Source organism: Actinosynnema sp. ALI-1.44, from assembly GCF_001984155.1.
In the GTDB taxonomy this organism is placed as follows: Bacteria; Actinomycetota; Actinomycetes; order Mycobacteriales; family Pseudonocardiaceae; genus Kibdelosporangium.
In genome coordinates, this window is the sequence record NZ_MTQO01000050.1 from 1 (window position 1) to 56,978 (window position 56,978).

Consider the following 56,978-nt stretch of genomic DNA (forward strand, 5'->3'; position numbering starts at 1 on the left):
TGACGAGGTTCATAAAAGCTCTACTGGCTTTCAATAGATCGACACACTGTTGAGTTCTCAAACAACACACGCTCACTCATCCGGAGTGATGTAAACACTCTATCAGAGGGCTTGCCTTGCTAAATTTTGGGGGTCTGCATCCGTTCCCCGGTTTTCTGGGGCCCGTTCCTGCTGACATGGAATAAGTTACACGACCCGAAACAGGCCGTTTCAGGGGGGTCCCCTTAACTGCATCACCGCAGGTCAGGGGCCCTAGAAGGGGCTGCGGGGCCCAGTCGGGGCCCCACCTGCCGTTCGCGCCGAGTTCACCTCAGAGGGCTCTGAGCTCCTCCACGACCGCCGAAACCGACTTCTTCGCGTCGCCGAAGAGCATCGAAGTGCGCGAGTCGTAGTAGAGGTCGTTGTCGACCCCGGCGAACCCCGGGCTCATCCCGCGCTTGAGGACGATGACCGACTTGCTCTCGTTCACGTTGAGGATCGGCATGCCGTAGATGGGCGAGCTGGGGTCGGTGTGCGCCGCCGGGTTCGTGACGTCGTTCGCGCCGATCACCAGTGCAACGTCCGTCCTGGCGAACTCGCCGTTGATCTCCTCCATCTCCTTGAGGTGGTCGTACGGCACGTCGGCCTCGGCGAGCAGTACGTTCATGTGCCCCGGCATACGCCCGGCGACCGGGTGGATCGCGTAGTAGACCGCGACGCCCTTGCTCTCCAGTTCCTTGGCCATCTCGCGCACGGCGTGCTGGGCCTGGGCCACGGCCATGCCGTAACCAGGCACGACCACGACCTGACGGGCGTAGCTCATCTGGATCGCCGCGTCGGAGGCGCTGGTCTGCCGGACGGTCTTGTCCGTCGGCCCGGACGCGCCCGGCCCGGCCGTGCCGCCGAAGCCACCGGCGACGATCGCCGGGATCGACCTGTTCATGGCCTTGGCCATCAGGTTGGTCAGGATCGTGCCCGACGCCCCGACGATCATCCCGGCCACGATCAGTGCCGTGTTGTCCAGTGCGATGCCCGTCGCCGCTGCGCTCAGCCCGGTCAGCGCGTTCAGCAGCGAGATCACGACGGGCATGTCCGCGCCGCCGATCGGCAGTACGACCATCAGCCCGAGCGCCGCGGACGACACGAGGATGCCTGCCATCAGCCACTCGGACGTGCCGCCCGCCACCACCACGACACCGCAGACGACGCCGACGACCAGCAACAGGAGGTTCAGCGGCTGTTGCAGCCTGCCGACGCTGATCGGTCTGCCCGGCAGGATCTCCTGGAGCTTGCCGAACGCCACGTTCGATCCCCAGAACGAGATGGACCCGATCAGGGCCGCGAACAAGGTGGCGATCGACACGTGCGCGGGCTCGTCGGCGAAGCCGTGCGACTGGCGGAACTCCACCCACGCGACCAACGCCACCGCGCCACCGCCGACGCCGTTGAACAACGCGACCATCTGCGGCATCGCGGTCATCTTCACCTTGCGCGCGGCCGGGATCCCGATCGCTGTGCCCAGCGCGACGCCGAGCAGGATCAGCCACCAGTTGCCCATGCCGGGGGTCAGCGCCGTGGCGAGGATCGCGATCCCCATCCCGACCGCCGCCAGCAGGTTGCCGCGCACGGCCGTCCGGGGGCCGGTCAAGCCCATCAAGCCGTAGATGAACAGCGCGAACGCCACGATGTACAGGCACTGGATCGTGACGGGGTCCTGGAGCCAGCTCATTCCCGTGGCTCCTTGTCGTTCGACTTGGCGACCTTGAACATGCCGAGCATTCGGTCCGTCACCAGGAACCCGCCGACCACGTTGATCGTGCCGAAGGCGATCGCGACCACGAGCAGGATCTGGTCGAGCGTCCCGGTCGCGCCGAGGCCGAGCACGATCAACGCGCCGAGCAGCACGATGCCGTGGATGGCGTTCGTGCCCGACATCAGCGGGGTGTGCAACGTGTTGGGCACCTTGGAGATCACCGCGAATCCCACGAAGCCCGCGAGCACGAGGACGGCGAGGTTCTGCACCAGCATCACGACCTCCTCGTCACGCAGGCGGACGCGACGATCTCGTCGTCGAAGTCCAGCTTGACGCGTCCATCGGTGATCAGGAGTTCCAGCAGGGACTGGACATTGCGGGAGTACAGCTCGCTGGCCGACTCCGGCATCGAGGCGGGCAGGTTCAGCGGCGCCACGATCGTCACGCCGTGCCGGACGACGACCTCGCCGGGCACGCTCACCTCGCAGTTGCCACCGGACTCCCCCGCGAGGTCGACGACGACACTGCCCGCGCGCATCGCGGTCACCGAATCCTCGGTCACCAGGACCGGGGCCTTGCGGCCCGGCACCTGCGCGGTGGTGATCACGACGTCGTAGCCGATCACCGCCTCGTTCAGGCGTTTCAGCTGTTCGGCGCGTTCATCGTCGGTCAACGCACGCGCGTACCCGCCTTCACCGACGGCCTCGATGCCCAGGTCGAGCCACTTCGAACCGACCGACCGCACCTGTTCGGCGACCTCGGGGCGCACGTCGTAGCCCGTGGTCTGCGCGCCCAGACGGCGTGCCGTGGCCAGCGCCTGCAGACCGGCGACGCCCGCGCCGAGGACCAGCGTCTTGGCCGGGGCGACAGTTCCCGCGGCGGTGGTGAGCATCGGGTAGAAACGCGTGAGGTGTTGTGCGCCAAGCAATGCGGCCAGATAACCGGCGACGCTGCTCTGCGACGACAACGCGTCCATCGACTGCGCGCGGGAGATACGGGGGATGGCTTCCATGGCCAGGCCGTACACGTCACGGGTGGCCAACGCGTCAGCGATGCCCGAGTTCTGTGACTGCGCGCCGAGGAAGCCGATCAGCACGCTGCCGGGTTTCAGACGGCCGATTTCCTCGTCGGTCGGGGCCGCGACCTTGACGACCACATCGCAGGTCCACGGATCGCCGAGGGTGGCCCCGGCTTCCTCGTAGAGCCAGTCCGACATCAACGCCCCACCACCGGCGCCGGGTTCGACCACGACGTTCAGCCCCGAGGCGCGTAGCCGTCCCACGACCTTGGGGACAAGCGCTACCCGTCGTTCGCCAGGGGCCGACTCGCGCGGCACTCCGACCACGATGTTCTGGGTTTCCGCCATTGGAGACCCTCCCATGGAAACAGAACGTACGTCTTCTGTTCTGCTTCCAGTTCTACCACTGTGTGGCGCGCACCACACCCGTCGAAGGACGCGTTTCAGTCTCGAACGAGTGACTTCGAGTTGTCCTGGGCCTCCCGGGCGCGCGGCACTACGGCTTTGGGCGGCCTCGTCACGTACGGTCGGAGCAAGCGGATGACCACCAGCCCGACCGCGAGCACAGGCACCATCGCCGCCATAGCGGCCGCGGTCGCCCCGGCGCGCAGCACGTCACGGGGTACCAACGTGATCCGGTTGGTCATCACGGAAACCTTGCCGGGCAACGACAACAGCCACAGCACGAGGATGAACCCGGCCATCGCGACGATCGCACGGTAGATCGCGGGGTGGTAGCCGATGCCCTCGGCCGCGGCCATCACGGCGAGCCAGCCGTAGAGCGCCGTGAGCTGGGCGCGTTCCGTGGTCGCTGCCCACAGCAAGCCGCCGCCGACCGCCAGCACCGCAAAGACCCACCAGCGGGAATCCGCTCGGGCCCAGTGTCCGGCGCCGTCGAGCCAGCCGACCGGGACACCGGCCCAGTCGAGCAGGGCCATGGGGACTTCCAACGGCGTCATCGGTGGCGCGACCGCCTGGCCGAGCACCCACGCCATGGTCCACACCGAGATCACACACGCCACGACCAACTGCCATCGTGGCCGGTCGGTCACACACGCCCAGATCCGCGCCAGTTCACGCCGCAAGGTTCGCATCGCTACAGCAACTCCCTCGCCGCACCTCTCCCTAGCCAAATGATCTTTGATCGACTTCGGTACGTCCAGTCGCCATGGAGTCGATCACTCGACCGGGGTTGAGGATCCCGCGCGGGTCCAGCGCCTGCTTGATCCGCTGGTGCGACCACAGCGCCGCCTCGTCCAACTCGCGGGCCAGCCAGTCGCGCTTGAGGAAGCCCACCCCGTGCTCACCGGTGATGGTCCCGCCGAGCTCCAGACCCAGCCGCATGATCTCGGCGAACGCCCGCTGTGCCGCCTCGGCCTGCGAATGGTCGAACAGCACCGCCGGGTGCACGTTGCCGTCGCCCGCGTGACCACAGGTGGCGATCTCGACGCCGTACTCAGCGGCGATCCGTTCGATCCCCGCCACCAGGGCGGCGAGGTTGCGGCGCGGGACGCACACGTCGTCCACGAGCGAGGCCGGGTAGTTCTCGAACGCCAGCCCGGCCAGCCTGCGGCCCTGCATCAGCAGGTCCGCCTCGGCCGGGTTGTCGGACACGATCACGTCGGTGGCGGCGCACCTGCGGGCCGAGAGTTCGAACGCCGCGAGTTCCTCCGGAGCCCTGGTGCCCGCGTCGGACTGGGCGATCAGCACCGCGCCGACCCCGTCGGGGAAGCCGAGGTCCTGGAGCCGGTTGACGGCCGCGATCGTCGCCGCGTCCATCAGTTCGAGCGCGGCGGGACGAGCACCGGTTCCGAGGTGGTCCGCGACCGCACGGCACGCGTCCGCCATGGTGTCGAAGAACGCGATCGCCGCCAACGGCCGGGCCGCCGCGGGGCGTAGCGCCACGGTCACCTCCGTGACCACGCCGAGTGTTCCTTCCGACCCGACGAACACGCGGGTCAGGTCGTAGCCCGCGACTCCTTTGGCCGTCCGCCGCCCGGTCCGCATCACGCGGCCGTCGGCGAGCACCACCTGGAGAGCACGGACGAAGTCGCCCGTCACGCCGTACTTGAGACAGCACATGCCACCCGCGTTGGTGGCGACGTTCCCACCGATCGACGAGATGTCCTTGGACCCCGGATCCGGCGGGTAGTACAGCCCCTTCTCCGCGACCGCCGCGGCCAGCGTGGCGTTGATGACGCCAGGCTGGACCACGGCGATCTGCTCCTCGACGTCGATCTCCACGATCTGGTCGAGTTTCTCCACGTTCAGCAGGACGCAGCCGTCGAGCGCGTTCGCCCCACCGGACAGCCCCGTGCGGGTGCCCTGTGGGACGACCGGGACGTTGTGCTCGTACGCCCAGCGCAACGTCTGGACGACGTCCTCCAGCGACCTCGCCCTGACCAACGCCCGCGGACTGCCGCTGGGGCAGAAAGCGGCCCGGTCGGTCCGGTACGCGTCAAGCACATCCGGGTCGTCCGTGGTGGCGTCGGACGGGAGTGAGGTCACTCCCTCACGCTACTTCAAACCGAACGCCAACAGCACGTTCCCGTGTTCACTCGGGTAGAAGGGGAAATAGCCCGATTGGACGTACAGCATTCCGTTCGACACCACGGCACCGCCGCTGCCGGAGACCGCGCTGCCGTGTCCGGTCAGGCCGTTCACGCCTTGGAAGTCACGCACGGTGTCGTACTCCCACAACACTTTGCCCTCGCGTGCGGAGTACGCACGCATCTTGCCGTCGTTGCTGCCTTCCCACACGACACCAGGTGTCGTGGTCACAGCGGGAGCGTGAGCGGGCGCGCACAGGTCCTTGTGCTTCGAGGCACCGCCCCAGTCACATCCGTTGGCGGGGTTGGGCGTCTGCCACAACACCTTGCCGTTCTCGGGGTGGACCGCGAACAGCGTGCCCGGTTCGGCGAAGTACGTGGCGATGTAGAGCTTGTCGCCGTCGTACGACGATCCCCACTGGATGCCGGAGATTCCGCCACTCGGCAGCGGGACACCCAACTGGCGGCGCCACTTCACGTCACCGGTCGCGGCGTCGAACGCGTGGTACACACCGCTCTTCTGGCCCACGCCGACGTACGTGCGGCCCTTGACGCGGAAGATGTTCGGGGTGGCGCCGATGTCGTAGTCGAGGTTGGTGCCGTCCTTCAGGCCGGGGCAGTAGCCTTCCGGATCCGGCTGGTTGCACAGATCACGCCAGGTGTCCGCTTTGGTCACCTGCTGCTTCCACCGCACAGCGCCACTTCGCGCGTCCAACGCGAGCAGGCTGTCGAAGTCACCCGCGCTGCCGGTGTAGTTCTGGCCGGTTCCCACGTACAGCGTGCCGGTGCGTTCGTCGATCACGGGCGAACTCCACACCCCCGCGCCGGACGGTTCGAACTTCTTCGCGCCGCTCGGGTACGTGCCCACCTCCTTCGGCTCGGGAACCGTGAAGTAGCGCCAGACCAGTTCGCCGGTGTCGGCGTCCAGCGAGTCGATGTGGCCGCGGAACGTGCAGCACGGGTACTCCTTGCCGTTCATGTTCTCGGCGCTGGACGCGCCGACGTAGATCCGGCCGTCGTGGTACAGCGGTGAACTGGTGTGCATGCCCGCCGGGTGTGGCTCGGTGTCCTTGGCCCACACCAGTTTCCCGGTCCTGGCGTCCAGTGCGTACATGTAGCCGCCGCTGTCGCCGAAGTATACCTTGCCGCGCGCGACCGCGGGCCCGTCGAGCACCACCCGCTGCGACGGGTCCACCGACGCCAGGTCGAAGGTCCACTTCGTCCTGCCGGTCCTGGCGTCCAGTGCGTGGAACTTGCCGTCGGGACCGCCGAAGTAGGCGGCGCCGTCGACCACTGCGGGCTGGCTCTTGGCGAGCATGCCCGTCTTCGGATAGGCGAAGGCCCACTTCAGCTCCAGCTTGCCGACGTTGGCCGGGGTGATGCGGAACTCAGCCGGGTTGTGCCGTGACCCGGCCTTGTCCCCCTGCCACGTCGGCCAGTCGCCGCCGCCATGGCTGTGCGCGCTCACGACCGAACTGGCCAGGGTCATGCCTGTCAGCGTCAATGCCGCGAGTCGGATCAGTGTGTTCCCCATCCGCCCACCGTGCACTACACAGCGTGCCCGGACATCCACCGGAAGTACAGATAAGGGGTATCCGAAAGGTTGACGCCCGGTGTCGACCGATCAGTCAGAACCCCAGATCACCGCGTGGGCACGCTGGGCTCGCTTTGACGAAGCGTCAACGAGTCCCAGATGACAGTCGCTCAGAACAAGGTCGGCACGATCGCCTCGATCACGTGCGGCCCTTCCTTGCCTTGTGCCGCACGGAACTGCTCGGCCAGCTCCTCGGCGGTCGTCGCGCGGCTCGCGGGGACGCCCATACCCGTCGCCAGCGACACGAAGTCCAGATCCGGCCGGGACAGGTCCAGCCAGTCCAGCGCCTTGGGTCCGGTGCTCTCGGCACCCACCCGCTGCAACTCCAGCTTGAGAATCGCGTACGAACGGTTCGACAGCAGCACTGTGGTGACGTTCAGGTTCTCGCGGGCCATCGTCCACAGCGCGGACGCCGTGTACATCGCGCTGCCGTCGGCCTGCAGGCAGATCACCGGGCGGTCCGGGCACGCGACCGCGGCGCCGACCGCGTTGGGCAGGCCGAACCCGATGGAGCCACCGGTCAGCGTCAGCACGTCGTGCCTGGGCGCACCGGCGGTCGCCGTGGGCAGGAGCAGGCCGGACGTGTTGGCCTCGTCGACGATGACGGCGTTCTCCGGCAGCAGCGCGCCGATCACGTCCACCCAGTTCTGCGGCGTCAGCTCACCGGTCGGCAGCGCGGGCCGGTTCGCCTCCTGCAACACAGGTTCGACGTCCGGTGCCACGATCGCGGCGACGGCCTCCAGTGCCGCGACGATGTCGTCACCCGGCTCGGCGAGCACGTGGACCTTGCAGTCGTCGGGCACGAGGTCGCTCGGCTTGCCGGGGTAGGCGAAGAACGACACCGGGGACTTCGTCCCGGCCAGCACCAGGTTCCGGACGTCGGTCAGCTGCCAGGTGACCTGCTCGGCGAGGTAGCCGAGGCGTTCGAGAGCGGGCACGCCCGCGCCGCGCTCGATGCGCGCCGGAAAGGTCTCGGCGAACAGCTTCACACCCGTGGCCTGGGAAATCCGGTTGGCCGCGCGGATCGCTCGCTCGCGCGTGCCGACGTTGCCCAGCAGGATCACGGTCGACTCACCGGACCGCAGCACGTCAACGATCGCCTGCACGACGTTCTCGGCGACGGTCGGCCGGACCGGGGCGGCCAGCGGCGCCGCGGGCTTGCCGCCGTCACCCCACGAGATGTCCGCGGGCAGGATCAGCGTGGCGATCTGTCCGGACCGCGCCACTTTCACGGCCTCGGCGGCGTCCGCGGCGAGCGCCTCGGTCGATGCGCTCGTCCTCGTCCAGCCGACAGTGCCGGACAGCGACTCGATGTCCGACTCCAGCGGGGCGTCGTACTGCTTGTGGTACGTCGCGTGGTCACCGACGACGTTGACGATCCCGGTCCGCGCGCGGCGTGCGTTGTGCAGGTTCGCCAACCCGTTGGCCAGGCCAGGGCCCAGGTGCAGCAGGGTCGCGGCTGGTTTGTCGGCCATCCGGGCGTAGCCGTCGGCCGCGCCGGTCACCGCGCCTTCGAACAGCCCCAGGACGCCGCGCATCTCGGGGACGGCGTCCAGCGCGGCGACGAAGTGCATCTCGGAGGTGCCCGGGTTGCCGAAGCAGACGGTCACGCCCGCGTCGACGAGCGTGCGGAGGAGGGCCTGTGCGCCGTTCATGGTCTCGCGAACTCCAACTCAGTCGAAAAGGACACCGGGGTTGAGGACGCCCGCTGGGTCGAACGCGGTCTTGATCCGCCGCATCAGGTCCACTTTGGCCGGATCGGTGAGCGCGGCGAACCGCTCGGCGTGTTTGCGGCCGATGCCGTGCTCGCCGGAGATCGCGCCGCCGAGGCTGACGCCCGCCTCGAACAGGCCGTGCAGCACGCGTTCACGCACCTCGCTGTCCTTCTGCAGCACGGCGAGGTGCACGTTGCCGTCACCGGCGTGGCCGCAGCCGACGACGAAGGTGTTGTTCTCCTGCGCGATCGCGCGGACGCGTTCCATGAACTGCGGCAGGGAGGCACGGGGGATCACCGTGTCGATGATGTCGTCGGCGCCGGCTTCCTTGGCCGCCCAGAACGCCTTCTCCCGCGCGTCAATCAGCTTGTTCGCCGCCGTGCCCTCCAGGACGTAGACGTCCTTGGCACCCAGGCTCGACACCAACTCGCCGAGCTCGGCGACGTCCTCGTCGAGCCGGTCGGCGGTCCGGCTCTCCAACTGGACGACCAGGTACGCGTGCGAGGTCTCCTTGACCTCGTCGGGAATCCCGAGCTGCAACTGGGCGCGGTAGGTGATCGCCCCCATGGTCAGGCCGTCGATGTACTCCACGATCAACGGGCCCAGCCCGCTGGCCACGATCTTCGGCACGGCCCGTGCCACCTCGTCGAGGTCGACGAACGGGGCCAGCACCGTGCCCTGGTGCGGCAGGCGCGGCTGCAGCTTCAGCACGGCCTCGGTCACCAGCGCCAGCGTTCCCTCGGAACCGATGATCAGCTGGGTGAGGTCGTAGCCGGTGCTCGCCTTGACGAACTTGCCGCCGGTGCGGATCAGCTCACCCGTCGCCAGCGCGGCTTCAAGACCGAGGACGTTGTTGCGGGTGACGCCGTACTTGATGGCACGCATCCCGCCCGCGTTCGTGCCGACGTTGCCGCCGATGCTCGCACTGAGCTCACCGGGGTAGACCGGGTACACCAGGCCGTGCTTGGCCAGTTCGGCGTCGAGCTCCTCCAGGCTGACACCGGGCCCCACCACGGCCACGTGGTTCTCGGTGTCGATCTCGAGGATCGCGGCCATCCGCTCGAACGAGATCAGCAGGCCGTCCGGGCGCGGCCGCGCCGCACCGGACAAACCGGAACCCGAACCGCGGGCGGTGACGGGGATCCCCAGCTCGGTGGCGGTTTTCAGCAGCCGCGCGACCTGCTCGGCGGTCTCGGGCAGTGCGACGTACGCCGGTTTCACCGGGTCGTTGCTCAACGCCTCGTCGTGTGCGTAGTCGTCGCCGATCGCATCGCCTGTCAGCAGGTGATCGGCTCCCACGATCCCGGCCAGCCGAGCTGCCATGTCCGCCACTGGACGCTCCCTTCGTACCCGCTGGTAACACTATCCCGTTCGACGGAAAACCGGTTGTGCCTGATTGATAACGTCGGGGACGTGGCATGTTTCTGCGCGAGCAGGTTGCGGCGCCGCTGAGGCGCGCGACCTCCGTCTCCACCTGCTGATCTCCAGCTGAGTCCGGCATACCGGACTCGGCAGGTCGTTGTCGCCTCCGAACAACAGCGCTCATCCGAACCCTCTGTTCCGCGCTGGAGCGACACACATGCTTCCCCACGCCCGTACGGGTGTTCACGTCCTGTCCGCACCCGCCGTCATCCGGCAGCTGATCCGCTCGTCGGGGGTCGGCCCGGACGACCTGGTGATCGACTTCGGGGCCGGTCCCGGCACGATCACCGCGCCGCTGGCCGCCACCGGGGCACGCGTCCTCGCCGTCGAACGGAACGCGGCGTTCGCCGGCAAACTCACGCGGCGGTTCGCCGACCAGCCGCTCGTCAAGGTGGTGCACGCCGACCTGCGCACGGTCCCGCTGCCGAGCCGGGACTTCTCCGTGGTGGCCAACATCCCGTTCGCACTGTCCACTGTGCTGCTCCGCAGGCTGCTCGACCGGCGGCGACGGTCGCTCGTCGCCGCCGACCTGGTGGTCGAATGGGGCTTCGCCCAGCGGATCGTGGCCGCGCGGACACCGGAGACCGCCAAGTGGGCCGAGAAATACGAGATGCGAGTCGCGAGACGGATCCAGCGGACGAACTTCCGCCCGGCCCCGCGCGTGGACTCGGCGCATCTGGTGATCAGACGACGACCACGAAACTGAGCTGAACCGTCGCGGACCGTTCACTCGTATGGATGGTGAGGCGCGCACTTCGGGAAGGGCATCGGATGCGCAACACGCACAGGAAGATCACCAGGAAGAAGGTCATCATCGCGGCGGCGGGCGTCGCACTGGCCGCGGCAGCGGCCTTCACCATCCCCCAGGCCAGTGCCAAGGACTCCAGGGCCGTGCCGAGCCTGGACGAGATGCGCGGGATGACGGGCACCGCGTGGGCGGTCGACCCGGACACCGGCCAGACCCTGGTCACCGCGGACAGCACCGTCAACACCGACCAGTGGAGCGCGTTGGTGTCCCACAGCAACGACAAGGTGAAAGTGCAGCGGGCGCCCGGCAAGTTCAGCCTGTTCGCCGAAGGCGGGGACGCGATCTTCGCCGGTGGGTCACGGTGTTCGCTCGGCTTCAACGTGACCATGCGCAACGGCGCACCCGGAATCCTCACCGCGGGCCACTGCACGGCGGGTGGCCGCAACTGGTCGACCGCGCAGGGCGGCCGGGCGGTCGCCACAGTCCAGTCGTCGACGTTCCCCGGCAACGGCGACTTCGCCTTGCTGTCGTACAACAACGCCGGCACCCAGGCGCCGAGTGCCGTCGACACCGGCGGCGGGCGGCTCGTGCAGATCACCCGGGCCGCGAACGCGCGCGTGAACCAGAACGTGCTGCGCATGGGCAGCACGACCGGGTTGAAGGGCGGCCGGGTGACCGCGTTGAACGCGGCGGTGAACTACCCGGAGGGCCGGGTCACCGGGCTCATCCAGACCACGGTGTGCGCCGAACCCGGTGACAGCGGCGGTCCGCTGTTCACCCAGGACGGCACCGCGCTCGGGCTCACCTCGGGCGGATCCGGCAACTGCACCGCTGGCGGCGTCACGTTCTTCCAACCTGTCACCGAGCCGCTGCAGGCCTTCGGCGCCCGAATCGGCCAGTAAAGCTCGTGAGTGGTTACCGGGGTTCTCACCCTGGTAACCACTCACGAGAGGTTCTTCAGTCGAGGACTTCGGACACGGTTCCCGCGGCCACGGTCAGGCCACCCTCGCGGATGGCGAAGCCCTGGCCTTTGCTCAGCGCGACCGGCTTGCCGAGGTCGACGACGAACTCCGCGCTGTCGCCCGGCAGGACCATCGCGGTGTCGAGCGTCAACGCGCCAGGAACGTCGCTGGTCCTGAAGTGGAACTGCGGCCGGTAGTTGTCGTGGATCGGCTTGCGCCGACCGCCTTCCTGCTCGGTCAGCACGTACGCGTCCGCCCGGAAGCGCCGGTGCGGCGTGACGCTGCCCGGCAGCGCCAGCACTTGGCCGCGACGGATCTGGTCGCGCTTGACGCCACGCAGCAGCACCGCGGCGTTGTCACCCGCCTCGGCCCGCTCCAGCGACTTGCCGAACATCTCCAGCCCTGTGACCACGCTCGAGAAGGTCTCCTCGAGCCCGACCACCTCGACGGTGTCGCCGAGCTTGATCGTGCCCTGCTCCACCGCGCCGGTCACGACCGTGCCGCGACCGGTGATGGTCATGGTGTTCTCCACCGGCATCAGGAACGGCAGGTCGAGACGCCGCACCGGAGTCGGCACGTGCTCGTCCACCGCCTCGAGCAACTCCACGACCTTCTGCTCCCACACCGGGTCGCCCTCCAGCGCCTTCAGGCCGGAGACACGCACGACCGGCACCGAGTCACCGTCGAAGCCGTAGCGGCTGAGCAGCTCACGGACCTCCAGCTCGACCAGGTCGAGCAGGTCGCCGTCGGCCACCATGTCCGCCTTGTTCAGCGCGACCACGATGTGCTCGACACCGATCCGCCGCGCCAGCACGACGTGCTCACGGGTCTGCGGCATGGAGCCGTCCTCGGCGGACACGACCAGGATCACGCCGTCGAGCTGGGCCGCGCCGGTGATCATGTTCTTGACGTAGTCGGCGTGCCCCGGCATGTCGACGTGGGCGTAGTGCCTGGTCGGCGTCTCGTACTCGACGTGCGAGATGTTGATCGTGATGCCGCGGGCGATCTCCTCCGGCGCACGGTCGATCTTGTCGAAGGCCACGTACTTCGTGCCCGCACCGTCGCGCGCGAGCACCTTGGTGATCGCGGCGGTCAGCGTGGTCTTGCCGTGGTCAACGTGACCCATCGTGCCGATGTTGACGTGCGGCTTGCTGCGCACGTAAAGCTGCTTGCTCATCGTTGCCTGGTTTTCTGGAAGCTGGGACGCGGAACCCGCGAAGCCGACAACCCTCCTCCTCGGGTTCCGCGGAGGAAGGTGCGGAAGGGAGGAGGGTCAGCTATCCAGTGCTGCCAACACGGATGCCGACAACGCGCTCAGCAGGTTCAGGCCTGCGAGCGTCGCGAAGTCGGACATCGGGAACACAGCGAAGGACTGTAGCTCAGCCACAGTCCTCCGCCAAACGGTTTTCCGTTACCTCAGGGTGAGCTTGGCGATCCGGCCCTTCTCACCGGCGGCCCAGCAACTGGCGTCCCGGCCGCAGTCGACGGTGTCGAAGCTGCCGGCGTCGAACTGGAACCAGTGGTTGCCGTTGTCGAGGCTCACGTCGCTGCCGGTCGGCCCGACCGCGAGGATCGCGAACGGCAGGTAGGGGACGTAGGTGGCGCCGGAGCGGTAGCCCGCCGGGGCCTTCGCGGCCTTCGTCCACGTCTTGCCGCCATCGCTGGTGCGGGCCACGGCGTCCTTGGTGGGTTTGGCCGGGTCGTAGTCGCCGCCGATCGCGATGCCGTTGCGCGAGTCGCGCAGCGCCACCGAGAACACGCCCGCGCTCTCGCCGCTCTGCAGCGGGGTGTCGCTCACGGTCCAGGTCAGGCCGCGGTCCCTGGAGTGGAAGACGCGGGCCTTGGCGTCGCCGCCGGTCGCGATCCACGCGTCCCGGGAGCCCGACGTGACCAGGCACTGGCCGCTCGCGGCGAACGCGAACTCCTTCGGCTGGACGGCGGGCATTCCGTCGCCGGGCAGGAGCTTCCAGCTCTTGCCGCCGTCGGTGGTGGACAGGATGCGGAACTTGCCGTCGACCGGGTCGCTCAGTGCGAGACCGTTGCGGCGGTCGAAGAAGGCCATGCAGTCGTAGAACGCCCGCGCGTCGGTGTTGCGGAAGGACTCGGTCCAGGACCTGCCGCCGTTCGTCGTGCTGTAGATGCGGGAGTCCGGGCCGTTGCCGATGGTCATCGCCACGGCCGTGTTCGCGTCGAACGCCTCGATGTCACGGAACTGCAGCGCCTCGGCACCCGGCGGTCCGACGCTGGCCCACGTCCGGCCGCCGTCGGTGGTCCGCAGCACCGTGCCGCCTGTCCCGCCTGCCCACGCCGTTCGGCCGTCCACAACGGACAAGCCGCGCAGCCGTGCGTCCGTCCCGGTCGGCGTGAGCTGCCACTTCGGCCCGTGCGCCCCAGCCGGGGCCCCGATCGCCGGTGTCGCCGCCGCCGGTGTCGCGCCCACTACGAGCAGTGCGGCCGTGCACACACTGGATAAAGCACCGATCCACCTCATGCGCGCGGAAGTTACCTGATGGTTCGCGCACGGGCCACCGCCGAGAGTTTTAAGAATCCGGTAAGAGGTGTTTCGCCGCCTTTCAGCCGCCGTGGACGTTCTAATGGACGCATGCGAGCACTGTTTCGGAGGAAGATCACTTGGGCGGCGCTGGTCGTGGTCGCCGTGGCGGGTGCGTTCGCGCTGTGGGCGTTCCAGCCGTGGCGGCTGTTCACCAGCAGCACGATCGACGAGGCACTGCCGGTCGCCACCACAGTCACCACGGGCACCACGGGGAGCACTGCGCCCAGCGCTCCCCCTGTCAGTGCTCCCCCTGCCGGGCCGAAAGAACTGGCGTCCGGCTCGTTCGTCACACAGGAACACGCCACGTCCGGCCACGCCGCCGTGCTCGAACTGCCGGACGGGCAACGGGTCCTGAGACTGACCGGGCTGTCCTCGTCGGATGGGCCGGATCTGCACGTCTGGCTGACCGACGCGACGGCGGGCGGCGACTGGTTCAAGTACGACGACGGCCGCCAGGTCAAACTCGGCGACCTCAAGGCGACGCACGGCAACCAGAACTACGCCATCCCGGCGGGAACCTCACTGGACGGCCTGCGCAGCGTGGTCATCTGGTGCGACCGGTTCAACGTGGCGTTCGGCTCGGCCCCGCTTCAGCTGTAGATCCCTCAGTTGTACGACAGCGTGTCGCCTCGTTCGAAGTCCAGCAGGAACCGCTTGCGTTCGATGCCGCCGCCGTAGCCGGTGAGGTCACCGGTCGAGCCGACGACCCGGTGGCACGGCACGATGATGCTGATCGGGTTCTTGCCGTTGGCCAGGCCGACCGCACGGGACGCCGTCAGCGTCTTGCCGAGCCGCAGCGCCAGCTCGCCGTAGGAAATCGTTTCGCCGTAACGGATGTCGCACAGCGCCTGCCACACTGTGCGCTGGAAGTCCGTGCCGTGGAACGTGATCGGCACGTCGAACTCGGTCCGCTCCCCGGCGAAGTACTCGTTGAGCTGCTCGACGGCCTGGCCTAACGGCTCCGGGTCGCGGTGACCGAACGTCTCCTGCGACGGCAGGTACCGCTGCCGCTCCATGTACACCCCGCTCAGCACACCGTCCGTCGCGACCAGCGTGAGCTGACCGACCGGGCTGTCCATCACGGTGTGACACCTCATCTGTGACATGGTGCCAGTCTGATTCCCGCGAGCCGCGCGGGCTGGCGGGAATCGGCCATCACCATGCCGGGTACTGGCCCGTCAGTGCCCACGTCGCCTGGCGCGCGGCGCCGACCGCGACGTATTCGGCCGTCTCGGGGACCTCGACGGGCACGCCGAAGACCTCCGGCGCGATCGCCTGCACGGCGGCCGACCGCGCACCGCCGCCGATCAGCAGAACCCGTTGCGCCGCAAGCCCTGCCGTGCGCAAGGCGGTCAGCCCGAAGCCGAGACCGCCCAGCATCCCCGCGACCGCGGCACGGGCCACGTTCTCCGGCGTCATGTTGTCGCGCCGCATGTTCAGCAGCGATCCGGTCGCGTCCGGCAGGTTCGGTGTCCGTTCACCGTCCAGGTAGGGCACGAACTCCAGTCCGCCGGTGTCCTTGGCCGACAGCGCCAGATCGTCGAGTTCGGACAGTTCGACGCCGAGCATCCGCGCGGCGGCGGTGAGCACGCGCGCCGCGTTCAACGTGCACACCAGCGGCAGGAACCTGCCTGTGGCGTCGGCGAATCCGGCCACCGCGCCGGTGTCGTCCGGGGTGATCTCGTCGGCGACGCCGAACACCGTGCCGCTCGTGCCGATCGAGACGACCGCGTCCCCGGCCTCCAGCCGAAGGCCCAGTGCGGCCGCCATGTTGTCGCCCGTGCCTGCCGAGACGAGCATCCCGCCGGGTGTGCGCCCGGCGGGCTCGTCGGGCGCGAGCACCCGCGGCAGCCCGGGAACCCGGCCGAAGGCCTTGGTCAGGATGTCCTCGCGGTAGACGTCCTGACTGGCGGAGTAGTAGCCGGTTCCGGACGCGTCGCCGCGGTCGGTCACCATCTCGCCGGTGAGTTTCCAGGTCAGCCAGTCGTGCGGCAGCAGAACGGTGGCCACGCGGGCGGCCAGGTCCGGTTCGTGTTCGGCGAGCCACCGCAGTTTGGTCACGGTGAAGCTGGCGACCGGCACCGAGCCGACCGCTTTCGCCCACTCCCCCGGGCCGCCGAGTTCGCGGGTCAGGTCCGCCGCGGCGTCGGCCGAGCGGGTGTCGTTCCACAGCAACGCGGGCCGGACGACCTCGTTGTTCTCGTCGAGCGCGACCATGCCGTGCTGCTGGCCGCCGACACCGAGCGACATCACGCCGTCGAGCACGCCGTCGGCAGTGGCCTCCTGGAACGCACGCCACCACTCATCGGGGTGAACTTCGGTGCCGTCCGGGTGGGGCGCCCTGCCTTCTCGCACCACCTGACCCGTCTCCGCGTCGCACACCACGACTTTTGTGGACTGGGTTGAGGAATCCACGCCCGCGACCAACGCCATCCGGACATCTTAGGCCGGAATTCGTTCATCGCCTGAACTGATCGCGGGGCATTGACAGCGGGTGTAAGCACCGTCACCATCAGTTCGCCTACTCGTGAGTAGATAGGAGCTCCCTGTGCGTCCAGCCTTCCTCGGCAGCGTTGCCGTGGCCCTGGCGCTCGCGTTGGGCACGACCAGTGCCGTCGCAAGTGCGGATTCGGAGTACCCGGTGCCCTACGGCCTGGCGGGTTTCGCCAAGGCCGCCGAAGCGCAGCTCACCAAGCCGGGCTCCGCCCCGCCCGGCGCGAACGACTGGTCGTGCGAACCATCCGCCGCCCACCCCGACCCGGTCGTGCTCGCGCACGGCGCCAGCGCGAACATGACCGTGAACTGGCAGACGATCTCGCCCTTGTTGGCCAACAACGGCTACTGCGTGTTCGCGCTGACCTACGGCGTCCCCTTCGGCACACCGTTCCCGATCAACCAGATCGGCGGCCGCAACCCGATGGAGCAGAGCGCCGCCGAACTCGGCGCGTTCGTCGACCGCGTGCTCACGGCGACCAAGGCCAAGAAGGTCGACATCATCGGCCACTCCGAGGGCAGCCTGATGCCCAACTACTACGCCAAGTACCTCGGCGGCGCGCCGAAGATCAGCGACTACGTCGGCCTCACCCCGCTCTGGGACGGCAGCAACGTCCTCAACCTGGCCAAGCTCTACGCACTGGCCCGGCAGCTCGGCCTCGGCCCGATCATCGACGCCGTCGTCGACCTGGTCTTCCCCGCCGCGCGGCAGTTCCTGACCGGTTCGGACTTCATCGTCAAGATGAACAAGGGCGGCGTCGCCGCGCCAGGCGTCAAGTACACGATGATCATGACCAAGTACGACGAGGCCGTGGTCCCGTACACCAGCGGGCACCTCGACAGCCCCAACGCGACCAACGTCGTGCTGCAGGACCTGTGCGAGGAGGACTACGCGGGGCACGCCATGGTCGCGTTCGACCCGAACGCCACCCAGGTCATCCTCAACGCGCTCGACCCGCCCAACGCCAAACCCGTGAAGTGCCACGCCGTTCCGCCGAGCCCGTGATCACCCGTACACCAACCGGTTGACCACGCGGTTCATCGCGACATACGCGCCGCCGGACCACTTCGCGCGTGCCAGAGCGGCACGTGCGGCGTTGGCCCCGGCGGCGCCGTGCACCGCACCACCGGGATGCGCGGACGCGCCAGCCAGGTAGAGCCGGTCGATCGGGGTGTCCGCCCGGCCCGCACCGGGCACCGGCCGGAAAACCAGCTGCTGGTGGAGCGCCGACGTCCCCTGGTTCACCGCGCCACCGGCAAGATTGGCGTTGTCCCGTGCCATCTCCGCCGGCCCGGTGACCGCCCGCGCCATGATCAGCTCACGGAACCCCGGCGCGTGTTTCTCGATCAGCTGCTCCATCCGGTCCGCCCGGCGGCGCAGGCGATCCGTGGTCCAGTTCTGTCCTCTCGGCACGTGCGTGTACGCCCACATCGACTCGGTTCCCGCCGGTGACCGGGTCGGGTCGGTCGTGGTCATCTGCCCGATGAGCAGGAACGGGTTGCGCGGCACCCGGCCGCAGGCCAGTTCGTTGCTGAACCCGGCGAGGCCGTCGAGATCGCCGCCGAGGTGCACAGTCCCCGCGGTCACCGCCTCCTGCGCGATCCACGGCACTGGGCGCGACAACGCCCAGTCCACCTTCACGGTGGCGTCGTCCCAGTCGAACCGCGTCAGATCCGACACCAGCCTGCTCGGCAGGTGTTGCTCGCCCACCAGGTCCAGGAACAACGACGGCGCCGCGACGTTGGCGAGCACCGCGCGGGTGGCGCGCACGAGTTCACCGTGCTCGTCACGCACACCGACCGCGGTCCCCGACGCGAGCAACACCTGCGTGACGCGCCTGTCACACTCGACACGACCACCTAGTGCGGTCAGCCGTGCGACCAACGCTTCGGTGAGGCTGCTCGCGCCGCCCTCCGGGACCGGGAAGCCGACGTCCTGTCCCAACACCGTCAGCAACCAGCCGAACAACCCGCTCGCCGACTGTTCCGGACCGAGATCGGTGTGCAACGCGTTGCCCGCGAGCAGAACCCTGCCACCGTCCCCGGCGAACCACTCCTCCCCCAGCCTGCGCACCGGCAGCGCCGCCATCCGCGCGAACCGCAGCAACTCGGGCGTGCCCATCGTGCGCAGCAGCCCGCCCGCGGCGCGGACCGGCGGGAACGGGCGAGTGATCGCGTTCAGGACGTCGTCGCGGATTCCCTGCCACTTGGCGAACTCGGCACGCCACACGTCACCGTCACCCGGCGCGAACGCATCGAGCGACTTCGCGGTCGTGGCCAGTTCCCGTGACAGCAGGACAGCCCGGTCGTCCGGCAGCACGTGCGCGAGCACTTCCGGCGCGTGGCGCCACTTCAGGCCGTGGCGTTCCAGCCGGAGGTCGCCGAGCACGGGCGACGCCGCGCCGATCGGGTAGAACGCGCTGAACAGGTCGTTGCGGAAGCCGGGCGCCGTGATCTGTCCGGTGCGGACCGCGCCACCGGGCTCCCGTGCCGCCTCGAGCACCAGCACCGACCAGCCCGCGTCGGCCAGGATGTTCGCCGCGACCAGGCCGTTGTGGCCCGACCCGATGACCACCGCGTCGACTGTCTGGACGTCCGGCATGGTTCGTGGATACCACACATGCGCGTCTGTTCGGCCGAAGTTGCGGCGAGTATCAATGTTGTAGTGTGCGAGGGCGTCGTTCCCTGCCCGGCTCCAGAACGGACGACACATCCGATGTTTACCCTGGTGAGAAAGATCGGTGCGGCGGCAGCCACCGCCGCGGTACTCCTGAGCGCCGCGTGTACGCAGGTCAGCGAGGGCAAACAGGTGCAGATCCCGACCTTCGGCGGCACCCCGCCCGACACCGCGGCAACGCGGGCGGAAACCACGTCCTGGACGCCGACGTGGGAGGCGAGCATCCCCACGGTCGCACCGGCGATCAAGCCGACGACCAGCAAAGCCCCCGTGCCGAAGCCGACGACGACGACGAAACCGCCAGTGGTCACGACGACGACCACCACGCGACCGACTTTCACCATCCCCCAGATCCCCGGTGTGCCGTTCGCCCAGGAAGGCGCCCGCTGCCTCCAGGAAGGCGCCGTCGCCATCACCAAGTCGGGATCGCCGCTGGTCTGCACGCGGTCGGGCCGCGGTGACGCGCTGCGCTGGCGCAAACCCTGACAGGCGCGTCACTCACGTAGCGGTACGGGCGTGAAAACGTCGTAGTTACCGTGAAACCGGGTGCGGCCTCGAAGGAGGTAACCATGCAAGGCACATGCGGATGCTGTGGTTCGTGCAGCGGCCCCGGATGTGGGTGTTGCTCGAGCTGCTCGTGACTCCAGGCACCGTCCCCTATCGGCCCCTCGTTCCGGTGATCGGGACCTGGGGCCGCAGCTGTTGACCATTGACCCGATGATTGAATAACGTTCGGGGCGTCCGCCGCCAACGGAAGAACACCGTCCGAGAAAGTTGGCGATGATGCGACGCAGTCCTGCCCTGCTCACCGGCCCGCTGGCCCTGTGCCTGCTCGCCGGTCTGACACTGCTGCCCGGCGAGGCCACCGCGGCGACGGTACGGGTGAACAACCTGTCCGAACTGCAAACCGCGTTGAACTCCGCGAAACCCGGTGACCGGATCGAACTGGCCGACGGCAGCTACACCGCGACCAGCGCGATCCAGATCAAGAAGTCCGGCACGGCGAGCGCACCCGTCACGGTGACCGCGGCGAACACCGGACGCGCGGAAATCCGCGGCTCGACCGGGTTCTCGTTCGCGGGCGGGGTGAACAACGTTGTGCTGCAAGGCTTCAACCTCCGGCACGGCGGTTCGATGTCGATCCCGTCGGACGCGCACCACATCCGGCTGACCCGCAACACCGTTCAGCTCAGCGGAGACGGCAACTGGGTCACGGTGAACGGCGACGACGTGGAAGTCGACCGCAACACCTTCCAGAACCGCAGCACCGCGGGCGTCTTCCTGCAGATCGCCGGACCGAGCGACGACGTCGCCAAGCGCACCAAGATCCACCACAACTACTTCTACAACCACAGCTTCAGCGGCGCGAACGGCGGCGAGTCGATCCGCTACGGCTACAGCCACAAGCAGTCGTACTCGTCCGGCGGGTTCGTGGAGTACAACCTGTTCGAGAAGGCCAACGGTGACGCCGAGGCGATCTCGGTGAAAGCGTCCGAGACCACCGTGCGCTACAACACCATCCGCGACAGCAAGGGCTACATCGTGCTGCGGCACGGCAACCGCAACACCGTCGAGGGCAATCTCATCTACGGCAACTCCGGGATCCGCTTCCACGGCAACGACCACAAGATCATCAACAACTACGTCGCCTCATCCGGTCAACGCGCGATCGTGTTCGGCAAGGGCTCCGAGGCCGACAGCGGCCCGACCAGCACCGGCCACGACCGCCCCGACCGCGTCACCGTCGCGTTCAACACCGTGCTGGGCACCAGCGCCGTCATCGACAGCGACGGCGGCGACTTCAAGCCCAAGGACTGCGTGGTGGCCAACAACATCATCGTCGGCACCGGCGGCCCCCTCGTCGACATGGCCAGCGGCTCGACAGTGCGCTACGAAGGCAACATCGCCTGGGGCGGCAGCGCAGGAATGCCGAACGGCTACCGCTCGGTGGACCCCAAGCTGGGGCGCGACTCGTACGGCATCTCCCGGCTGGCAGCGGGCAGCCCCGCGATCGACACCGCCGCGGGCACGTACTCGTACGTCACCAAGGACATGGACCTGCAGACCCGGTCCGGCAAGTTCGACGTCGGCGCGGACGAACTCGGCGGCTCCCGCAAGCCCCTGAACAAGGGTGATGTCGGGCCGTCGGCTGCCTAAGCTGCGTCAATGCAGATCATCAAAGGCGCGGGCCAGTGGAACGCGCCCACGGGCGCGCAGAACGACTGGGTGGAGAACCTGCGGGTGCCGGACTTGTCCGTGGGGACCTACTGCATCCCCGTCGGCGGTGTGGACACCCAAAGCCCGCACACCGAGGACGAGATCTACGTGGTCACCTCGGGCCGCGCGAAGCTCGTGACACCGGGCCACACAGCCGAGGTCGGCCCCGGCGCGGTGATCTTCGTCCCGGCGGGCGAGGACCACCGGTTCGAGGACGTCACCGAGGACCTGGCCCTGCTGGTGGTGTTCGGTCCGGCGTACGGCAGCCGTACGCCGGACCGGTGAGCACTCAGTCCCGTTCGATGATGTGACCGACGACGTCCGGCCCCGGATGCGCGTGGCCGGAGCCGTCCCGGCGCATGTCGGGCTCGGGCAGTTCCACGGCCGAGCCGGTGTTGGACGCACCGGCCGGTCGTGGCCCGATCCAGGCCAGCACGAGCCGCGTCTCGCCCTTGAGGAACCGGTGGGTCCGCACACCGCCGGTGGCACGCCCCTTCGCCGGGTACTCCGCGAACGGCGTGACCTTGACGCTCATCCCCGTCGACGTCACGACCATCGGCTCGCCGTGCTCGTCATCGTCCGTGCGGACCGCGCCGAAGAACACCGCCTCCGCTTCCTTGCCCAGGTTGATCCCGGCCATGCCGCCGCCCTTGAGCCCCTGCGGCCGGACCAGTGACGCGGCGAACCGCAGCAGCGACGAATCCGACGAGACGAACGCGACGGTCTCGGTGCCGTCCTTGAGCCAAGTGGCGCCGATGATCTCGTCGCCGTCCTTGAGCGTGATCACTTCGAACTCGTCCGACCGCACCGGCCATTCCGGCGCGCAGACCTTGACCACGCCCTGCTTCGTCCCGACGGCCAGCCCCGGCGACCCGGCGCCCTGCTCACCCAGCGGCGCGATGCCGACGACTTTCTCGCCCTTCTCCAGCGGCACGAGCTCCTTGGCCGCCATCCCGCCGCCCAGCGACACTGTCCCGGACGCCTCGGGAAGCACCGGCAGCGGCAGGACATCGGTCTTGAACGCCCGGCCCAGGTTGGTGACGAGCAGGATCTGGCCGCGTGCCGTCGAATGCACGACCGCGGCGACCGTGTCGTGTTTGGCGCGGCCGTTGCGGCGGCGGGCCTCGTTCGACTCCTCCGACTCCGCGGCCGTACGGGCCACGAGCCCCGTCGCGGACAGGATCACCTGGCACGGGTCGTCGGCGACCTCCAGCGGACCAGCCGGTTTCGACGCGGCCAGCACCTCTTTGAGGTCACCGTCGATCAACGCGGTCCGGCGCTCGCTCGCCAGGTCCTTGGCGACCTTGGCCAGCTCCGACGACACGACCTTGCGCAGCACCGCCTCGTCGTCGAGGATCTTGGACAGCTCGGCGATCTCCGCGGCCAGCTTGTCCTGCTCGTCCTCGAGTTCGATCCGGTCGAACTTGGTCAGCCTGCGCAGCGGGGTGTCCAGGATGTACTGGGCCTGGATCTCGGACAGCTTGAACTGCTTCATCAAGCCGTCCTTGGCGGCCGCGGCGTTCTCGCTGTTGCGGATCAGCCGGATCACCTTGTCGATGTTGATCAGGGCCTTGAGCAGACCCTCGACCAGGTGCAGGCGCTCTTCGCGCTTGCGGCGGCGGTAGCGCGTGCGCCGCGTGACGACCTCGTAGCGGTGCTTGAGGAAGACCTCCAGCAACGCCTTGAGCCCCAGTGTCCGCGGCTGGCCGTCCACCAGCACCAGGTTGTTGATGCCGAACGACTGCTCCATCGGCGTGAGCCGGTACAGATCGGCCAGCAGCGCCTGCGGGTTCACGCCGACCTTGCACTCGATGACCAGCCGGGTGCCGTTCTCCCGGTCGGTGAGGTCCTTGACGTCCGCGATCCCGGTGAGCCGCTTGGACTTGTTCACCTCGTCGGTGATCTTCTCGATGATCCGCTCGGTGCCGACGCCGTACGGCAGTTCGGTGACCGTGATCGCCTGACGACCCCGGCTGCCCTCCAGCGGCCCGGTCTGCGCACGGGCACGCATCCGCACCACGCCACGCCCGGTCTCGTACGCCTTGCGGACCTCGTCGAGCCCCAGCAGCATGCCGCCCGTGGGCAGATCCGGCCCCGGCACGAACTCCATCAGCTTGTCCAGCGAGGCGTCCGGGTGGTTGATCAGCCACCGCGCCGCCGCCACGACCTCACCGAGGTTGTGCGGGATCATGTTGGTCGCCATGCCGACCGCGATGCCGGACGTGCCGTTCACCAGCAGGTTCGGGAAAGCCGCGGGCAGCACCGACGGCTCCTGCAGCGACCCGTCGTAGTTCTGGCGGAAGTCGACCGTGTCCTCGCCGAGCTCGCCGACCAGCAGCATCGCCTCCGGCGACATCCTGGCCTCGGTGTACCTGCTCGCTGCCGGTCCATCGTCCGGGCTACCGAAGTTTCCGTGCCCGTCGATCAGCGGGGAGTTGAGCGAGAAGTCCTGCGCCATGCGCACCATGGCGTCGTAGATCGCCGTGTCGCCGTGCGGGTGGTAGCGACCCATTACATCGCCAACGACACGTGACGACTTCACGTACGCGGTGTTCGGGCGCTGTCCGTTCTGCTCCATCGAGAACAGGATCCTGCGGTGCACGGGCTTGAGGCCGTCTCGTGCGTCCGGCAGGGCGCGGGAGTGGATGACCGAGTAGGCGTACTCCAGATACGAGTCCTCGATCTCCGTCTTCAACGAGTTGTCGATGACGTTGGCGCCCGCGCTGTCGAACGCGCTCGGGTCGACCCGCGTGACCGTAGTGCCTTTGCGGCGTGCCATTGCTCAGGTGCTTTCTCTCGAGTGGGGCGGGTCAGACGTCGATCGCTTCGCGGTCCACCCGGCTGGACGACTCGACCAGCCAGTTGCGCCGCGGCTCGACCTTCTCGCCCATCAGCAGTTCCAGCGCGTCCTCGGCGGCCTGCGCGTCATCCATGGTGATCCGGCGGACCGAGCGGGTGGCCGGGTTCATCGTGGTCTCCCACAGTTCGTCCGCGTCCATCTCGCCGAGACCCTTGAACCGGGGCACCGGGGTGACGACCTGCTTGCCCGCCTTCTCCAGCGCGGCGACCGTGGTCTCCATCTCGCGCTGGGTGAAGGTGAACGTGGTCTGGGAGTTGCGGCCCTTGGTGACGACCTTGTGCAGCGGCGGCATCGCCGCGTACAGCCTGCCGTCCTCGATCACCGGGCGCATGTACTTGGCGAACAACGTGATCAGCAGGGTCCGGATGTGCGAGCCGTCGACATCCGCGTCGGCCATCAGGATCACGCGGCCGTAGCGCATCTGCGGCAGGTCGAACGTGCGGCCCGAGCCCGCGCCGAGCACCTGCACGATCGAGGCGATCTCGGCGTTGCGCAACGTGTCCGCCAGGCTGGCCTTCTGCACGTTGAGGATCTTGCCGCGCAACGGCAGCAGCGCCTGGTATTCCGAGACGCGCGCCATTCTGGCCGAGCCCAACGCGCTGTCGCCTTCGACGAGAAAAAGTTCGCTGCGCGAGACACCCGTGGTGCGGCAGTCGACCAGCTTCGGCGGCATGGCCGCGCCTTCCAGCGCGGTCTTGCGCCTCGCGGCGTCCTTCTGCTGCTTCTGCGTCAGCCGCACGCGCGCCGCGTCGACGATCTTCTGCAGCACGATCTTGGCTTCGGCCTTGGTCTTGCGGTCCTCGGTCCACGACTTGACGTACCGTTCGACGATGCCCTGGATCACCTTGGTGATGCCCGCGGTGGACAGTTCGTCCTTGGTCTGCGAGGTGAACTGCGGCTCCGGGATGCGCACGTGGATGACCGCGGTCATGCCTTCGAGCACGTCGTCGAGCTGTGGCGGGTCCTCTTTGGGCTTGAGCAGGCCACGCGTCTTGGAGATGGCCTCCTGCAACGACTTCAGCGCCGCGCGCTCGAAACCCTTGCGGTGCGTGCCGCCGTGCATGTTGCGGATCGTGTTGGTGAACGACTCGACGATCCGGTCGTAGCCGGTGCCCCAGCGGAAGGCCACCTCGACCTCGGCCTCGCGCTCCACTTTGGATCGCATCACGCCGTTCTCGTCGGCCGCGTTCTCGAAGTACGTGCCGGTGCCCTGGATCAGCAGCGTGCCGGTGACGGACTTCTCGCCGTCCGGCGCGAGGAACTCGACCATGTCGGTCAGGCCGTTGGGGAAGTGGAACGTCTCTTCCTCGATCGCGCCTTCCGTCGCGTCACGCAGCACATATGTGACGCCGGGGACGAGGAACGCGGTGTTGCGCAGCTTCGACCGGACGGCCTCTTTGTCGAGCGCCGCGCCGTTCTCGAAGTAGCGCGCGTCGTGCCAGTAGCGGATCGAGGTCCCGGACGCCTCGCCGCGCTTCATCTTGCGCACGAGCACGAGGCCTGGCTGCTTGGTGAACTTCGCCTTGGGTCCCGGTGCGTCGAAGACACCGGCGACGCCCTGCGCGAACGAGATCTCGTGGACCTTGCCCTCGTGCTTGACCGTGACGTCGAACCGGTGCGACAACGCGTTCACCGCAGACGCGCCGACGCCGTGCAGACCACCGGAGGCCTTGTAACCGGAGCCGCCGAACTTGCCACCGGCGTGCAGCCTGGTCAGCACCAGCTCGACACCGGACAGCCCGGACTTCTGGTGTACGCCCGTGGGGATGCCCCGGCCGTCGTCGTCCACCTGCACGCTGCCGTCGGCGTGCAGGGTGACCACGACGCGGGTGGCGAACCCGGCGATGCCCTCGTCGGTCGAGTTGTCCACGATCTCGGTGAACAGGTGGTTGACACCGCGGCTGTCGGTCGACCCGATGTACATCCCGGGGCGCTTGCGGACAGCCTCAAGCCCTTCGAGGTGCGTCAGGTCGTCGGCCCCGTAGGTGGTCTCGGCTGTCACGACGTCGCTCTCCCCAAGAGTGGTTTGCTAGGTACGGCGTGCAGAAGAGTAGCCGTACCCACCGACAGTCTGTTCGAAGACTCTCAGCCAGTCGCGAGTGCGAGAGGCAGGAACAGACGCTCCCTGTCGCCGGGGTGTGACGCTCCGTGCACCATCTCCGTGGTGTCGAACACCTGCTCGGCACCATGACTTTCCAGCCATTCGCGCAGCTCGGAGTGAGTGTCGGCGAGGTGGAACCGGCTCGGCTGGTCGCTCCCGGCGGCCAGATCGGCGATCAGATCCTGCGCCGTCCGCACGTCGTCGGCGACGAGGGGCCCGATTGCCGTGTTGTCCACGTTACGCCAGGCGACACCGTATCCACGAACGCCGTCCGTGCCCTCGATCACACGCACTTGGTCGGCGACCGCGGGCAGCGCGCGCAGCACGTGCTCCCGTGGCGCGCCGAACACCGCCGCGTCCAGCTCCGCGATCGCCGGGATGTCCTCAGTGGACGCCGGGCGGGACGCGCCGGCCGGCGTCAGCCGCAGGTCACCCGCGTACCTCGTGCACGTGCCGACCGACCGGAACCCGAGTTTCTCGTACAGGGGCTTGCCGAACCTGGTCGCGGTCAGCCAGGTCGACTCCGTCCCGGCGTCCGCGATGGCGTGTTCCATCAGCCGCGTGCCCAGCCCCTGCCTGCCGAACTTCTCCGCGACGAGCATCATTCCGATGGCCGACAACCGGGTTCCGTACCTGGTCGAGACCACGCACCCGGCGAGCCCGCCGCCCGGGTCGTCGATGCCGAACACGACGCCGATCTCGAACATGAGGTTCCAGATCCGGGCGTCGGGCGTCCAGTCCCGTGACACGGCCAGTTCGAGGCAGTCATCCAGTCGGGTGGCGTCGATGCGCTTGATCAGCATCGGGCCACGGTACAAACGGGGCTCCCACCCGACCAGGGGTTTAACCGCTGACGATCAACCGGAACCCCGCGTCGTACTCGTCGAGTTCCAGCAGGTCGGCGTGCTTGTCGTGCCACGTCCCGTCGGCCAGGTCGGACCGCAGCCTCGCCAGCCCGCGCTCGACCGCGTCCCGAGGAGCCTGCGCCAGCGCCGAGCACGTGTCCCGCACGGTCAGGTACGCCTCGGGCCTGCGCCAGTACGCGGGGAAAACGCCGTCTGTGAAGTCCCACGGCAGCGGCAAGGGGATCACGCTGTCCGCGCCGAGTTCCGCGGCGATGTCCGGTGCGGACGGCCGGGACAGCTCCAACTCGGCGATCTGCGGCACGTATTCGCGCACGAACCAGAAATCCGCGTGCGACCGGGTGTCATAGGCGAGCACGACCCGGCGCGGCGCGACCCGGCGCAACTCCGCGACACCCCGGCGCCAGTCGGACCAATGGTGCACCGTGAGCACGGCCAGTACTGCCTCCACCGCGTTGTCCCTGACAGGCAGGGCTTCCGCGACGGCACGGACGACCGGAGCGGCGTCCGTGCCGCGTTGGGCGACCATTCCACCGGACGGCTCGACCGCGTAAACCACTCGATCGGATGGTTCGTAGCTCCCCGCGCCCGCGCCGACGTCCAGCACCGTCCGCGTCTGCCCCAGCGCCGCGAGGATCGCCGACATCCAGCGCGGATCGGTACGCCGCGCGGTGGCGTAACCGACGCTTATCGAGTCGTAGAGCACACCCCAGCCTAGGCTCAGGGGATCACCTTGCGCCGACGGAAATCCGCGAAGATGTCGAGGAACATCCGCTCTGTGTCGACGAACTCGTGGAAGCCCATCCGGCGTGCCTTGCCGCCGTCGGCGAGGAAGTCGTAGTCCCACGAGAAGACGAAGTCACCGAACCCCCACGACGAGACTTCCTTGTACGCGAGCGGTTCCAGCCCGTACTTGGCCACCATCTCGTTCCACAGCGGCTCCTTGTCGGCCATCACGACGTCCAACTGCATCTGAAGCGGGGGCGCGACGTCCATCTCGAAGAACCTGGCGATCTTCGGCCACAGGTCGGTCCAGCGGAACAGGTCGCCGTTGTTGATGTTGAACGCCTGGTTCGCGCACTGCTCGTTGGTGGCGGCCCACACCGTCGCCTTGGCCAGCAGGCCCGCGTCGGTCATCTCCAGCAGCGGCCCGTAGGCGCCCGGCTTGCCGGGGAACCGCAGGGGCAGGCCGAGTTCCTTGGACATGGCCGCGTAGACCGCGATCACCATGGCGAGGTTCATCGGGTTGCCGAGCCCGAAGCCGGCGACCACGGACGGCCGGATCGCCGACCAGGTCCACGTCCCGGCACGCCGTTCCAGCAGTTGCTGCTGGGCGACGTTGAACTCGGGCGGCATGTGGCCCGGGTCGTCCTCCCGCGCCGGTGTCTTGAACGGCCCGAGGTGTGCGCCGTAGACCTTGTAGCCCTGCATCAGGCTGATGTGCCGGACGAACGGGTCCACCGCGTCGACCACGTTGGCCAGCATCTCCACGTTGGGCGCCACGAGCTCCGCCCAGGTGGGCCGGTCCTGGTATGCCGCATAGAAGACGTGTGTGACCTCGGTCAGACCGCCCAGCTTGGCGTGCGTGTCGGCCGGGTCGAGCAGGTCGGCCGCGAGGTAGGTGACCTTGTCGGTGTCCACCCCGCCACGGCGGGAGACGCCGACGATCCGCCAGTCGTCCAACGTGCTCAGGTAGTCGATGAGATTGCTGCCGATGACCCCGTTCGCGCCGACGACGAGGGCGACCTTCTGTTCCATGTCCTGATCTTGCGCCGGTCAGATGCCATAAGTCCAAGTCTTGCTTGTCACAGCTGCTATAGAATTTGGTCATGGCAACCCTCCGTCAACTGGAGTACCTGGTGACCGTGGTCGACGAGGGATCGTTCACCCGCGCGGCGGAGTTGTTGCACGTCACACAGCCCGCGCTGTCCCACCAGATCCGTGTGCTGGAGAAGGACAGCGGCGGGGCCCTGCTGGAACGGCTGCCCCGGTCGGTCCGCCTCACGCCGATGGGCCGCGCGATGCTGCCGCACGCACGGGCGGCGTTGGCCGACGCCGAACGCGCCCGGTGCGCCGCCAGGCAGGCGTCCGGCCTGGAGACCGGCGAGTTGCAGCTGGCCACGTTGTACTCGGTCAGCCTCGGCGTGCTGCCCGCTGTGCTGCGGGCGTGGCGGCGGCGCTGCGAAGGCGTCCACATCCGGCTGTTCGAGCACCGGCACGCCGACGAACTGCACGCCGCGATGCTCGCGGGCCAGGCCGACCTGGCCGTCGGGCCACCGCCGCCGGGCTGGCAGGGTCCACTCTGGACGCTCGGGACCGAGGAGTTCGTCGTGGTCGACCCGGAGGCGCCGTACGGAGCGACCACGGTCGAGCTGCGGACGCTGGCGGCCCGCAGCTGGGTGCACTACGCGCCGGGCCACGGCCTTGCCGACGTGCTCGACCAGGCGTGCGCCGCCGCGGGATTCTGGCCGTCCGCGGCGGTCCGGACCGAACAGACCGCGGCGGCGCCGATCCTCGCGGCCGCCGGGCTGGGACCGACACTGGTGCCGAGCACCATCCTCCCGCCGTCCTTCGACGGACCGGTGCTGCGGCCGGACCCGCCGATCACCCGGCCGCTCGCGGCGTACACCCGGAGCGCTCCCGACCCGCTGACCTCGGCCTTCGTCGAAACGCTGCGGGCGGAAAAACCGGTGGTCTGATCGTTGCCCGCGGTGTTACGGTGCGGGCAATCCAACCGGGCCGTCGGGGCCCTAGAAAGTGATGGCCAATGAGTGTGCGTCCCGAGGGCGCCGGGTAAGCGTGTTTTCTGGCGTGATGGCGCCCTCCTTCCGGTGATCGTTCGACCACATCCCGGCTTGGAGCCCAGAGTTGACCATCAAGAACCCCTATCTCAGCATGGACACGTTCACCTGCGTCCGATGTGGACTTGTCGTGTCCAGGCAGGCCCCGGAGGGGCGGCCGCGCAACCACTGCCCCAGCTGCCTGCACTCCCAGCACACCGCGGACACCGACTGCCAGTCGCGGATGATCCCGATCTCGATCGCCGTGCTGCGCAACGGCGACTGGATGCTCATCCACCGCTGCACCCGGTGCGACGAGCTGACGTCCAACCCGATCAGCGGTGACGACAACCAGCTCATCCTGGTGCGGATGGCGGTCAGGCCGCTGGCCCAGCCGCCGTTCCCGCTGGAAGCGTTCGGGGACCTGTGATGCCGCGCCGACACCCCGTGCGTGGTGTCCCGCAGCGCGCGAAGGACAAACGGCGAGACAACCCAGGCGACGCGTTCAGGTGCGTCGGCTGCCGTCTCGACGTGCCCTTCCACGCACCTGGCACAGCGCACCGCAACCACTGCCCGAACTGCCTGACCAGCCTGCACGTCGACGGCCGGATCCCTGGCGATCGGCGGGCTCGCTGCCGTGGCCGGATGGTCGCGTTGAGCCTGTCGGTCCGCCCGGACGGCGAATGGATGATCATCCACAGCTGTCTGGCGTGCGACGAGCTCAGCGCGAACCGCGTCGCCGGTGACGACAACGCGCTCGTGCTGCTCCGCATGGCGTTGCGGCCGTTCGGCGCACGGTTGCCGCAGCGCGCGTTGCTGGCGTTGTAGCTACTTCGATTGCGGGAGTTTCTTCGAGCCGCGCTTGACGGCGGGAGCGGACGGTGGCGGCACCACCGGTCCTATGTCGCCGTCAGGCGCGGTGTCCAGGTCAGCGATCACGGGAGCGTGGTCGCTCGGCCCGGTGCCCTTGCGTGCCTGCCTGTCCACCCACGACGCCTGCACCCGCTCGGCCACCGGCGAACTGGCCAGGATCAGGTCGATCCGCATGCCCAGGTCCTGGTGGAACATGCCCGCCCGGTAGTCCCAGTACGAGAAGACACGCTTGTCCGGCCAACGGTCGCGCATGACATCGTGCAAACCCAACGCCTGCAACTCGGCCAACGCGGCCCGCTCCGGTGGCGTCACGTGCGTCTGGCCAATGTAGGCATCCGGGTCGAATACGTCCGCGTCGGTGGGCGCGATGTTCATGTCACCGCACACGACCACGGCCTCCGGCCCGGCTTTCACCACGTCACGCAGGACGCCCAGCCAGGCGAGTTTGTACTGGTAGTGCTCCGAGTCAGGCGTACGGCCGTTGGGCACGTACAACGAGTGCACCCGGACGCCGTCGCAGGTCGCGGAAACCGCACGCGCCTCGACGTGCGGGAAACCCGGCGCCCCAGGCAAACCGACGGTCACGTCCTCCAGACCGACCTTGGACAGGATCGCGACGCCGTTCCACTGCACCTCGCCGTTCAGCGCGACCTGGTAGCCGCGGCTGCCGAGTTCGTCACCGAGGAGCTTGGTGAACGCCTCGTCGGCGAGCTTGGTCTCCTGCAGGCACACGACGTCGGGTTTGCGCTGGTCCAGCCACGGCAACAGCCGGGGGACACGCTGCTTGACCGAGTTCACGTTCCACGTCGCTATACGCACGCCGCCCACGGTAGCCCCCCGCACCGACAATCACCCGGTGCAGCGCCGACGAGCGAGCCCGGCAAAGACCTGACGTTCCCGGTTCCGTTGATGTCGGCGAGTTTCCTCATGTGCCGCGACGGGCGGTACCGGAATGTTCCGCCCATGTCCCGGGAAGGGTCCGGCCCTGATCGTGCCAGAATCTGCGCAGCCATTCCGGCGCACACTGAGGGGAACCATGACACGCCGTCTGTCTGCCTTATCGCTGTTTGCCGCCACCGCGGCCCTGCTCACCGGGTGCTCCATCGCGAACCCGACGTCCAGCGAGGTCTCGCTGCAGTACGGCGCGGGCCCCTTCGACTCGCGGAAGTTCGTGGAATGCGAGACCGACCGGGATGTCAGCGACGTCAACGACGACCACTACTACTACCCGAACGGCCAGCGGGACTTCACGTTCGGCGACGGCGACGGCATCGACTCGGCGCCGCTGACGTCGACGACGCAGGATTCGCAGGAGATCAAGGTGAACGGGACGGTGAAATTCACCCTGACCACCGACTGCACGGAATTCACCGACCCGACCGGAAAGGTGTGGCCGGGCGGGAAACTGCAGATGTTCCACGAGTTGATCGCGTACAAGTACGACGCGGCGCCGACCGACGGCGGCGAGCAGATGAAACCCGGCTGGACCGCGTTGCTGCGCAACTACGTCGGCGCGGCGCTGGACCGGGCCACCGACAACGAGGCGCTGAAGTACCCGTGGCAGAAGCTGTACACCGACGCGCAGTCGAAAGCCAAGTGGGAGAAGGACGTGCTGGCCCAACTGCCCGAGGTGCTCAAGAGCCTGACCCAGGGCGTCGACCTGATCACGATCAACTCGGTGTTGCTGCAGAAACCGGGAATCCAGCCGGGCCTGGTGCAGGGCCTGACCGACAAGCAGGCGGCCGAACTGCGCAGCCAGGCCGCGGACGTGGACAAGCAGGCCGCGGCGAACTTCCCCGGCGGGATTCCCGGTTATCAGGCGTACCAGCAACAACAGGCGGTGAACGAGGCGATCAAGTCCGGCAAGGTGCAGGTGCTGCCGGTGCCGCAGGGTTCACCGATCATGGTGTCGCCCAACAAGTGACTCACGCCTTCAGCAGCGCCTGGTCGAGGTCCTGCCAGAGGTCCTCGACGTCCTCGAGCCCGATCGACAGCCGCAGCAACTGCTCGCTGATGCCCGCGTCCGCGCGGGTGTCAGCGGGCATGATGCGGTGCGTCAGCGAACCGGGGTGCTGGATGAGGCTGTCGACACTGCCGAGACTGACCGCGGGCGTGACCACCCGCACCTCGCTGATCACGGCGAGCGGGTCGCCCGCCACCTCGATGGACACCAGCGCGCCGCCGATCGTCGGGTAGTGCACCCGCTCGACCTTGGGGTGCTCGGCGAGCCGCCGCGCGAGCTCCGCCGCAGTGGCCGACGCGGCACGGATCCGGACGGGAAGCGTGGAAAGCCCACGCAGCAACAGGTATCCCGCCATCGGGTGCAGCACACCGCCGGTGACAAACCTGAGCTGACGCAGGACACGCGCGTACTCCTCGTCACACGCGATGATGCCGCCCATCACGTCGCCGTGGCCGCCGAGGAACTTCGTCGCGCTGTGCATGACGATCCGCGCACCGCGCTCGGCGGGCCGTTGCAGGACCGGTGTCGCGAAAGTGTTGTCCACCAACACAGGCACCGGCCCAGCAGCCGCGACCACAGCCGCGATGTCCACTTCGGTCAACGTCGGGTTCGCCGGTGACTCGACGATGACCAGCCCGGTGTCCGGGCGGATCGCACTCGCCACCTCCTCGGCGGCAGCCCACGTGACGAACGTACCGAGCAAACCAGACTCGATCAGGTGATCCGTCGTGCCGTACAGCGGCCGTACCGCCACCACGTGCGGCTTGCCTTGGACAACCGATGCCAGCAGACACGCTGACAACGCGGCCATACCGCTCGCGAACGCGACAGCCGCCTGACAACCCTCGAGTTCAGCGAGGGCCGTCTCGAACCGTTCGATCGTCGGGTTGCTGACGCGGCTGTAGATCGGCAGGCCACCGTCCAGCTCACCGGTGGTGAAGACGTCCAGGCGTGCCGCTTCGGCAGCGCTGTCCCGTGCCGGGTAGGTAGTGGAGAAGTCCAAGGGAACGGCATGCACGCCCAGGTCGACGAGATCATCGCGACCTGCGTGAACCGCGCGGGTGTCGAGAGCCATGCCACGCAGCATGCCCGCCCGTTCGGCGGCCGAGGGCAGCGTCCGCACCCAGTTCGGCGCAGACGCGTGATTGATCCTCCAGATTCGGCGGACAGCTCGATTCCCGGGCCGCGGCCGGATACGGTTCGGCGCATGCCCGACACCGAGACCCTGGATTCGGTCGACGTCGCGATCCTGCGGACGCTGCAGGCCGACGGCCGGATCGCCAACAAGGACCTGGCCGCCCAGGTCGGCGTGGCGCCGTCGACCTGCCTCGACCGAGTGGCAAAGCTACGGCGTCTCGGCGTGATCACCGGCTACGCGGCGACAGTGGCACCGGAAACCGTCGGCCGCAGCGTCCAGGCCCTGCTCAGCGTGCAGGTCCAGCCGCATGCCCGGCCAGTGGTCGACCCGTTCGTGCAACACGTGCTGTCCCTGCCGGAAACAGTGGCGCTGCACCACGTGACCGGAGCCAGCGACTTCATCGTGCACGTCGCGTGCAGCAGCACGGCCGACCTGCAACGCCTGGTGCTCGACGAGTACACCACCCGCCGCGAGGTCGGCCGCGTGGAAACCCACCTGATCTTCTCAACCTGGACCGGCGGCCCGATCCTGCCGCCGCGTTAACGCTGCAACAGACCGAAATCCGAAGACTCGACCGCCCACTCGTACGTCCCCACCGTGACTGCCTCGGTCGCGGCACGACGCGCGAAACCGTAGGCAGCGGCGGCAAGGCTCGCGCCGAGGCTGACACGCGCGACCCCAACCTCAGCGAACGCGGCGACACTCGGTGCCCCAGGACCGGCCATGACGTTCACCGGCCCGTCGACCTCGGCGACAAGTCCCTTGAGCACGCCCACATCGGTGAGTCCCGGGACGAAAACGCCGTCCGCGCCGGCGTCGAGATAGGCGGCGGCACGGGCGATCGTGTCTGCCAGGTCGCCCGTGGACAGCAGGTACGTGTCGACGCGCGCGTTCACGAACAGGTCCGCGCCCGCGGCTTTCCGGACAGCGCCGATCCGCGCTGCCTGCTCGGAGATGGGGCGCAACGTCTCGGGGCCGCCGTGCCAGGCGTCCTCGAAGTTGATGCCCACCACGCCCGCGTCCTTGAACTCGGTGACGGACCGCGCCACCCCGTCCAGGTCCTCGGCGTAACCACTCTCGATGTCGGCCGTGACCGGGAGATCCACAGCCTTCACGACGCGCCGGACGACCCCGAGCATGTCGGCGCGGCCGAGCTTCTCACCGTCCGGAACGCCGAGGCTCCACGCCACGCCCGCACTCGTGGTCGCCACCGCGGCCACTCCCGCCGCGGCGATCAGCCGAGCACTGCCAGCGTCCCACGCGTTGGCGAGCACAAGCGGCTCACCAGGCACATGCAGCGACCGAAACTGTTGGTACATCACTATTGCCCGCCCCACTGTCCACTGATCGTTCCCGTCAAGCGTCGCGGACGACCGCAGGCGTGTCTGGCCATATTCGGACCTGATCACTGTACCTACTGGTATGTACACTCCGATGATGCACTCCTCCCACGGCCAACCACCCGCACCGATCACCCGCACGACAGTGCTCAACCAACTGCTGCCGACACCGCATGTGACACAGCGGGTGGAGATCCGGCGCATCACCATCGCCCCCAACGAGGCAGCGGGCTTACACGTCCACAATGGACCCGTTTTCGGCGCGGTGGAGACCGGCTCGGTGATCTACCAGATCGAGGGTGAACCCGCGGTCACCCTCAAACCGGGTGACACGTTCTACGAGCCCGAAGGCGCACGCATCGCCCGGTTCGACGCGGAGGGCGAGGGCGTCACGTTCCTCGGCTACTTCCTGCTGACCATCGACCAGGAACCCGAGATCACATTCCCCTCGACATGAGGCCGTCGCATGTGACCAGCGACGAACTTGGATCCCACGAACATCTCGGCGCTCGCCGCCGCCGATCTCGACACTCGCCACCAGACCGTGTTGTACAGCAGCGAGGGCTACATGGCGGTGTACGCCATCGGCCGGATGGCACTGATGGTCGTCAGCGCGGCTTGGCCGACCACGTCATCTCGATGACCAAGCGATTGCGCCACGAAGTGCCCTCCCTGCTTGGCCACCGGTGTCGTCGAAACGACAACCGGGATGCTGCTGACCTACGAGACGACCGACAGGCATCCGCCGGAGGTACTCGACCTGTTGGCGGGAACGACACTCGACCTGTTCCAGGGTCGCACCGTCACGATGATCGAAGACATCTTCAAGAGCCGGGGGTTGCTGCCAGCACGGAGCACTACTTCCAGGAAGTCCAGGTGGGCGCATTACGGATGACGCTGCGGTTGATCATCAGCGCTCCATATCGGCGCGCAGGCCGTCGAGCACAAGTGAGTGTTGTCGACCTACTGAGCTCTGCGTACAGATGAACATGCCTCGTGGCGCGCTCGGTGTCAGATGCTGATCGCTTGCAACGTGGCAGCGAGTTCGCGGTCCGGCCTGACGTTTCTGCTGTACAGCGGGCTGCAGGGGGTCGCGGCCAGTCGGACCATGAGTTCGACGAGGGACACAGTGGGATCGTCGTGGTGGTGGATCTCGGCGAGGCGGGTGAACTCGGTCATGACGCCCACCACGCTACGGTTCGCGGTAACACCGAGCTGAACGGTCTGCATATGCTGCCGTTCCTGGTCAACGAATGCGGCGGGAGCCTGGTGGACGGTCAGTGCGGTGCTGATCTGCTCGGCGATCCTGCTGGTCAGGGTCCCCGCAGGTGCCAATGGCAGCAGCACGGGGAGCAACGTCGCCTCGTTGACCAGCAGGGCGGCCCGCGGCCGCCAAAACAGGACAGTGGCATACCACGGTCCCAGCAACGTCGTCCCCCGATCGTCGTCTCGCGCGGTTGACGGACCTGCCAGGCGCAGCAGCTTCTTGGTGGCACGCACGATCAGCACCCGTCCATTCTCCCCCACCCACCACTGTGACAGGCCAAGCTACGGCTACGGCTACGGCTACGGCTACGGCTACGGCTACGGGCGACGTTGCCGGGTATCGCGGCAACGTCGCCCTTCACCCCAAGTCACGCGGCACCGTGGGACTCAGCCGTGCTGACGAGTTCGGGATCAGTCGCGTGAGCACCGGCCAGTGCGACAAGCGCCTCGTCGAGCAGACGCCGGACGGCCGAGTTCAGGGCGGTGCACTCGCTGTCGATCTTCGTCGCGTTCCTGTGGATCGTGGCAGACAGTTTCTTGACCGAGTCGATCTTCACCAGCTGGTTGAGTGCCTCGGCGATCTTCTCCTCGGCCGTGGCGACCTGGTGGACGCCTTTGCGGCTTGCCGTCGCGATGGCGGTCGTTCGCAAGAGCATGAGCACGGTGCGCAGGAGGTCGGGGTTGTCGTTGTCGGGGTCGAAGGCCAGCACGAGCCGCTGGGCACCGATCACCCGGAGGGTCTGTCCTCCGTTCTGGTCGATGGTGCGGACGAGGCCCAGCGAGGCGACGGCGTCACGGTTGCGCTCAGCTTCGGCGAGGTAGTCGGTCCAGCCCGTGCGGGCCGAGTCGGTCATCTCGATAACGACGCGAGCGGCTCCGTCGTTCAGGCTCAGCACACCGTCCCCCTTCTTGCAGCGGGGCAGGCGTCCGGTCGTCACGCTGGTGTCCGCGTAGTCGTCGCCGAGACCGGCGGCGATGCCTACCAGCACGGTGTGTACCGAGCCGGCGTAGGACTCGCCCTTGATCGGCGTCACCTTGGCGAGGGCGGTCGTGGCCTCGTGGACACGCAGTACCGTCGACACCTCCTCAATCTTGCTCGTCAGCTCGGCGTGCTGCTTGGCCAGTTGCCGGGTGAGCTGTTCTTGCTGGGCGGTGAGTTCGGCAGCGTGCTTGGCCATCGGGGAGGTCGGGTCTGACGGGTCGAACTGCCGAGCCGCCTTGGCCAGCAGTTCGGCTGTTCCAGCACTCACCTTCGCGTCGAGATCGGTGCCGAACTTGTCGAGCACCGGCTGGAGGCGCTCGACAAGTTCAGGTCTCTCACCAGCGAAGATTCGGCGCAACTCGGTGTTCAGGTCCTGCCTCGCTGTCATCACCGTTGTGGCGAGCTCCTTGCGACTCTGGGTGTCCGCATCCGTGATGGCCGTTTTGGCGTCTCGGGCTGCCGCCATGACGGCTTCGGAAGCTTCCTTTACTGCTCGCGCAGTAAGTTCGGCCGCCTGGGCGGTCGAGTGGGCGGTCTTGTCTCCGACATCCTTCAGCAGCCGCTCGAGCGCTTGGGCCTCCTGGGCCTGTCCGGTCACGCTCAGTGCGTGGGCGCCGATGCGTACGGCCTCAGTGACGTAGTTCGTCAGGTCGGCGCTGGCGAGGGTATCGAGGTTCTCCACGAGCGGGCCGCGCTCGCCGGAAACCCACCGTCGGGCCTCTCGTGCGACCTCGCGGTCGTGGATCGTCAGTCGCTCGATGACGACCGCCGTGGCGTCGTTGTCAAAGTGGGCTGAGTGCGTGACGTGCTGGGTCATTGCGTTCTCCTGCGGGAAGCGCTGCCGATGATCGACAGCGGGCCCACACAGGTTGAGGCGAGACCAACGTTATTGCCATACGGGAACTTGGATAAGCGGGGTTATCACTTCTCTAGGCAGCAGTATTGGCTGTGTTCGATACTCTGTGTGTCACGAGTCGGTGGATAGACCGAAGAGGTGTGTCGTGGCAGGTGGAGGGCTTACGTTGACGTTGCAGGACGTCGCGGATCTTGCTCGTGTCCGTCGTCCAGTCGTGAGCATGTGGCGCAACCGGCCGCGTGTCCGCGGTCTGCATGTGCCCTTCCCCGATCCTGTCGAGGTCTCGGGCGGGATGGAGCGCTTCCGTCGCGAAGACATCGTCGAGTGGCTGGAGCGCACTGGCCGGGGTAACAACCCCGAGGCGAATCTCGACGCACCAGCGTTAAGCGTGCCCGATGACGTGCCTCTGGATGAACTCGTCACGTGGCTCTGCCTCGCGGTGTTGACGGGGGAGGATCTGGCGGAGACGACAGCGGAGAACCGCATCACCCTGGCGCGCGGTGTCGATCCCGACGACCGGGTGCTGTTGTGCGAGGTGGAGGCTTCCGCGCCTGCCGACTCCACGCTGCGGTTCGCCGATGACCTGATTGAGGCGTCGTACGGCCCACGCGAGGCACTCGACCGGCTGGACCAAGGAAGGGCCGCGCGGACGTTGGGCACTCGTGACCTCACCTCCGATGCGGTCGACCTCATCCACGCCGTCGCCGAAGCCTGCGCCTTCCACCTCGACCCCGAAGACGTGTCGCTCGTACACGTTGGCCCGGCGTCGAGCGTGACGCTCGCGCTTGCCGACGCCTTCACCCGTCTCGTGGTTCCCGGTGGCACTCCCGAGTTGCGGGACATCCGACGCAGGGCGGCGATTCGCGAGATCGAGACCGTGGACGACGCAACAGGCCCTAGCGTCCGAGTGCTGTCGGCCATCGGCAGGCCCGCCAACGAGGTGCTCGATCTGGTCGACAACCTCGTGCTCGACCTCGGCGAGGGTGAACTCGCGGTCGTCATCGGGCCGGCCAGCGTCCTATGTGACGAACTACAGGGCGAGCAGGAGCGGCACCGAGCGCAGACCCTCCGCTCGGAGAGCCTCACCGTCGCGCTGCGCCTTCCTCGGGGCATGTGGCGTGAGGCGCACCGGCAGGCGCTGGGCCTGTGGGTCTGCGCGACCGGAGGGTCCACGCGGCGGCCGCTGGTCGCCGACTTGGCCGCGTTCACCCGAGACGAACTAGACCTCGGCGACCTCGGTTCCGATGTGACCGGCGCGTTGACCGCCGATCGAGGTCGTGCCTTCCGATATCTCCGCCCGCACGACCTCGCGCCGATCCTGAGTGCCCGCGCTGTCGTCGTGCCCCGCGGGGTGCGAGCACTGCGGCTCGCGACGACGGAGATCGAGCGGCACCTTGCCGTCATCAACACGGCCACCCTGGTAACGAACCAGCCGATCCGGCCCTTTGACGTACTGGCCGAACGTGCCACTGGCTCCATGCTGCTGCGCAGGCGGTCACTGGGCGAATTGAAAGACCTAGGGCACGTGCGGGTGCTCCGCGGCAGCCGAATCGACCACAGTCACGACAATCCCGCTGGCTCCGTCGCGGTTCTCTCAGCGGCCTACTCACACGGCGTCGCGCACCTCGACCCGTTCGATGCTGTGCGGCTGTACCCGCGCGCCGTCCGAACAGATCCGGGGGATGTGGTGTTCGCGGAACGGCCACGCCCGAGTGCGACGGTCGACGACCACGGCGGATCGGTGGTGGCCTCCCCGTCGAAGATCCTCCGGATCAGTTCGCAAGCGGGGATCGGCCCCCACGCGGTGGCGGCGATCATCAACCGGCTGCCAGACGAGCCCACTGAGTGGCAGACCTGGAACGTGCCGATTCTCGATACCTCCGAGGTGGAGCGGCTGGAAGAGGCGCTTCTCGCTGCGGTGAACCACGAGACCACCCTGCGGCGCCACCTGGCCGCAACAGGGGATCTCGTCACCGCCATGATCGACGGAGTCGCCGCAGGCGCAGTGTCTCTCACCACGCGGACAACGCAGTAGGAAGGATAGGCAGCATGCCTCCCCGCACGAAAAAGGAACCGTCGGCACCATCGACAATGAAGGAGCTGAAAGACACCCTCTGGAAGGCCGCCGACCGGCTCCGCGGCTCGCTGTCCGCGAACCAGTACAAGGACGTCATCCTCGGCCTGGTGTTTCTCAAGTACGTCTCGGACGCCTACGACGAACGCCGCGACGCCATCCGGGCCGATCTGACGGCACAGGACTACGACGAGGAGCAGATCGCCGACCTGATCGACGACCCCGAGGAGTACCAGGGGTACGGGGTGTTCGTCGTACCGTCCGATGCCCAGTGGACCTACCTCGCAGAGAACGCCAAAGGCAAGCCCGCCGATCTCTACGGACCGGCAAAGACCATCGGTCAGCTCATTGACGAGGCGATGGACCTCGTCATGAAAACCAACCCCACGCTGCAAGGCACGCTGCCGCGCATCTACAACAAGGACAACATCGACCAGCGCCGCCTCGGCGAACTGGTCGACCTGTTCAACAGCGCGAAGTTCAGCCGCCAGGGCGAACACCGCGCCCGTGACCTCATGGGCGAGGTCTACGAGTACTTCCTCGGCAACTTCGCCCGTTCGGAGGGCAAGCGCGGCGGCGAGTTCTTCACCCCGCCTAGCGTCGTCCGAGTGATCGTCGAAGTGCTGGAGCCTGCGCGCGGGCGCGTGTACGACCCGTGCTGTGGCTCGGGCGGCATGTTCGTACAGACCGAAAAGTTCATCTACGAACACAACGGCGATCCGAAGGACATCGCCATCTACGGCCAGGAAAGTCTGGAGGAGACCTGGCGGATGGCGAAGATGAACCTCGCCATCCACGGCATCGACAACAAGGGCCTCGGGGCGCGGTGGGGCGACACCTTCGCCCGCGACCAGCACGCGGACGTCCAGATGGACTACGTGATGGCCAACCCGCCGTTCAACATCAAGCACTGGTCCCGCAACACCGAAGACTCCCGCTGGAAGTTCGGCGTCCCACCCGCCAACAACGCCAACTACGCCTGGATTCAGCACATCCTGTACAAGCTCGCTCCGGGCGGCAGCGCCGGCGTAGTCATGGCGAACGGTTCGATGTCGTCGAATTCCAACGGCGAAGGCGCCATCCGGGCCCAGATCGTCGAGGCTGACCTCGTGTCCTGCATGGTCGCGTTGCCGACGCAACTGTTCCGCAGCACCGGCATCCCGGTCTGTGTCTGGTTCTTCGCCAAGGACAAGCGCGCTGGCAAGCACGGCGCGGTTAACCGGTCGGGCGAGGCGCTGTTCATCGATGCCCGCGAACTCGGCTACATGGTCGACCGCGCTGAACGCGCCCTGTCGAACGAGGACATCGCCAAGATCGCCGACACCTACCACGCCTGGCGCGGTACCCGCTCCGCCGCGCAGAAGAACCTGACCTACGAGGATATCCCCGGGTTCTGCAAGTCAGTAGGCCTGCCCGACATCAAAGCCGCGGACTACGCTCTTACGCCGGGCCGCTACGTCGGTGCCGCCAATGTCGAAGACGACGGTGAACCCATCGACGAAAAGATCCAACGCCTCACCAAGGAACTACTCGGCGCCTTCGACGAGTCCGCTCGCCTGGAAAAGATCGTTCGCGCGCAGTTGGAGCGTCTCGATGCTTAAGATGAAGAGCACGACCGTTGGAGCCTTGGGTGATCTATTCGACGGACCGCACGCCACGCCCACTCGACGGTCCGATGGGCCATATTTTCTCAACATTGCTAGCCTAAAGTCTGGGCGACTCGACCTGACAGAGTCGGACCACGTATCAAAAGAAGACTTTGAGCGTTGGACACGCCGGGTTACCCCCTGTGCCGGAGACCTTTTGTTCTCCTATGAGACTCGACTTGGCGAAGCAGCATTGATGCCTGAAGGAGTCACGGCTTGCTTGGGGCGGCGCATGGCCCTCCTGCGGCCGGATCGCTCGGTTGTTGATCCGCGTTTCCTGCTCTACTTCTACCTCAGCCCATCTTTCCAGAGAATTATCGCCACAAACACGATCCACGGTGCCACAGTGCCACGGATCGGGCTTTCTACGATGTCACAGTGGGAAATTGAAATTCCGACACTCGCTGAGCAGCAAGCTATCGCGGAGGTTCTGGGGGCGCTCGACGAAAAGATCGCCACCAACAGTCGGACTCTGCACCTATGCGTGGAGTTGTGTGATGCGAAGTTCGCTCACGCGGTCAACGGCATGCACCTTGGCAATAAAACGTTCGGTGAAATAGCTGAGGTCAGCGGAGGAGGGACACCGAGGACCGCAGTTGAGGAGTACTGGAAAGGTGAAATTTTGTGGGCAACCCCGACTGATGTGACCGGTCTCGCTGGCCCCTACCTATCTTCTACGAGCCGGATGATCACTCAGGCCGGACTGGACTCGTGCGCCTCGACGCTTTACCCTCGAGGTTCAATCCTGATGACTTCGCGAGCGACTATTGGCGCTTTCGCCATCGCGCAGTCACCGGTCGCAGTAAATCAGGGCTTCATCGTCGTCAATGCCAAAGATCCCAGGTACCAGCTTTGGCTCTTTCATGAGATGCGCGCACGCGTCGCCGAGTTTGTCAGTCACGCCAACGGTGCAACTTTCCTCGAACTCAGCAGAGGCAGGTTCAAGCAGTTCCGGGTTCGGATCCCTGATGTGGAGCTTGTGTATAGCTTCTCGCGGGAAGTGGAGCCACTTCACGCGCTCGCATCGCAGATGATTAGCGAGTCAAGAAAGATGGCGAATGTGCGGGATGAGCTGCTGCCCCTGCTGGTGTCTGGAAAAGTCCGTGTACAGGACGCAGTGAAGGTCGTGGAGGGAGTTGTGTGATGGTGGGGCAGCCGGGGTTCAGTGAGGCGGAGTGGGAGGGCGTAGCGCTGGAGGCGCTCGCCGAGCAGGAGTGGCAGTCGCTTCCAGGGATCGCCATCGCGCCGGGCGCTGAAAGTGGTCGGGCGTCGTGGGATGACATCGTGCTTCCCGGGCGGATGCTGGCCAAGATGCGGGAGTTGAACCCACAGGTGCCGGCGGAATACCTGGAGCAGGCGCTCGCGGAGATCATTCAGCCGACCTCACAGGACGCGATCGCCGAGAACTACCGGCTGCACCAGATCTGTACTCACGGCTACCGCGGGATCAGCTACATCGACGCCGACGGCGTGGAACAGAACCCAACGATCCGGCTGGTCAGTCACCAAGTCGGCGATAACGAGCTGCTCGCGGTCAATCAGGTCACCGTCCGCACGGCGGAGGTCGAGCGCCGCCTCGATGTGGTGCTCTACCTCAACGGCATGCCGGTCGCGATCTTCGAGCTGAAGCAGGCAGGCGCGGCCAAGGCCGATCTCGACGCCGCGCATGCCCAGTTGGCGACCTACCTGCGTGAGTTCCCGATGGCGTTCCGGTTCGCCGTGGTGACCGTGATCAGCGATGGGATCACCGCCCGCTACGGCACGCCGTTCACTCCGCTGAACCACTACTCGCCCTGGAACGTCGATGAGGACGGCAAGCCGGTGAAGCTCGGCGAACCGCTCGATGACGTGCACCTCGGCACCGAGTTGGAGTTCCTGATTGAGGGCGTGTTCAACCCGGAGCGGTTCCTCCAGTTGCAACGGAACTTCACCGCATTCGACGGTGGGGCCGAGGGGTACGCGAAGCGGATCGCCAAGCCTCACCAGTACTTCGCGGTCACCAAAGCAGTTGGGTCGACGGTCGCCGCTGTGGAGAGCAACGGCAAGGCCGGGGTCGTGTGGCACACCCAGGGGTCGGGCAAGTCGATGGAGATGGAGCTGTACGCCCAGCTGGTGGCCGCGCAGCCCAAGCTCAAGAACCCGACCATCATCGTCGTAACCGACCGCAAAGAACTCGATGGACAACTATACGAAGCGTTTAACCGGTCCCGTCTGCTGAGCGAGTCCCCGACCAAAGCGATGACCCGCGCGCAGCTTCGCGAGGAGCTGGCCAACCGGGCGACCGGCGGCATCTATTTCACCACGCTCCAGAAGTTCGGTCTTAGCAAGACCGAGAAGGACGCCGGGCTGGATCATCCGCTGCTGTCGGACCGCCGCAACATCATCGTCATCGCCGACGAGGCCCATCGCAGCCACTACGACGACCTCGACGGCTACGCCCGCCACCTCAAGGACGCGCTACCCAACGCCGCGCTGATCGCGTTCACCGGGACACCGATCTCCTTCGACGACCGCAACACCCGAGAGGTGTTCGGTGACTACATCGACATCTATGACCTGACCCGAGCGGTCGACGACGGTGCCACCGTTCCGGTCTACTTCGAGCCACGCCTGATCAAAGTCGGGCTGATCAAGGATGTCAGCGAAGAAGACCTCGACCGGGCCGCGGACGAAGCTACCCTCGGGCTCGACGAGGTAGAACGCGACAAGATCGAGAAATCCGTCGCCGTGATCAACGTCGTGTACGGGGCACCCGCACGTCTGGAGGCACTGGCGGCTGACATCGTCCAGCACTGGGAGACCCGCTCGGAGCAGCTGCGCAAGTTCATCGGCTCCCCCGGCAAGGCGTTCATCGTCGGCGCGACCCGAGAGATCTGTGCCCACCTCTACGACGAGATCATCAAGCTCAAGCCGGACTGGCACAACGACGCCGTCGACAAGGGCGTGGTCAAGGTCGTCTACTCCGGCTCAGCTCAGGATGTCATGCCAGTGGCCAAGCACGTCCGGCGTGACGGACAGAACAAGGTCATCCAGAAGCGGCTCCGTGACGCGGACGACGAACTCCAGATCGTCATCGTCAAGGACATGATGCTCACCGGCTTCGACGCGCCACCGCTGCACACGTTGTACCTCGACCGCCCTCTCAAGGGCGCGCTACTAATGCAGACCCTGGCGCGGGTGAACCGCACCTTCCGAGGCAAGCCGGACGGGCTACTCGTCGCCTACGCACCGCTGGCGGACAGTCTCAGCAGGGCGCTCGCCGAGTACACCGACACCGACAGGGCCAAGAAGCCGGTCGGCAAGCACGTCGACGAAGCCGTCGACCTCACCACCACGCTCATCGCCTCCCTCGACGAGCTGTGCGCCGGCTACCCGTGGCGGGCGAAGCTGGATGGCGGCCCGAAAAGCTGGGTCAAGGCCGCCTACGGGCTCACCAACTATCTGCGCTCCCCCACCACCCCTGGCAACCAGGTGCCGGAAGGCGAGGAAACGCTCGGCGACCGCTTCCGAAAGTTGGCCAACCAACTGGCCCGTGCGTGGGCGCTATGCGCAGGCAGCCAGACCCTCGAGCACCTCCGAGTCACGGCAAGGTTCTACGAAGAAGTCCGGGTGTGGATGGGCAAGTTCGACGCTCAGCAGCGGCAGGCCGAGGGCAAGCCTGTGCCGGAGGAGATCCAACGGATGCTCTCCGCGCTGGTGGCGACCTCAACCGCGTCCGGTGAGATCGTCGACATCTACGCCGCCGCGGGGCTACCGAAACCATCCCTGTCCGATCTAGGGCCGGGTTTCCAGGTCAAGGCCCAGTCGGCGTCGAACCCACATCTCGCGATCGAAGCGCTGCGTGCACTGCTCGTTGAAGAGTCGGATCACGCCACGCGGCACAACCTGGTACGCCAGCGGGCGTTCTCCGAGCGAATCGCCGAGCTGATGCGCAAGTACACCAACCAGCAACTCACCTCGGCCGAGGTGATCGCCGAACTCATCGAGTTGGCCAAGGTAGTCGCCGCCGAGGGCAACCGCGGCCAGCGCTTCAGCCCACCCTTGTCCCACGACGAGCTGGCGTTCTACGACGCGGTCAGCACCAACGAGTCAGCCGTTGAGTTCCAGGGCGACGACGTGCTCGCCCAGATCGCACGGGAACTAGTGGCGGTCATGCGGCGCGACGTCAAGACCGACTGGACAGTGCGGGACGACGTGCGCGCCAAGCTCCGATCATCCATCAAACGGCTACTAGTGAAGTACAAGTACCCGCCGGACAAGCAGCCTGAAGCCATCAGACTCGTGATCGAGCAAATGGAAGCGATGGCACCCCGCTACGTCTCAAACGGCAACGGAACCCGAACAGATGCGCCTTCAGACTGAGAGCGCGCTGTGGCGGATAGTGGCAACAGCGCGGCCCTGAGTAGCCGGCTCGCGTGTCAGCCGTAGGCTCACCAGCGCGGCAGAACGGTCCAAGATGACGATGGCAGTGGGACGGCGTGCGGCACAGGCGATCTTGATCTACGTTCTCGTCCAGCTGGTGTTGGTCAAGCGGGCGACCGGCAGCGACGCCGACTCAGCCGACTAATCCTGCCCAGCAGCGCCGATACCGCGTGACGTCACGTAGTACAGCAATGGAACCAACGCCCTAGCGCCCAGAAGCTGTTGCTGCGCAGCCAGTTCCGGGATGCGGGTCAACGGCACCCACTCCAGGCGGCCGACTTCCTCCGTGTCCGTCGGCTCGGCTATCTTCTCGGCGTCCCGCTACGCGTACACGTCCGTCTTCGCAGTCACTTGCCCCGGCAACGGCTCAAAGCCGATGAGGTGTTCCGGCTCACCGATCGGCCGCCAGCCGCTCTCTTCCTCAATCTCACGCGCAGCCGTTGCCGCCGGAGCTTCACCCTCTTCGACCAGGCCACCGAGCAGTTCATAACCCCACTGCCCCGTCGCGAAGCGGTACCGCCACAGCAACAGGACTTCATTCTGTTGGTCACAACCATTCCGATGGCGACCCGTGCCAAGTGGACTACGTGATAGTCCCAGCGCTCCCCATTTGGCGCTTCGACATCGACAAGCCCAGCCGAACCCAACGGGTGTCATAGACGAGCCGCTCTCCATAGGTCTTCCATGAACCACGTGCCTCAGTCACGGCCGCAGCCTACGGATAATCCGAGCCACTCGTTCTTCCTTCTGCCCTTTGCAATACTGTGGGCCGGTTCCGTGGTCACCTTGAGCGGTACGACACATAGTGGGCATGTGATGTATGAACGCCCACCAAACACTCCAACCTCGAAATTTCAGGATACACCCATGGGCAGTTCGTACAAGCACATACTACTCATGGCGGAGTTCATTTTCACGGCTCACCGAATTCAGCCCCCGAGAGCAGCAACACACAAGATGAGCCAGGAATCACGACAACTATGCAGTATCTAGCCAGCGACAGCTCTACCGTCCGCATCACAGGAGTCGACCTCCTCGAAAGCATTGGCCACAAATACAAGCATCTCCGCCAGTTTTCCATGGACACATTGTGCGCCTACTTGCGCTCATGAAAGAGTCATAGATCCTGGGCTCGAAATCAAGAAATGGTTTAAGTTAACGACAGTTGCCCCTCGATCACACAACCCTTCTAATAAGGAGTTGAACGTACGATCTACGTATACAGCAAACGACACGAGATCTCGTTTACCGGGAACCGGCCGGCACTCATCATGAACAATCAAGGAGACGCGTATATTCATCAACGCGACGAGCGACACCGGTCAGACGTCACACTAAATCTCGACGGCGCCGTGTTGGTCCACTTCGATCTACCAGAGTGCACCATAGATACGATCAGCTTGCAGAGTGCGAAGTTCATTGGCAAGAAATCGACTTTTCGCAGGCGACCTTAGCCGGCTCTGCGCGATATCATTCCTTTGCTCACGAAGCACGGCAACCGTCTCTGAGTCCAGCGCGGCCCGCCGAATTTGACGGGGTGGTGTCCTTCTCTTTCCTATCCCCTTGCTCATGACGTAGCTGCGGCGAATCTCTACCATCTTAGCGTTCAGGCCCACGCGAGACCAGCGCAAGCCTGCGACTTCCGCGCGACCGATGCCAGTGGTCATCACTAGCCAAACGAGCGCGCCCCAGCCATTGCCCAGCTCGAATGCGCGATCGACCAGCCGAGCAGCATCAGCAGGCGACGGTGGATTAGGTTCTGGTGGCTCTGCTTGGACGTTGAGCGATTGTGGCAGGGCTCACCTCGATCCACTTCCAGCGAACGGCAGCGTTCAATTTGCCGCTGATGATGGAGTGAATCTGTCGAACCGTGGCCGCAGCCATCGGCTTGCACTTGTGGGGTTGACATCCCGCCTTAGCACAGTAATGCTCGTCTCGGTCTTGTGCACGATGAACGGACGGTCGTCGCAGCGAGTACGGCAGCGACGCAGCACCGAATAGAGGGTTTCCAGGTCCTTCGTCTTCAGCTCATTGACTGGCGTCTCGCCGAGTACTGGCCGAATGACGCGCTCGATGTATCCCATGTAGCCGTCGCGCGTGCTGGTCTCGATGTCGGCACTGCGCAGCCACTCATCAATGTCGTGGCTGAAGCTGACCGGCGACGTGGGTGCACGAAGCTTGTCGATCTCAGCTGAGATGCGCGTCACAGCGCGCTGAGCGCGCTTGTAGGCGGCAGCGTCGGTGCCCTGGATGGTTTCTCGGCGGTATGTACGGCGGCTGGTGACCCGGGTCCAGGCCCGCGTAGACGACGACGCGGAGGGTGTCGCCGCGCTGCTCGATCCGACCTCGGCGTCGCCCTTCTGGGCGCGCAGCACTCATAGGCCCGAGGGTACTCGCACCCTGGGCCGCACCCAATGATCAACTTTGTTGATCTTTTGAAGTTGTTCCCGCTGGTCAGCGCCGTGGGCCGGGTGGGGCTCGAACCCACGGCCAAGGGATTATGAGTCCCCTGCTCTGACCAACTGAGCTACCGGCCCTTGGATGTACAAAACCCCAGGTCAATGCACCTGGGGTTTTGCCGCTTGCTCCTCCAGCTGGACTCGAACCAGCAACCCTTCGATTAACAGTCGAATGCTCTGCCAATTGAGCTATGGAGGATCGCTCTTTGCCTGACCCGGGATTGTCCTGGCCTGACAGGGGGTAACTCTAGCGCATGTCGCAGGGCGGGGCGGCAGGGGGGTGCTTGGTGAGGGAAGATGATGTCACGCAGTCAACACACGGGAGGCAGTGCCGATGAAGGTGTTCCTGGCTGGACTCGCAGTTGGCTACGTGCTTGGCGCCAAGGCCGGGCGGGAGCGGTACGACCAGATCATGCGGGCGTACCACACCCTGCTCGAGCACCCTGCTGTGCAGAGTGCTGCCGGGGTGGCGCGGGCGAAGATCGGCGAGAAGCTCGGCCGCAACAACCGGCAGTCGGTCAGCTGACCCGGACTACCGCGAACACCCTCCGAAAGGGGTACCAGGTGCGGCCGTCCGCTCTGCGCGGGTAGACCTCGCGCAGGGCCGGCGCCAGTTCTGCGCGGAATCGCGCCCATTCGTTGTCGGTGAGGGCTGCCTTGATCGGGCGCAGCGCTGTTCCGGTGACCCATTCGAGCACCGGGTCGTCGCCGGTCAGGACTTGGGTGTAGGTCGTTTCCCAGGTGTCGACTTCGCAGCCGTCGAAGAGGTCCGCGTAACCCGTCGGCGTGAGGACCGCGTCGACGGGGCGCAGGTTGACATCCGCGAGCCGGGAGCTCCACGAACGGGCGACTAGTTCACGGATCAGATTGTGCGACGGCCCGTCGAAGTTGCCGGGGACCTGCATGGCGATCCATGCTCCCGATGGCAGTTCCTTGGCCCAACGGCGCAGCATGTCCGGGTGTCCCGGCACCCACTGCAGGACCGCGTTGGTCACGACGACGTCAGTGTCCGGTCGCGGTTGCCAGGTGGCGACGTCGCCCACATGGGCGTTGATGCCGCGTTCCCTCGCCGCGTCCACCATCTCCTGCGAGGAGTCGAACGCTTCGATGGCCGCGGTTGGCCAGCGTTGGCCGAGGACGGTGGTCAGATTGCCTGGTCCACAGCCCAGGTCGACCACTCTTCTGGGTGAATCTGCCTGGATTCGGGCGATCAGCTCGTAGAACGGCCGCGCCCGGTGATCGGCGAAGGTCAGGTACTTGTCCGGATCCCACATGGGCCACCTCCAGCAAACCGTACGTACGTACTTTATTGCTGGAGGTCGGTCCTCATCAAGCTCAATTTCGCGGCGACCTCCTCGGCCACCCGCCGCACCTCGTCGGCGTCCGTGCCCTTGTCCGGCCGGACTTGGAGCACGATTCCGTCCTGACCAGGCACTTTGCGTTGGACGAACCACGCGCCGCCACCCGGCAGCTCCTGGCGGTGCCGGGACGTGATCGACTTCGTGACGCGGTCGTGGATGGTGTCCGGGAGCTTGCCGCTCTGTTCGAACACGAACCGCACCGGCGGCATGTCCGCCAACACCACCGCGTCACCCGCCCGGGACGCCTCGGTCGCCTCGATCAGCACCAGCGCCCCGCCGCCCCAGGTGGCCTTGCTGATCATGTGCCAGCCGACCCTGCGCGACCCGGGCAGCCACAGGCCCAGCGACGTGGCCACCATGTGCCCGCCCGATTTCACCTCGGCCGAGGCGAGCACGTACTCGCCTTCGTCGAGCGTGCCCTCGAAGTCGTCAGGGACCTGCCGTCCGGTGAGCCGGGTGACGAACTTGCGCAGGCTCACGACGCGTACCTCCCCGCGGCCTGCTCGCCCAGCGCGATGTTGTACTGCTCCATCGCGACGAGGTCGCCGAACAGCTGCCGGTACTCGTCGGCGTCTTCCAGCGGGTTCAGCCGCTGCAACCGGGACTTGATCTCCGCGATCTGCCGTGCCACCAGGCTCTTGTTCAACGCCGCGATCAAGCTGTCCACATAACGCAGGTCGGGCTCGCCATGCGCGCGCATGGCCTCCACCGACAGCTCGCTGACCAGCGACTGCACGACTTGGTGCTGGCAGTGCTTGGTGACCGCGTCGAACAGTTGAGCCCCGGCGAGTCCGCAGGAAGCACCGCCTGCGGCTTGCAGCGCCTTGTGCAACTCCACGTACGCGGGCTCGGTGAACGCCTCTCCCGGCAGGCTGTCGAAGTGCGGCCCGGCCAGGTGCGGGACCTGCAGCGCCGCCTTCAGCAACTCACGCTGCAGGTGCAACTCGGGATCGTTGGGTTTGGGGCGTTGCGGGCCCTGGACCTCGATCTCCAGCGCGCCCTGGTCCTTGTCGACCGGACCGGTCTTGCGCGCCGTGGGCGCCGGTTTGCCGTTCGCGGTCTCCCTGACCCTGCGCACGACCGTTTGGATGTCATCCCAGCCGATCCAGCCCGCCAGCTGCCTGGCGTACTCGTCCCGCAGGGAGAAGTCCTTGATCTGGGAGACCATCGGCACGGTCCGGCGCAGCGCCTGGACCCGTCCCTCGGCCGAATCCAGGTCGTACCCGGCCAGCTCGGCCCTGATCCAGAACTCGATCAGCCGCTGCCGCCGGGCGACCAGGTCGCGCACCGCCGTGTCGCCCTTGACCTGCCGAAGCTCACAAGGATCCATGCCGTCGGGCGCGACGGCGATGAACGTCTGCGAGGCGAACCGCTGGTCCTCCTCGAACGCCTTCATGGCGGCTTTCTGGCCCGCTTCGTCACCGTCGAAGGTGTAGATGACCTCACCGCGGAAGAACTTGTCGTCCATCAGCAGACGGCGCAGCACCGAGATGTGCTCGGTGCCGAACGCGGTTCCGCAGGACGCGACCGCTGTCGGGATGCCCGACAGGTGCATCGCCATCACGTCGGTGTAGCCCTCGACCACCACGACCTGGTGCCGCTTGGCGATCTCCCGCTTGGCCATGTCCAGGCCGAACAGCACCTGGGACTTGTGGTAGATCGGCGAGTCGCTCGTGTTGAGGTACTTCGCCTGGATCTGGTCGTCGTCGAAGATCCGGCGGGCGCCGAATCCGACCACCTCGCCGCCGAGGTCCTTGATCGGCCACAGCAGCCTGCGGTGGAACCTGTCGATCGGGCCGCGCCTGCCCATCTTGGACAGGCCGGCCTTGTCCAGCTCCGCGAACTCGAACCCACGGCCGAGCAGGTACTTCGTGAGCGTGTCCCAGCCCGACGGCGCGAAGCCGCAGCCGAACATCGCCGCGGCGGCCTGGTCGAAGCCGCGCTCGGCGAGGAACTCACGCGCCGGTTTGGCCTCCGGGCCGCGCAACTGCTCGGCGTAGAACTCGGCCGCCGCCCGGTGTGCGTCGATGAGCCTGGTACGGGTGCCGCGGTCGCGCTGGACGCTGGCACCGCCGCCCTCGTAGGTCAGCTTGATCCCGACGCGTTCGGCGAGCCGCTCGACAGCCTCGACGAAGCTCAGGTGATCGATCTTGCACAGGAAGGCGATGACGTCGCCCCCCTCACCACAGCCGAAGCAGTGGAACGTGCCATGAGTCGGCCGCACGTTGAACGACGGCGTCTTCTCGTCGTGGAAGGGGCAGAGGCCCTTGGCCGCTCCCCCACCGACCACGCGCAGCGCGACATACTCGCCGATCACATCGTCGATCCTGTTGCGCTCACGCACGAGGGCGATGTCGCTCTCCCGGATCCGTCCTGCCACACGGCCCATGTTATGCCGGGCGCCTACGATGCGGTTGTGACGGTCAGCCTGGACACACTCGCCGAGGAATTCTCCGAGTACCGGACGCACCTGCTCGGGGTCGCCTACCGGCTCACGAGCACGCTCGCCGACGCCGAGGACGCGGTGCAGGAGGCCTGGCTGCGGCTGTCCACAGTAGACCGTTCGGGGATCAGGGAGCTCAAGGGCTGGCTGACCACCGTGGTCGGCCGGATCTGCCTCGACCGGCTGCGCTCCGCCGCCGTGCGGCGGGAGCGCTACACCGGGTCCTGGCTGCCCGAACCGGTGGTCACGCCGGTCGGCGGCGCACCGAGCGAGGACCCGCTGGAAACGATCGTGCGTGACGACGGCGTCCGGATGGCGGCCCTGATCGTGCTCGACAAGCTGACGCCGGAGCAGCGGGTGGCGTTCGTGCTGCACGACGCCTTCGACGTCCCGTTCGACGAGATCGCCGAAACCCTCGGCGTCACCACGGCGACAGCCCGCCAGTACGCCAGCAGGGGCCGCAAGGCGCTGGCTGACGCCAATCCCCCGCCCCGGGCGTCGATGGACGAGCAGCAGGACCTGCTCGGGCGCTTCGTGACCGCGCTGTCGAGCGGTGACGTGCAGGCCGTCGTGGCGCTGCTGCACCCGGATGTGGCGCTGATCGGCGACGCGGACGGCAAGGCCCGCACCGCGCGCCAGGTCATCCACGGTGCCGACAAGGTCGCCCGCTTCCTGCTCGGCCTGATGAACCGCTACGGCCTGGCGCTGGACGAAGTCGGACAGCCCGTGATGGTCAACGGCGACCTCGGCGTGCTGTTGCCCGATCGTCCCGGCGACGGCGACCACCTCGACCTGACCCGCCGGGTGTCGGTGTTCGCCGTTCGCGACGGCAAGCTGACCGGGTTCTACGACGTGGCGAACCCGGAGAAACTCACCCGCGTCACGCTGTAATGCCGAGGGATCTCTACCGGGTGAGCGGCACCCGGCAGGCGTCGCCGGACGAGAAACCCTGTTCGGTGATGCCCAGCGCGCTGTTGAACCGGGCACGCATGTTTTCCAGCGAGATCTGGTAGGTGAGCTCGATCACGCCCTTCTCGCCGAACGCCGCCACCAGGTCGGCGACCTGCTCGTCGGTCACCTGGACCGGTGTCGCGGTCATCGCGTCCGCGTACCCGATCGCGAGCCGCTCCTCGTGGCTGAACTCGGGTGAGGTGGCGTAGTCGTCGATCTCCCGCAGCCGTTCGACATCGAGACCGTCCAGCCGCTGCAGCATGGTGCCGAAGTCGATGCACCACTCGCAGCCGAGCCGCACCGCCGCCCGGTAGACAGCCAGTTCACGCACGGACTTCGGCAGCGCCTTGCTGACCTTCTCGGCCATCAACTCGTGCACGGCATAGGTGTAGAACACGCCGCTGTGATGCCTGGCCACGGCCAGCGGCTCCATCAGCACGCCGTACCGCTTGGCCGCCATCCGGTAGATCATCCGGCCGAAAAACCCCGCTTTGTCCGGCGCCACACCAAGAATCCGGGCCATCGTCCTGCTCCTCTCGTCCGTGTTCGACAACCAGACGAGACGGCAGCCGCGGGTGTGACAGCCCGGCGGAGAAAGTCTTCAGTTCGACTCGGACGCCCTGCCTAGGTACCACACCTAGGACGGGTCGTTGACCCGCGCGGAGAAGTACACGACACCGCTGCCCTTGTGGCGCACCAGCAGCAGGAACGGCCGGTCCACGGTCACCTCGACCGGCTCGGACAGGTCCAGCGACAGTGCCCGCATCATCACGGCGGTCGCCGCCGCACCCTCCAGCCCCTGCTCGTCGATCTTGAGCACCGCCTCGTGGATGACCGCCTGGACAGCGAGCGGGTCCTCGCTGATCGCGCTCAGGTCCGCGTCGTCGGTGAAGACCGTGCGCACCCCGAGCCGGTTCAGTGTGGCCGTCAGCTCGGTCTGCAGCTTCAGCCGCAGCTTCGGCAGCCGCAGGCTCACCTTCTGGCGCTTGGTCGCGCCGAGCAGGCTCCGCAGCGTCCGCGAGTCCATTGTGGATAGCTCGCCGTCCGGGAGCAGCACGACCGCCTCGACACCGCCGACGGACGGCAACGCCACCACCTGCCAGCCGGACTGCCTCGCGTAGCCCACGTTCTCGCTGAGCCACATCGTCGGCACCGGCACCGCGCCGCCCGGCGCGTTGAAAGGCAGCGACTCGGTCGCGGCTTCCTCGAACTTGTGCCGCCAGCCGACCTTCAGGTACAGGGCGTTGACCAACGCGGCGACGGTGTCGTGCTTGATCACACCGGATGGCAACAACTCGGGAATCAGCTTCCTCGTCGTCTTCGCCACGTCGGCGTTGATCAGGTCACGGGAGCCTTCCGGGTCGTCCTTGAACGGTGCCGGGCGCACCGCACCGCTCGGCATGGCGCGCAGCGCGTCGGCGAAGGACTGCCGGATCCGGACGCGCTCGTCCGCCCAGAGGGTGTTAGCCACCTCGATCACCGGCTCCTGCTGGTCGCGCTGCGGCTCGTCGAGCCGTTCGGCCTTGCCCAGCAGCCGGATCAAGTCCTCGACTTCGGCCGACTTGTCTCCGAGCAGCAACGCGGCGAGTTCGTCCTTGGTCGTTCCCGCCGCTCCCCTAGTGACCAACGCGAGCGCGCTGGCGACCGAGAACGGCGACCACACGACGTTTCCGGCGGGACTGCCCGCCTCGGTGAGAACGTCCTGGACGGCGACGGTGAAATCCAGATGTGCCTGCACAGTCACCGGCGCGGATCCTCCAATGTGATCGTCTGCCCGTCCTGCGGGTGTGGTTTGTGCCCCTCGGCCGACTGCGGGCCGTTCGGCTTCGGACGCCGCGGCTCGCGGACCCCTGCCGAACCACCGGCCTCACCGGGACGCCCCCGTCCGGCTCCAGCGGCCACCCGGCGACGCAGTAACCGCCGGATCGCTGACCTGATCGCGCGTGTAATTGGGTTGGCCATACCCCCGAGTGTGCCACCGGACACAGTCCGGGGCAGTTCACCGCGAGCGAACGAACGCCGCGTGCCAGGCCACGGCCTGCGCGTCGGTCAGCGACGCCACCTGGTCGATCAGCACACGTGAACGCTGTGCGTCATCACCCGCTGCTTGCCATGCGGGCTGGAACGCCGGTTCCAGTGCCTCCGGTGCGCGCTCGCCCAGCGCGTGGAGCAACTCGGTCAACAGCCGGCGCTGCCGGTCCTGCATCGCCAGCCTGGCCGGGTCGCTCATCACGTACCGCAACGCCAGCGACTTCAGCAGCGCCACCTCGACAGCAGCCTGCCGTGGCACCGCGAGGTCCGCGGCGTACCTCGACAAATCCCCGTCACCGTGGATGCGCCGCGTCTCCCCCACCGCGGCGGACGCGAACCGCCCGACCAGTTCACTGGTCAATCGCTTCAACGCGACCTGCGCCCCGATCGACCCGTCGTACCCGGCGGCCGCGGCCACCGCGGGCAGGTCCAGCAGGTGCGCCGCTGCCGCCTCCAGCTCCGAGAACGGCTCGGCGGAGAAATGCTTGGCCGCCAGCTCCGCCACCGCCGCGCGTTCCTCCGCGTCGGTCAGCACACCGAGCGAGATCCGGCCGGCGCGCACACCGTCCTCCACGTCGTGCACCGAGTACGCCACGTCGTCCGACCAGTCCATCACCTGGGATTCCAGGCAGCACCGCCGTTCCGGCGCGCCCTGCCGGATCCAGTCGAACACCTCGCGGTCGTCCTCGTACACGCCGAACTTGCGCGCTCCCGCCGTGCGCGGCCACGGGTACTTCACCGACGCGTCCAGCACCGCCCTGGTCAGGTTCAACCCGGCGTCCCCGGCCTTGTGCTCCAGCCTGGTCAGGATCCGCAACGTCTGCGCGTTGCCCTCGAAACCGCCGCAGTCCACCGCCGCCGCGTCCAGCGCCGTCTCGCCGTTGTGAC

Annotated in this window: 51 protein-coding genes, 2 tRNA genes and 1 pseudogene (1 of these 54 running past the window's edge); 21 read left to right on the plus strand and 33 right to left on the minus strand. The window is 67.1% G+C overall.

What is annotated here, in order from left to right:
* Nucleotides 1-310: 310 nt before the first annotated feature.
* The 8 genes from ALI144C_RS32470 to ALI144C_RS32505 form a co-directional block, all read right to left on the minus strand.
* The gene (locus tag ALI144C_RS32470; protein WP_076991037.1) at nt 311-1,708 is read right to left on the minus strand and encodes an NAD(P)(+) transhydrogenase (Re/Si-specific) subunit beta; all 1,398 of its coding nucleotides are present in this window, start codon (nt 1,706-1,708) and stop codon (nt 311-313) included.
* Nucleotides 1,705-2,007, minus strand: a complete 303-nt coding sequence (locus ALI144C_RS32475) for an NAD(P) transhydrogenase subunit alpha (protein WP_076991038.1) — start codon at nt 2,005-2,007, stop codon at nt 1,705-1,707. Before ALI144C_RS32475 ends, ALI144C_RS32470 begins: the two co-directional genes overlap by 4 nt.
* A complete protein-coding gene (locus ALI144C_RS32480) occupies nt 2,007-3,098 on the minus strand; it encodes an NAD(P) transhydrogenase subunit alpha (protein ID WP_168211402.1) in 1,092 nt (363 codons plus the stop codon). Before ALI144C_RS32480 ends, ALI144C_RS32475 begins: the two co-directional genes overlap by 1 nt.
* Before the next feature lie 95 nt (nt 3,099-3,193).
* The gene (locus ALI144C_RS32485) at nt 3,194-3,844 is read right to left on the minus strand and encodes a hypothetical protein (RefSeq protein ID WP_076991040.1); all 651 of its coding nucleotides are present in this window, start codon (nt 3,842-3,844) and stop codon (nt 3,194-3,196) included.
* Nucleotides 3,845-3,875: 31 nt separating this feature from the next.
* Nucleotides 3,876-5,258 carry an FAD-binding oxidoreductase gene (locus tag ALI144C_RS32490; RefSeq protein ID WP_076991041.1) on the minus strand — a complete coding sequence of 461 codons (1,383 nt, stop codon included), beginning with the start codon at nt 5,256-5,258 and terminating at the stop codon, nt 3,876-3,878.
* Between the two features lie 9 nt (nt 5,259-5,267).
* Nucleotides 5,268-6,833, minus strand: a complete 1,566-nt coding sequence (locus ALI144C_RS32495; protein WP_076991042.1) for an outer membrane protein assembly factor BamB family protein — start codon at nt 6,831-6,833, stop codon at nt 5,268-5,270.
* 170 nt (nt 6,834-7,003) lie between these two features.
* Nucleotides 7,004-8,548, minus strand: coding sequence for an acetolactate synthase large subunit (locus ALI144C_RS32500; protein ID WP_076991043.1), 1,545 nt, complete (start codon nt 8,546-8,548; stop codon nt 7,004-7,006).
* A gap of 18 nt (nt 8,549-8,566) precedes the next feature.
* Complete coding sequence (locus ALI144C_RS32505) at nt 8,567-9,940, minus strand: FAD-binding oxidoreductase (RefSeq protein ID WP_076991044.1); 1,374 nt, start codon at nt 9,938-9,940, stop codon at nt 8,567-8,569.
* 247 nt (nt 9,941-10,187) lie between these two features.
* Between ALI144C_RS32505 and ALI144C_RS32510 the strand changes: the two genes are divergently transcribed.
* Together ALI144C_RS32510 and ALI144C_RS32515 are read left to right on the plus strand one after the other, a co-directional pair.
* A complete protein-coding gene (locus ALI144C_RS32510; RefSeq protein ID WP_083753596.1) occupies nt 10,188-10,736 on the plus strand; it encodes an rRNA adenine N-6-methyltransferase family protein in 549 nt (182 codons plus the stop codon).
* A 65-nt stretch (nt 10,737-10,801) separates the two neighbouring features.
* A complete protein-coding gene (locus tag ALI144C_RS32515) occupies nt 10,802-11,680 on the plus strand; it encodes a S1 family peptidase (RefSeq protein WP_076991045.1) in 879 nt (292 codons plus the stop codon).
* A 55-nt stretch (nt 11,681-11,735) separates the two neighbouring features.
* On the opposite strand, the gene tuf is transcribed toward ALI144C_RS32515, so the two are convergent.
* Together tuf and ALI144C_RS32525 are read right to left on the minus strand one after the other, a co-directional pair.
* On the minus strand, nt 11,736-12,917 hold the full coding sequence (gene tuf / locus ALI144C_RS32520) for an elongation factor Tu (protein ID WP_076991046.1): 1,182 nt from the start codon (nt 12,915-12,917) through the stop codon (nt 11,736-11,738).
* 234 nt (nt 12,918-13,151) lie between these two features.
* On the minus strand, nt 13,152-14,231 hold the full coding sequence (locus ALI144C_RS32525) for a WD40/YVTN/BNR-like repeat-containing protein (RefSeq protein ID WP_143231013.1): 1,080 nt from the start codon (nt 14,229-14,231) through the stop codon (nt 13,152-13,154).
* A gap of 111 nt (nt 14,232-14,342) precedes the next feature.
* On the opposite strand from ALI144C_RS32525, the gene ALI144C_RS32530 reads away from it, so the two are divergent.
* The gene (locus ALI144C_RS32530; RefSeq protein ID WP_083753598.1) at nt 14,343-14,894 is read left to right on the plus strand and encodes a DM13 domain-containing protein; all 552 of its coding nucleotides are present in this window, start codon (nt 14,343-14,345) and stop codon (nt 14,892-14,894) included.
* 5 nt (nt 14,895-14,899) lie between these two features.
* On the opposite strand, the gene ALI144C_RS32535 is transcribed toward ALI144C_RS32530, so the two are convergent.
* Together ALI144C_RS32535 and xylB are read right to left on the minus strand one after the other, a co-directional pair.
* A complete protein-coding gene (locus tag ALI144C_RS32535) occupies nt 14,900-15,391 on the minus strand; it encodes a methylated-DNA--[protein]-cysteine S-methyltransferase (RefSeq protein WP_076991047.1) in 492 nt (163 codons plus the stop codon).
* A 58-nt stretch (nt 15,392-15,449) separates the two neighbouring features.
* Entirely contained in the window at nt 15,450-16,727 is a 1,278-nt protein-coding gene (xylB, locus tag ALI144C_RS32540; RefSeq protein ID WP_083753599.1) for a xylulokinase, read from the minus strand.
* Between the two features lie 115 nt (nt 16,728-16,842).
* On the opposite strand from xylB, the gene ALI144C_RS32545 reads away from it, so the two are divergent.
* Nucleotides 16,843-17,793 (plus strand): lipase family alpha/beta hydrolase, encoded by a 951-nt coding sequence (locus ALI144C_RS32545; RefSeq protein WP_076991048.1) that lies wholly within the window; start codon nt 16,843-16,845, stop codon nt 17,791-17,793.
* Here the strand turns inward: ALI144C_RS32545 and ALI144C_RS32550 are convergent, their stop codons facing one another.
* Nucleotides 17,794-19,389, minus strand: coding sequence for a phytoene desaturase family protein (locus ALI144C_RS32550; RefSeq protein ID WP_076991049.1), 1,596 nt, complete (start codon nt 19,387-19,389; stop codon nt 17,794-17,796). It abuts the gene before it with no gap.
* Between the two features lie 126 nt (nt 19,390-19,515).
* Here ALI144C_RS32550 and ALI144C_RS32555 point away from each other — a divergent pair, with 126 nt between their 5' ends.
* The 3 genes from ALI144C_RS32555 (at nt 19,516) to ALI144C_RS32565 (ending at nt 21,966) form a co-directional block, all read left to right on the plus strand.
* Entirely contained in the window at nt 19,516-19,950 is a 435-nt protein-coding gene (locus tag ALI144C_RS32555; RefSeq protein WP_076991050.1) for a hypothetical protein, read from the plus strand.
* Nucleotides 19,951-20,247: 297 nt separating this feature from the next.
* Nucleotides 20,248-21,621 (plus strand): polysaccharide lyase 6 family protein, encoded by a 1,374-nt coding sequence (locus tag ALI144C_RS32560; protein WP_083753649.1) that lies wholly within the window; start codon nt 20,248-20,250, stop codon nt 21,619-21,621.
* A 9-nt stretch (nt 21,622-21,630) separates the two neighbouring features.
* Nucleotides 21,631-21,966 carry a cupin domain-containing protein gene (locus ALI144C_RS32565; RefSeq protein ID WP_076991052.1) on the plus strand — a complete coding sequence of 112 codons (336 nt, stop codon included), beginning with the start codon at nt 21,631-21,633 and terminating at the stop codon, nt 21,964-21,966.
* A 4-nt stretch (nt 21,967-21,970) separates the two neighbouring features.
* Here ALI144C_RS32565 and ALI144C_RS32570 read toward each other — a convergent pair whose 3' ends face one another.
* The 5 genes from ALI144C_RS32570 to ALI144C_RS32590 all read right to left on the minus strand — a co-directional run bounded on the left by ALI144C_RS32570 (nt 21,971) and on the right by ALI144C_RS32590 (nt 29,263).
* Nucleotides 21,971-24,460 carry a DNA gyrase/topoisomerase IV subunit A gene (locus ALI144C_RS32570; RefSeq protein WP_076991053.1) on the minus strand — a complete coding sequence of 830 codons (2,490 nt, stop codon included), beginning with the start codon at nt 24,458-24,460 and terminating at the stop codon, nt 21,971-21,973.
* A 31-nt stretch (nt 24,461-24,491) separates the two neighbouring features.
* Nucleotides 24,492-26,543: a DNA gyrase/topoisomerase IV subunit B gene (locus tag ALI144C_RS32575; protein WP_076991054.1), complete on the minus strand. Its 2,052-nt coding sequence runs from the start codon at nt 26,541-26,543 to the stop codon at nt 24,492-24,494.
* An 83-nt stretch (nt 26,544-26,626) separates the two neighbouring features.
* A complete protein-coding gene (locus ALI144C_RS32580; protein WP_076991055.1) occupies nt 26,627-27,445 on the minus strand; it encodes a GNAT family N-acetyltransferase in 819 nt (272 codons plus the stop codon).
* Between the two features lie 40 nt (nt 27,446-27,485).
* On the minus strand, nt 27,486-28,151 hold the full coding sequence (locus ALI144C_RS32585; RefSeq protein WP_083753650.1) for a class I SAM-dependent methyltransferase: 666 nt from the start codon (nt 28,149-28,151) through the stop codon (nt 27,486-27,488).
* 74 nt (nt 28,152-28,225) lie between these two features.
* A complete protein-coding gene (locus ALI144C_RS32590) occupies nt 28,226-29,263 on the minus strand; it encodes an SDR family oxidoreductase (RefSeq protein ID WP_076991057.1) in 1,038 nt (345 codons plus the stop codon).
* A gap of 71 nt (nt 29,264-29,334) precedes the next feature.
* Here ALI144C_RS32590 and ALI144C_RS32595 point away from each other — a divergent pair, with 71 nt between their 5' ends.
* The 3 genes from ALI144C_RS32595 (at nt 29,335) to ALI144C_RS32605 (ending at nt 31,113) form a co-directional block, all read left to right on the plus strand.
* On the plus strand, nt 29,335-30,204 hold the full coding sequence (locus tag ALI144C_RS32595; protein ID WP_076991058.1) for a LysR family transcriptional regulator: 870 nt from the start codon (nt 29,335-29,337) through the stop codon (nt 30,202-30,204).
* A 169-nt stretch (nt 30,205-30,373) separates the two neighbouring features.
* Nucleotides 30,374-30,715: an RNHCP domain-containing protein gene (locus ALI144C_RS32600; RefSeq protein ID WP_237774429.1), complete on the plus strand. Its 342-nt coding sequence runs from the start codon at nt 30,374-30,376 to the stop codon at nt 30,713-30,715.
* On the plus strand, nt 30,715-31,113 hold the full coding sequence (locus tag ALI144C_RS32605) for an RNHCP domain-containing protein (protein ID WP_076991059.1): 399 nt from the start codon (nt 30,715-30,717) through the stop codon (nt 31,111-31,113). Before ALI144C_RS32600 ends, ALI144C_RS32605 begins: the two co-directional genes overlap by 1 nt.
* Here the strand turns inward: ALI144C_RS32605 and ALI144C_RS32610 are convergent, their stop codons facing one another.
* Complete coding sequence (locus ALI144C_RS32610; protein ID WP_076991060.1) at nt 31,114-31,986, minus strand: exodeoxyribonuclease III; 873 nt, start codon at nt 31,984-31,986, stop codon at nt 31,114-31,116.
* Nucleotides 31,987-32,194: 208 nt separating this feature from the next.
* Here ALI144C_RS32610 and ALI144C_RS32615 point away from each other — a divergent pair, with 208 nt between their 5' ends.
* Nucleotides 32,195-33,082, plus strand: a complete 888-nt coding sequence (locus ALI144C_RS32615) for a hypothetical protein (RefSeq protein WP_076991061.1) — start codon at nt 32,195-32,197, stop codon at nt 33,080-33,082.
* A gap of 1 nt (nt 33,083) precedes the next feature.
* Here the strand turns inward: ALI144C_RS32615 and ALI144C_RS32620 are convergent, their stop codons facing one another.
* Nucleotides 33,084-34,196 carry a trans-sulfuration enzyme family protein gene (locus tag ALI144C_RS32620; RefSeq protein ID WP_076991502.1) on the minus strand — a complete coding sequence of 371 codons (1,113 nt, stop codon included), beginning with the start codon at nt 34,194-34,196 and terminating at the stop codon, nt 33,084-33,086.
* A gap of 132 nt (nt 34,197-34,328) precedes the next feature.
* Between ALI144C_RS32620 and ALI144C_RS32625 the strand changes: the two genes are divergently transcribed.
* Nucleotides 34,329-34,802: an Lrp/AsnC family transcriptional regulator gene (locus tag ALI144C_RS32625; protein WP_076991062.1), complete on the plus strand. Its 474-nt coding sequence runs from the start codon at nt 34,329-34,331 to the stop codon at nt 34,800-34,802.
* On the opposite strand, the gene ALI144C_RS32630 is transcribed toward ALI144C_RS32625, so the two are convergent.
* Entirely contained in the window at nt 34,799-35,578 is a 780-nt protein-coding gene (locus tag ALI144C_RS32630; RefSeq protein ID WP_076991063.1) for an isocitrate lyase/PEP mutase family protein, read from the minus strand. The two genes, ALI144C_RS32625 and ALI144C_RS32630, sit on opposite strands and share 4 nt — an antisense overlap.
* Nucleotides 35,579-35,696: 118 nt before the next feature.
* On the opposite strand from ALI144C_RS32630, the gene ALI144C_RS32635 reads away from it, so the two are divergent.
* The 3 genes from ALI144C_RS32635 to ALI144C_RS32640 are packed head-to-tail and all read left to right on the plus strand — an operon-like array spanning nt 35,697 to nt 36,494.
* Complete coding sequence (locus ALI144C_RS32635) at nt 35,697-36,056, plus strand: cupin domain-containing protein (protein WP_237774430.1); 360 nt, start codon at nt 35,697-35,699, stop codon at nt 36,054-36,056.
* 27 nt (nt 36,057-36,083) lie between these two features.
* The gene (locus tag ALI144C_RS55830; RefSeq protein WP_168211403.1) at nt 36,084-36,242 is read left to right on the plus strand and encodes a hypothetical protein; all 159 of its coding nucleotides are present in this window, start codon (nt 36,084-36,086) and stop codon (nt 36,240-36,242) included.
* Between the two features lie 33 nt (nt 36,243-36,275).
* Nucleotides 36,276-36,494 (plus strand): hypothetical protein, encoded by a 219-nt coding sequence (locus tag ALI144C_RS32640; protein ID WP_076991065.1) that lies wholly within the window; start codon nt 36,276-36,278, stop codon nt 36,492-36,494.
* 116 nt (nt 36,495-36,610) lie between these two features.
* Here the strand turns inward: ALI144C_RS32640 and ALI144C_RS32645 are convergent, their stop codons facing one another.
* Both ALI144C_RS32645 and ALI144C_RS32650 read right to left on the minus strand, forming a co-directional pair.
* Nucleotides 36,611-37,108: a DUF6933 domain-containing protein gene (locus tag ALI144C_RS32645; RefSeq protein WP_076991066.1), complete on the minus strand. Its 498-nt coding sequence runs from the start codon at nt 37,106-37,108 to the stop codon at nt 36,611-36,613.
* Between the two features lie 125 nt (nt 37,109-37,233).
* On the minus strand, nt 37,234-38,664 hold the full coding sequence (locus tag ALI144C_RS32650; RefSeq protein ID WP_076991067.1) for a Fis family transcriptional regulator: 1,431 nt from the start codon (nt 38,662-38,664) through the stop codon (nt 37,234-37,236).
* Nucleotides 38,665-38,809: 145 nt separating this feature from the next.
* Between ALI144C_RS32650 and ALI144C_RS32655 the strand changes: the two genes are divergently transcribed.
* From ALI144C_RS32655 to ALI144C_RS32670, 4 genes are read left to right on the plus strand one after another with little or no spacing between them, the layout of a single operon-like run.
* A complete protein-coding gene (locus ALI144C_RS32655) occupies nt 38,810-40,738 on the plus strand; it encodes a helix-turn-helix transcriptional regulator (protein WP_237774431.1) in 1,929 nt (642 codons plus the stop codon).
* 14 nt (nt 40,739-40,752) lie between these two features.
* On the plus strand, nt 40,753-42,378 hold the full coding sequence (locus ALI144C_RS32660; protein WP_076991069.1) for a class I SAM-dependent DNA methyltransferase: 1,626 nt from the start codon (nt 40,753-40,755) through the stop codon (nt 42,376-42,378).
* A 1-nt stretch (nt 42,379) separates the two neighbouring features.
* Complete coding sequence (locus ALI144C_RS32665; RefSeq protein ID WP_076991070.1) at nt 42,380-43,567, plus strand: restriction endonuclease subunit S; 1,188 nt, start codon at nt 42,380-42,382, stop codon at nt 43,565-43,567.
* Complete coding sequence (locus ALI144C_RS32670) at nt 43,567-46,785, plus strand: type I restriction endonuclease subunit R (RefSeq protein WP_076991071.1); 3,219 nt, start codon at nt 43,567-43,569, stop codon at nt 46,783-46,785. The genes ALI144C_RS32665 and ALI144C_RS32670 overlap by 1 nt, the downstream gene beginning before the upstream one ends.
* Nucleotides 46,786-46,986: 201 nt before the next feature.
* On the opposite strand, the pseudogene ALI144C_RS32675 reads toward ALI144C_RS32670, so the two are convergent.
* The 4 genes and pseudogenes from ALI144C_RS32675 to ALI144C_RS32690 all read right to left on the minus strand — a co-directional run bounded on the left by ALI144C_RS32675 (nt 46,987) and on the right by ALI144C_RS32690 (nt 49,503).
* Nucleotides 46,987-47,551 (minus strand): annotated as a pseudogene (locus ALI144C_RS32675) (NUDIX hydrolase).
* A gap of 1,126 nt (nt 47,552-48,677) precedes the next feature.
* Nucleotides 48,678-49,220, minus strand: coding sequence for a hypothetical protein (locus ALI144C_RS32680; protein WP_076991072.1), 543 nt, complete (start codon nt 49,218-49,220; stop codon nt 48,678-48,680).
* An 88-nt stretch (nt 49,221-49,308) separates the two neighbouring features.
* Nucleotides 49,309-49,382: transfer RNA gene (locus ALI144C_RS32685), tRNA-Ile, on the minus strand.
* Nucleotides 49,383-49,430: 48 nt separating this feature from the next.
* A tRNA-Asn gene (locus ALI144C_RS32690) sits at nt 49,431-49,503 on the minus strand.
* Between the two features lie 135 nt (nt 49,504-49,638).
* On the opposite strand from ALI144C_RS32690, the gene ALI144C_RS32695 reads away from it, so the two are divergent.
* Nucleotides 49,639-49,830 carry a hypothetical protein gene (locus ALI144C_RS32695; RefSeq protein ID WP_076991073.1) on the plus strand — a complete coding sequence of 64 codons (192 nt, stop codon included), beginning with the start codon at nt 49,639-49,641 and terminating at the stop codon, nt 49,828-49,830.
* Here the strand turns inward: ALI144C_RS32695 and ALI144C_RS32700 are convergent.
* Genes ALI144C_RS32700 through dnaG form a run of 3 tightly spaced genes read right to left on the minus strand, consistent with a single transcriptional unit; the run spans nt 49,823 to nt 53,045 of the window.
* A complete protein-coding gene (locus tag ALI144C_RS32700) occupies nt 49,823-50,578 on the minus strand; it encodes a trans-aconitate 2-methyltransferase (protein ID WP_076991074.1) in 756 nt (251 codons plus the stop codon). The two genes, ALI144C_RS32695 and ALI144C_RS32700, sit on opposite strands and share 8 nt — an antisense overlap.
* Before the next feature lie 32 nt (nt 50,579-50,610).
* Nucleotides 50,611-51,144, minus strand: a complete 534-nt coding sequence (locus tag ALI144C_RS32705) for a hypothetical protein (RefSeq protein WP_237774432.1) — start codon at nt 51,142-51,144, stop codon at nt 50,611-50,613.
* On the minus strand, nt 51,141-53,045 hold the full coding sequence (gene dnaG / locus ALI144C_RS32710; RefSeq protein WP_076991504.1) for a DNA primase: 1,905 nt from the start codon (nt 53,043-53,045) through the stop codon (nt 51,141-51,143). Before dnaG ends, ALI144C_RS32705 begins: the two co-directional genes overlap by 4 nt.
* Nucleotides 53,046-53,057: 12 nt before the next feature.
* Here dnaG and ALI144C_RS32715 point away from each other — a divergent pair, with 12 nt between their 5' ends.
* The gene (locus ALI144C_RS32715; RefSeq protein ID WP_076991075.1) at nt 53,058-53,999 is read left to right on the plus strand and encodes a sigma-70 family RNA polymerase sigma factor; all 942 of its coding nucleotides are present in this window, start codon (nt 53,058-53,060) and stop codon (nt 53,997-53,999) included.
* Between the two features lie 13 nt (nt 54,000-54,012).
* On the opposite strand, the gene ALI144C_RS32720 is transcribed toward ALI144C_RS32715, so the two are convergent.
* From ALI144C_RS32720 to ALI144C_RS32730, 3 genes are all read right to left on the minus strand, one after another.
* Nucleotides 54,013-54,582, minus strand: coding sequence for a carboxymuconolactone decarboxylase family protein (locus ALI144C_RS32720; RefSeq protein WP_076991076.1), 570 nt, complete (start codon nt 54,580-54,582; stop codon nt 54,013-54,015).
* Between the two features lie 114 nt (nt 54,583-54,696).
* The gene (locus ALI144C_RS32725; protein WP_076991077.1) at nt 54,697-55,803 is read right to left on the minus strand and encodes a serpin family protein; all 1,107 of its coding nucleotides are present in this window, start codon (nt 55,801-55,803) and stop codon (nt 54,697-54,699) included.
* A 255-nt stretch (nt 55,804-56,058) separates the two neighbouring features.
* Nucleotides 56,059-56,978 carry the 3' portion of a deoxyguanosinetriphosphate triphosphohydrolase gene (locus tag ALI144C_RS32730; RefSeq protein WP_076991078.1) on the minus strand. 328 nt of this gene lie beyond the right edge of the window, so 920 of the gene's 1,248 nt are visible here — the last part of the coding sequence; the start codon falls outside the window, past its right edge; it ends in the stop codon at nt 56,059-56,061.

Bases quoted from the DNA above. Each gene is read 5' to 3' on its own strand.
- ALI144C_RS32535 (WP_076991047.1), bottom strand. From the start codon at position 15,391: ATGAGGTGTCACACCGTGATGGACAGCCCGGTCGGTCAGCTCACGCTG.
- ALI144C_RS32695 (WP_076991073.1), top strand. From the start codon at position 49,639: ATGAAGGTGTTCCTGGCTGGACTCGCAGTTGGCTACGTGCTTGGCGCC.
- tuf (WP_076991046.1), bottom strand. From the start codon at position 12,917: ATGAGCAAGCAGCTTTACGTGCGCAGCAAGCCGCACGTCAACATCGGC.
- ALI144C_RS32475 (WP_076991038.1), bottom strand. From the start codon at position 2,007: ATGCTGGTGCAGAACCTCGCCGTCCTCGTGCTCGCGGGCTTCGTGGGA.
- ALI144C_RS32560 (WP_083753649.1), top strand. From the start codon at position 20,248: ATGCGACGCAGTCCTGCCCTGCTCACCGGCCCGCTGGCCCTGTGCCTG.
- ALI144C_RS32635 (WP_237774430.1), top strand. From the start codon at position 35,697: ATGCACTCCTCCCACGGCCAACCACCCGCACCGATCACCCGCACGACA.
- ALI144C_RS32615 (WP_076991061.1), top strand. From the start codon at position 32,195: ATGACACGCCGTCTGTCTGCCTTATCGCTGTTTGCCGCCACCGCGGCC.
- ALI144C_RS32715 (WP_076991075.1), top strand. From the start codon at position 53,058: ATGCCGGGCGCCTACGATGCGGTTGTGACGGTCAGCCTGGACACACTC.
- ALI144C_RS32510 (WP_083753596.1), top strand. From the start codon at position 10,188: ATGCTTCCCCACGCCCGTACGGGTGTTCACGTCCTGTCCGCACCCGCC.
- ALI144C_RS32530 (WP_083753598.1), top strand. From the start codon at position 14,343: ATGCGAGCACTGTTTCGGAGGAAGATCACTTGGGCGGCGCTGGTCGTG.
- ALI144C_RS32665 (WP_076991070.1), top strand. From the start codon at position 42,380: ATGAAGAGCACGACCGTTGGAGCCTTGGGTGATCTATTCGACGGACCG.
- ALI144C_RS32605 (WP_076991059.1), top strand. From the start codon at position 30,715: ATGCCGCGCCGACACCCCGTGCGTGGTGTCCCGCAGCGCGCGAAGGAC.
- ALI144C_RS32480 (WP_168211402.1), bottom strand. From the start codon at position 3,098: ATGGCGGAAACCCAGAACATCGTGGTCGGAGTGCCGCGCGAGTCGGCC.
- ALI144C_RS32550 (WP_076991049.1), bottom strand. From the start codon at position 19,389: ATGCCGGACGTCCAGACAGTCGACGCGGTGGTCATCGGGTCGGGCCAC.
- ALI144C_RS32660 (WP_076991069.1), top strand. From the start codon at position 40,753: ATGCCTCCCCGCACGAAAAAGGAACCGTCGGCACCATCGACAATGAAG.
- ALI144C_RS32670 (WP_076991071.1), top strand. From the start codon at position 43,567: ATGGTGGGGCAGCCGGGGTTCAGTGAGGCGGAGTGGGAGGGCGTAGCG.
- ALI144C_RS32495 (WP_076991042.1), bottom strand. From the start codon at position 6,833: ATGGGGAACACACTGATCCGACTCGCGGCATTGACGCTGACAGGCATG.
- ALI144C_RS32570 (WP_076991053.1), bottom strand. From the start codon at position 24,460: ATGGCACGCCGCAAAGGCACTACGGTCACGCGGGTCGACCCGAGCGCG.
- ALI144C_RS32590 (WP_076991057.1), bottom strand. From the start codon at position 29,263: ATGGAACAGAAGGTCGCCCTCGTCGTCGGCGCGAACGGGGTCATCGGC.
- ALI144C_RS32630 (WP_076991063.1), bottom strand. From the start codon at position 35,578: ATGTACCAACAGTTTCGGTCGCTGCATGTGCCTGGTGAGCCGCTTGTG.
- ALI144C_RS32580 (WP_076991055.1), bottom strand. From the start codon at position 27,445: ATGCTGATCAAGCGCATCGACGCCACCCGACTGGATGACTGCCTCGAA.
- ALI144C_RS32620 (WP_076991502.1), bottom strand. From the start codon at position 34,196: ATGGCTCTCGACACCCGCGCGGTTCACGCAGGTCGCGATGATCTCGTC.
- ALI144C_RS32625 (WP_076991062.1), top strand. From the start codon at position 34,329: ATGCCCGACACCGAGACCCTGGATTCGGTCGACGTCGCGATCCTGCGG.
- ALI144C_RS32525 (WP_143231013.1), bottom strand. From the start codon at position 14,231: ATGAGGTGGATCGGTGCTTTATCCAGTGTGTGCACGGCCGCACTGCTC.
- ALI144C_RS32500 (WP_076991043.1), bottom strand. From the start codon at position 8,548: ATGAACGGCGCACAGGCCCTCCTCCGCACGCTCGTCGACGCGGGCGTG.
- xylB (WP_083753599.1), bottom strand. From the start codon at position 16,727: ATGGCGTTGGTCGCGGGCGTGGATTCCTCAACCCAGTCCACAAAAGTC.
- ALI144C_RS32470 (WP_076991037.1), bottom strand. From the start codon at position 1,708: ATGAGCTGGCTCCAGGACCCCGTCACGATCCAGTGCCTGTACATCGTG.
- ALI144C_RS32720 (WP_076991076.1), bottom strand. From the start codon at position 54,582: ATGGCCCGGATTCTTGGTGTGGCGCCGGACAAAGCGGGGTTTTTCGGC.
- ALI144C_RS32595 (WP_076991058.1), top strand. From the start codon at position 29,335: ATGGCAACCCTCCGTCAACTGGAGTACCTGGTGACCGTGGTCGACGAG.
- ALI144C_RS32565 (WP_076991052.1), top strand. From the start codon at position 21,631: ATGCAGATCATCAAAGGCGCGGGCCAGTGGAACGCGCCCACGGGCGCG.
- ALI144C_RS32515 (WP_076991045.1), top strand. From the start codon at position 10,802: ATGCGCAACACGCACAGGAAGATCACCAGGAAGAAGGTCATCATCGCG.
- ALI144C_RS32485 (WP_076991040.1), bottom strand. From the start codon at position 3,844: ATGCGAACCTTGCGGCGTGAACTGGCGCGGATCTGGGCGTGTGTGACC.
- ALI144C_RS32585 (WP_083753650.1), bottom strand. From the start codon at position 28,151: ATGTCGGCGATCCTCGCGGCGCTGGGGCAGACGCGGACGGTGCTGGAC.
- ALI144C_RS32650 (WP_076991067.1), bottom strand. From the start codon at position 38,664: ATGACCCAGCACGTCACGCACTCAGCCCACTTTGACAACGACGCCACG.
- ALI144C_RS32700 (WP_076991074.1), bottom strand. From the start codon at position 50,578: ATGTGGGATCCGGACAAGTACCTGACCTTCGCCGATCACCGGGCGCGG.